The organism is Hyphococcus aureus, from assembly GCF_042643165.1.
Lineage (GTDB): Bacteria > Pseudomonadota > Alphaproteobacteria > Caulobacterales > Parvularculaceae > Hyphococcus > Hyphococcus aureus.
The window spans coordinates 2600864-2657704 of sequence record NZ_JBHRSH010000001.1 but is presented as its reverse complement, the minus strand read 5'-3'; the positions used below and the strand labels follow the sequence as shown (position 1 = coordinate 2657704).

General features: G+C 58.2%; 56 protein-coding genes (2 of these 56 only partly in view). 22 read left to right on the top strand and 34 right to left on the bottom strand.

Annotated elements, in window-relative coordinates:
- Together ACFOOP_RS12945 and ACFOOP_RS12940 are read left to right on the top strand one after the other, a co-directional pair.
- On the top strand, positions 1-1568 hold the 3' portion of the coding sequence (locus tag ACFOOP_RS12945; protein ID WP_379881419.1) for an acyltransferase family protein. Its footprint begins 406 nt before the window's first position; the window shows 1568 of its 1974 coding nt (coding positions 407-1974); its start codon lies off the left edge, out of view; it ends in the stop codon at positions 1566-1568.
- A 249-nt stretch (positions 1569-1817) separates the two neighbouring features.
- Positions 1818-2954, top strand: a complete 1137-nt coding sequence (locus tag ACFOOP_RS12940; RefSeq protein ID WP_379881417.1) for a serine hydrolase domain-containing protein — start codon at positions 1818-1820, stop codon at positions 2952-2954.
- A 16-nt stretch (positions 2955-2970) separates the two neighbouring features.
- Here ACFOOP_RS12940 and ACFOOP_RS12935 read toward each other — a convergent pair whose 3' ends face one another.
- The 11 genes from ACFOOP_RS12935 to dusB form a co-directional block, all read right to left on the bottom strand.
- Positions 2971-3699 carry a MauE/DoxX family redox-associated membrane protein gene (locus ACFOOP_RS12935; RefSeq protein ID WP_379881415.1) on the bottom strand — a complete coding sequence of 243 codons (729 nt, stop codon included), beginning with the start codon at positions 3697-3699 and terminating at the stop codon, positions 2971-2973.
- Between the two features lie 43 nt (positions 3700-3742).
- Positions 3743-4228, bottom strand: a complete 486-nt coding sequence (locus tag ACFOOP_RS12930; RefSeq protein ID WP_379881565.1) for a DUF305 domain-containing protein — start codon at positions 4226-4228, stop codon at positions 3743-3745.
- A gap of 123 nt (positions 4229-4351) precedes the next feature.
- Positions 4352-5149 carry an inositol monophosphatase family protein gene (locus ACFOOP_RS12925; protein WP_379881414.1) on the bottom strand — a complete coding sequence of 266 codons (798 nt, stop codon included), beginning with the start codon at positions 5147-5149 and terminating at the stop codon, positions 4352-4354.
- Positions 5146-6513 carry a GTPase HflX gene (gene hflX / locus ACFOOP_RS12920; RefSeq protein ID WP_379881412.1) on the bottom strand — a complete coding sequence of 456 codons (1368 nt, stop codon included), beginning with the start codon at positions 6511-6513 and terminating at the stop codon, positions 5146-5148. The genes ACFOOP_RS12925 and hflX overlap by 4 nt, the downstream gene beginning before the upstream one ends.
- A gap of 94 nt (positions 6514-6607) precedes the next feature.
- Positions 6608-6847, bottom strand: coding sequence for an RNA chaperone Hfq (gene hfq, locus ACFOOP_RS12915; RefSeq protein ID WP_379881411.1), 240 nt, complete (start codon positions 6845-6847; stop codon positions 6608-6610).
- 136 nt (positions 6848-6983) lie between these two features.
- Positions 6984-7838 (bottom strand): D-amino-acid transaminase, encoded by an 855-nt coding sequence (dat, locus tag ACFOOP_RS12910; protein WP_379881410.1) that lies wholly within the window; start codon positions 7836-7838, stop codon positions 6984-6986.
- Between the two features lie 4 nt (positions 7839-7842).
- Entirely contained in the window at positions 7843-9234 is a 1392-nt protein-coding gene (locus ACFOOP_RS12905) for a potassium transporter TrkG (RefSeq protein ID WP_379881408.1), read from the bottom strand.
- A 6-nt stretch (positions 9235-9240) separates the two neighbouring features.
- Complete coding sequence (gene trkA, locus ACFOOP_RS12900; RefSeq protein WP_379881406.1) at positions 9241-10614, bottom strand: Trk system potassium transporter TrkA; 1374 nt, start codon at positions 10612-10614, stop codon at positions 9241-9243.
- Between the two features lie 44 nt (positions 10615-10658).
- The gene (ntrX, locus tag ACFOOP_RS12895; RefSeq protein ID WP_379881405.1) at positions 10659-12047 is read right to left on the bottom strand and encodes a nitrogen assimilation response regulator NtrX; all 1389 of its coding nucleotides are present in this window, start codon (positions 12045-12047) and stop codon (positions 10659-10661) included.
- 27 nt (positions 12048-12074) lie between these two features.
- Positions 12075-14360 (bottom strand): sensor histidine kinase, encoded by a 2286-nt coding sequence (locus ACFOOP_RS12890; RefSeq protein ID WP_379881403.1) that lies wholly within the window; start codon positions 14358-14360, stop codon positions 12075-12077.
- A gap of 227 nt (positions 14361-14587) precedes the next feature.
- Positions 14588-15598, bottom strand: coding sequence for a tRNA dihydrouridine synthase DusB (gene dusB / locus ACFOOP_RS12885; RefSeq protein WP_379881402.1), 1011 nt, complete (start codon positions 15596-15598; stop codon positions 14588-14590).
- Positions 15599-15671: 73 nt separating this feature from the next.
- On the opposite strand from dusB, the gene ACFOOP_RS12880 reads away from it, so the two are divergent.
- The 5 genes from ACFOOP_RS12880 to ACFOOP_RS12860 all read left to right on the top strand — a co-directional run bounded on the left by ACFOOP_RS12880 (position 15672) and on the right by ACFOOP_RS12860 (position 21479).
- On the top strand, positions 15672-16859 hold the full coding sequence (locus tag ACFOOP_RS12880) for a bifunctional 2-C-methyl-D-erythritol 4-phosphate cytidylyltransferase/2-C-methyl-D-erythritol 2,4-cyclodiphosphate synthase (RefSeq protein ID WP_379881400.1): 1188 nt from the start codon (positions 15672-15674) through the stop codon (positions 16857-16859).
- 3 nt (positions 16860-16862) lie between these two features.
- Positions 16863-17105, top strand: coding sequence for a putative signal transducing protein (locus ACFOOP_RS12875; protein ID WP_379881398.1), 243 nt, complete (start codon positions 16863-16865; stop codon positions 17103-17105).
- Entirely contained in the window at positions 17102-17593 is a 492-nt protein-coding gene (locus ACFOOP_RS12870; RefSeq protein ID WP_379881396.1) for a CinA family protein, read from the top strand. Before ACFOOP_RS12875 ends, ACFOOP_RS12870 begins: the two co-directional genes overlap by 4 nt.
- Before the next feature lie 299 nt (positions 17594-17892).
- The gene (locus ACFOOP_RS12865) at positions 17893-20511 is read left to right on the top strand and encodes a TonB-dependent receptor (protein WP_379881394.1); all 2619 of its coding nucleotides are present in this window, start codon (positions 17893-17895) and stop codon (positions 20509-20511) included.
- Positions 20512-20576: 65 nt separating this feature from the next.
- On the top strand, positions 20577-21479 hold the full coding sequence (locus tag ACFOOP_RS12860; RefSeq protein ID WP_379881392.1) for a hypothetical protein: 903 nt from the start codon (positions 20577-20579) through the stop codon (positions 21477-21479).
- Here ACFOOP_RS12860 and ACFOOP_RS12855 read toward each other — a convergent pair.
- Positions 21476-21913, bottom strand: a complete 438-nt coding sequence (locus ACFOOP_RS12855; RefSeq protein ID WP_379881390.1) for a type II toxin-antitoxin system RatA family toxin — start codon at positions 21911-21913, stop codon at positions 21476-21478. The two genes, ACFOOP_RS12860 and ACFOOP_RS12855, sit on opposite strands and share 4 nt — an antisense overlap.
- A 52-nt stretch (positions 21914-21965) precedes the next feature.
- Positions 21966-22652, bottom strand: a complete 687-nt coding sequence (locus ACFOOP_RS12850) for a glutathione S-transferase N-terminal domain-containing protein (protein WP_379881388.1) — start codon at positions 22650-22652, stop codon at positions 21966-21968.
- A gap of 181 nt (positions 22653-22833) precedes the next feature.
- Here ACFOOP_RS12850 and ACFOOP_RS12845 point away from each other — a divergent pair, with 181 nt between their 5' ends.
- Together ACFOOP_RS12845 and ACFOOP_RS12840 are read left to right on the top strand one after the other, a co-directional pair.
- Positions 22834-23061, top strand: a complete 228-nt coding sequence (locus ACFOOP_RS12845; RefSeq protein ID WP_379881386.1) for a hypothetical protein — start codon at positions 22834-22836, stop codon at positions 23059-23061.
- Positions 23062-23125: 64 nt separating this feature from the next.
- Entirely contained in the window at positions 23126-23770 is a 645-nt protein-coding gene (locus tag ACFOOP_RS12840; RefSeq protein ID WP_379881385.1) for a hypothetical protein, read from the top strand.
- Here the strand turns inward: ACFOOP_RS12840 and lipA are convergent.
- The 3 genes from lipA to ACFOOP_RS12825 all read right to left on the bottom strand — a co-directional run bounded on the left by lipA (position 23767) and on the right by ACFOOP_RS12825 (position 26166).
- Positions 23767-24720 (bottom strand): lipoyl synthase, encoded by a 954-nt coding sequence (gene lipA, locus ACFOOP_RS12835; RefSeq protein WP_379881383.1) that lies wholly within the window; start codon positions 24718-24720, stop codon positions 23767-23769. The genes ACFOOP_RS12840 and lipA overlap by 4 nt on opposite strands.
- Before the next feature lie 84 nt (positions 24721-24804).
- A complete protein-coding gene (locus tag ACFOOP_RS12830; RefSeq protein WP_379881382.1) occupies positions 24805-25530 on the bottom strand; it encodes a hypothetical protein in 726 nt (241 codons plus the stop codon).
- 183 nt (positions 25531-25713) lie between these two features.
- Complete coding sequence (locus ACFOOP_RS12825; protein WP_379881381.1) at positions 25714-26166, bottom strand: Lrp/AsnC family transcriptional regulator; 453 nt, start codon at positions 26164-26166, stop codon at positions 25714-25716.
- Positions 26167-26304: 138 nt separating this feature from the next.
- Between ACFOOP_RS12825 and ald the strand changes: the two genes are divergently transcribed.
- Positions 26305-27420, top strand: a complete 1116-nt coding sequence (gene ald / locus ACFOOP_RS12820; protein WP_379881379.1) for an alanine dehydrogenase — start codon at positions 26305-26307, stop codon at positions 27418-27420.
- Between the two features lie 184 nt (positions 27421-27604).
- Positions 27605-27949 carry a hypothetical protein gene (locus ACFOOP_RS12815; RefSeq protein WP_379881377.1) on the top strand — a complete coding sequence of 115 codons (345 nt, stop codon included), beginning with the start codon at positions 27605-27607 and terminating at the stop codon, positions 27947-27949.
- Here ACFOOP_RS12815 and ACFOOP_RS12810 read toward each other — a convergent pair.
- The 11 genes from ACFOOP_RS12810 to dnaG form a co-directional block, all read right to left on the bottom strand.
- Complete coding sequence (locus ACFOOP_RS12810; RefSeq protein WP_379881375.1) at positions 27946-28731, bottom strand: PepSY domain-containing protein; 786 nt, start codon at positions 28729-28731, stop codon at positions 27946-27948. The two genes, ACFOOP_RS12815 and ACFOOP_RS12810, sit on opposite strands and share 4 nt — an antisense overlap.
- Complete coding sequence (locus tag ACFOOP_RS12805; RefSeq protein ID WP_379881374.1) at positions 28728-30143, bottom strand: hypothetical protein; 1416 nt, start codon at positions 30141-30143, stop codon at positions 28728-28730. The genes ACFOOP_RS12810 and ACFOOP_RS12805 overlap by 4 nt, the downstream gene beginning before the upstream one ends.
- A gap of 11 nt (positions 30144-30154) precedes the next feature.
- Positions 30155-30451 (bottom strand): hypothetical protein, encoded by a 297-nt coding sequence (locus ACFOOP_RS12800; RefSeq protein ID WP_379881372.1) that lies wholly within the window; start codon positions 30449-30451, stop codon positions 30155-30157.
- A gap of 138 nt (positions 30452-30589) precedes the next feature.
- Positions 30590-32041, bottom strand: a complete 1452-nt coding sequence (locus tag ACFOOP_RS12795) for a M48 family metalloprotease (RefSeq protein ID WP_379881370.1) — start codon at positions 32039-32041, stop codon at positions 30590-30592.
- Positions 32042-32159: 118 nt separating this feature from the next.
- The gene (locus ACFOOP_RS12790) at positions 32160-32468 is read right to left on the bottom strand and encodes an aspartate decarboxylase (protein WP_379881368.1); all 309 of its coding nucleotides are present in this window, start codon (positions 32466-32468) and stop codon (positions 32160-32162) included.
- A 59-nt stretch (positions 32469-32527) separates the two neighbouring features.
- Complete coding sequence (locus tag ACFOOP_RS12785; protein WP_379881367.1) at positions 32528-33397, bottom strand: hypothetical protein; 870 nt, start codon at positions 33395-33397, stop codon at positions 32528-32530.
- 31 nt (positions 33398-33428) lie between these two features.
- On the bottom strand, positions 33429-33719 hold the full coding sequence (locus ACFOOP_RS12780) for a hypothetical protein (protein WP_379881365.1): 291 nt from the start codon (positions 33717-33719) through the stop codon (positions 33429-33431).
- 59 nt (positions 33720-33778) lie between these two features.
- Positions 33779-35041, bottom strand: coding sequence for a serine hydrolase domain-containing protein (locus ACFOOP_RS12775; RefSeq protein ID WP_379881363.1), 1263 nt, complete (start codon positions 35039-35041; stop codon positions 33779-33781).
- Positions 35042-35334: 293 nt separating this feature from the next.
- Positions 35335-35832: an ester cyclase gene (locus ACFOOP_RS12770; protein WP_379881362.1), complete on the bottom strand. Its 498-nt coding sequence runs from the start codon at positions 35830-35832 to the stop codon at positions 35335-35337.
- 101 nt (positions 35833-35933) lie between these two features.
- Positions 35934-37925, bottom strand: a complete 1992-nt coding sequence (gene rpoD / locus ACFOOP_RS12765; RefSeq protein WP_379881360.1) for an RNA polymerase sigma factor RpoD — start codon at positions 37923-37925, stop codon at positions 35934-35936.
- Between the two features lie 12 nt (positions 37926-37937).
- Positions 37938-39929 carry a DNA primase gene (gene dnaG, locus ACFOOP_RS12760; protein WP_379881358.1) on the bottom strand — a complete coding sequence of 664 codons (1992 nt, stop codon included), beginning with the start codon at positions 39927-39929 and terminating at the stop codon, positions 37938-37940.
- Between the two features lie 208 nt (positions 39930-40137).
- On the opposite strand from dnaG, the gene typA reads away from it, so the two are divergent.
- Positions 40138-41976: a translational GTPase TypA gene (gene typA / locus ACFOOP_RS12755; protein ID WP_379881356.1), complete on the top strand. Its 1839-nt coding sequence runs from the start codon at positions 40138-40140 to the stop codon at positions 41974-41976.
- Between the two features lie 59 nt (positions 41977-42035).
- Positions 42036-42269 (top strand): hypothetical protein, encoded by a 234-nt coding sequence (locus ACFOOP_RS12750; RefSeq protein ID WP_379881355.1) that lies wholly within the window; start codon positions 42036-42038, stop codon positions 42267-42269.
- A gap of 88 nt (positions 42270-42357) precedes the next feature.
- On the opposite strand, the gene ACFOOP_RS12745 is transcribed toward ACFOOP_RS12750, so the two are convergent.
- Positions 42358-43536: an FAD-dependent oxidoreductase gene (locus ACFOOP_RS12745; RefSeq protein WP_379881353.1), complete on the bottom strand. Its 1179-nt coding sequence runs from the start codon at positions 43534-43536 to the stop codon at positions 42358-42360.
- A 154-nt stretch (positions 43537-43690) separates the two neighbouring features.
- Positions 43691-44881, bottom strand: a complete 1191-nt coding sequence (locus tag ACFOOP_RS12740; protein WP_379881351.1) for an acyltransferase family protein — start codon at positions 44879-44881, stop codon at positions 43691-43693.
- A gap of 208 nt (positions 44882-45089) precedes the next feature.
- Here ACFOOP_RS12740 and ACFOOP_RS12735 point away from each other — a divergent pair, with 208 nt between their 5' ends.
- The 3 genes from ACFOOP_RS12735 (at position 45090) to ACFOOP_RS12725 (ending at position 49166) form a co-directional block, all read left to right on the top strand.
- The gene (locus ACFOOP_RS12735) at positions 45090-45950 is read left to right on the top strand and encodes a LytTR family DNA-binding domain-containing protein (protein WP_379881349.1); all 861 of its coding nucleotides are present in this window, start codon (positions 45090-45092) and stop codon (positions 45948-45950) included.
- A gap of 92 nt (positions 45951-46042) precedes the next feature.
- Positions 46043-46636, top strand: coding sequence for a biliverdin-producing heme oxygenase (locus ACFOOP_RS12730; protein WP_379881347.1), 594 nt, complete (start codon positions 46043-46045; stop codon positions 46634-46636).
- Positions 46629-49166, top strand: coding sequence for an HWE histidine kinase domain-containing protein (locus ACFOOP_RS12725; RefSeq protein ID WP_379881345.1), 2538 nt, complete (start codon positions 46629-46631; stop codon positions 49164-49166). The genes ACFOOP_RS12730 and ACFOOP_RS12725 overlap by 8 nt, the downstream gene beginning before the upstream one ends.
- On the opposite strand, the gene ACFOOP_RS12720 is transcribed toward ACFOOP_RS12725, so the two are convergent.
- Positions 49163-49630, bottom strand: coding sequence for a GatB/YqeY domain-containing protein (locus ACFOOP_RS12720; protein ID WP_379881344.1), 468 nt, complete (start codon positions 49628-49630; stop codon positions 49163-49165). The two genes, ACFOOP_RS12725 and ACFOOP_RS12720, sit on opposite strands and share 4 nt — an antisense overlap.
- Positions 49631-49862: 232 nt before the next feature.
- On the opposite strand from ACFOOP_RS12720, the gene carA reads away from it, so the two are divergent.
- The 5 genes from carA to ACFOOP_RS12695 all read left to right on the top strand — a co-directional run bounded on the left by carA (position 49863) and on the right by ACFOOP_RS12695 (position 53089).
- Positions 49863-51029, top strand: a complete 1167-nt coding sequence (gene carA, locus ACFOOP_RS12715) for a glutamine-hydrolyzing carbamoyl-phosphate synthase small subunit (protein WP_379881564.1) — start codon at positions 49863-49865, stop codon at positions 51027-51029.
- Positions 51030-51095: 66 nt separating this feature from the next.
- On the top strand, positions 51096-51575 hold the full coding sequence (locus ACFOOP_RS12710) for a hemerythrin domain-containing protein (protein WP_379881342.1): 480 nt from the start codon (positions 51096-51098) through the stop codon (positions 51573-51575).
- Positions 51576-51581: 6 nt separating this feature from the next.
- Positions 51582-51824, top strand: a complete 243-nt coding sequence (locus ACFOOP_RS12705; protein ID WP_379881341.1) for a hypothetical protein — start codon at positions 51582-51584, stop codon at positions 51822-51824.
- Positions 51825-51887: 63 nt separating this feature from the next.
- Positions 51888-52307, top strand: coding sequence for a PaaI family thioesterase (locus ACFOOP_RS12700; protein ID WP_379881339.1), 420 nt, complete (start codon positions 51888-51890; stop codon positions 52305-52307).
- A 38-nt stretch (positions 52308-52345) separates the two neighbouring features.
- Positions 52346-53089, top strand: a complete 744-nt coding sequence (locus tag ACFOOP_RS12695; RefSeq protein WP_379881338.1) for an MBL fold metallo-hydrolase — start codon at positions 52346-52348, stop codon at positions 53087-53089.
- 6 nt (positions 53090-53095) lie between these two features.
- On the opposite strand, the gene ACFOOP_RS12690 is transcribed toward ACFOOP_RS12695, so the two are convergent.
- From ACFOOP_RS12690 to ACFOOP_RS12675, 4 genes are all read right to left on the bottom strand, one after another.
- On the bottom strand, positions 53096-53596 hold the full coding sequence (locus ACFOOP_RS12690) for a choice-of-anchor V domain-containing protein (RefSeq protein ID WP_379881336.1): 501 nt from the start codon (positions 53594-53596) through the stop codon (positions 53096-53098).
- Positions 53597-53611: 15 nt separating this feature from the next.
- Complete coding sequence (locus tag ACFOOP_RS12685; protein WP_379881335.1) at positions 53612-54610, bottom strand: Vgb family protein; 999 nt, start codon at positions 54608-54610, stop codon at positions 53612-53614.
- A 100-nt stretch (positions 54611-54710) separates the two neighbouring features.
- Positions 54711-55130 (bottom strand): SRPBCC family protein, encoded by a 420-nt coding sequence (locus ACFOOP_RS12680; protein ID WP_379881334.1) that lies wholly within the window; start codon positions 55128-55130, stop codon positions 54711-54713.
- Positions 55127-55450, bottom strand: a complete 324-nt coding sequence (locus ACFOOP_RS12675; RefSeq protein ID WP_379881333.1) for an ArsR/SmtB family transcription factor — start codon at positions 55448-55450, stop codon at positions 55127-55129. Before ACFOOP_RS12675 ends, ACFOOP_RS12680 begins: the two co-directional genes overlap by 4 nt.
- A gap of 223 nt (positions 55451-55673) precedes the next feature.
- Here ACFOOP_RS12675 and carB point away from each other — a divergent pair, with 223 nt between their 5' ends.
- Positions 55674-56841, top strand: partial view of a carbamoyl-phosphate synthase large subunit gene (gene carB / locus ACFOOP_RS12670; RefSeq protein WP_379881332.1) — the start only. It continues 2138 nt past the right edge of the window; 1168 of the gene's 3306 nt are visible here — the first part of the coding sequence; the start codon lies at positions 55674-55676; its stop codon lies beyond the right edge, outside the window.

The window sequence follows — 56841 nt, the reverse complement described above, 5'->3', positions numbered from 1 at the left end:
GGTCGCTTGGCGTTGAAGAGCAATTTTACGTTGTCTGGCCGCTTCTTATCGTGATCGCAATGTGCAAGTCGCCCCGATATGGCGCAGTAGCGGCCATTGTCGGCATTGGATTATTCAGCTTCCTGCTGAATGCGATGTTCTACGATGGCGACGTTGGAATCTTGCGCGCCGCCGCCCCAAAAATCGCAGAATGGTTTTCTGACGGCTCCTCTACAATTTTTTACCTCGCTCCATTTCGGGTTTTTGAATTCGCCATTGGCGCCGCTCTTGTATGGGTTGCACGCATACAACCAAAGAACAAACTCCTTTTAGAGCCCCTTGCTGCGCTTGGTTTGGGGATGGTGGCCTGGTCTATCTGCACATATTCAGAAGGGATCATCTTTCCTTACTATAATGCGCTGCTTCCTTGCCTCGGCGCTGCATTGCTTATCTATGCCGGTCAGGCGCGTTACACAGGCCGAATACTCAATAATCCTGTCGCGGTCTGGACCGGAAAGATCAGTTACTCGCTCTATCTTATTCACTGGCCGCTCATCGTATTCACAATTTACCGCATCGATGACATCAGCAATCCCTGGGTTGTCACAACGCTGTTGCTGCTCATGTTTGCCGGCGCATCACTGATGTATAAATTTATTGAGCAACCGTTCCGGCGAACCTCACGCACTCTTTCTGACAAAGAAAGTGATTTCGGACTCGCTTGCGCCCTTTTCGCCCTTGTCCTTGTTTTACCCGCGTCAAATGCATGGGCTAACAGCGGATGGCTTTGGAGAATGCCGGAACAAATTCGGATGGCGCTGGGCAACAACTGGGAAAATCAAAGCGCCGCTACTCAGCAACTGGCGCGAAAGGCTGTTGCCGATAAAGGAAAGAATCCAGGCGACAATTATGTATTGCTCGTTGGGGACTCCTATATGGGCGATCTTTTTGGCGCAGTGAGCGAACCGCTCAAAAAGTCCGGTTTCACAGTGGGCGCGCAATATTTTGACGATAGCTGCATGCAGCATCTGAACAAGAACCCTTATCCGCGCGCAGCGCTTATGACCAAGCTCTGCCAGAGAGATTCTAAGCGCTTAAACGACTTAAGAACGAAAATCGCGGCCGCGAAATATATCATTCTCGACAACCGATGGGTTATGGAGACAATCAAAGATATCGATGAGTTTTATGAATGGTGCAAAATCGCCAACCCTGAATGCAATCTTTTTATTGTCAGTCGAAAGGTCGAGTGGAAGGATCTTCCACTCGTCGCCGCGAGATCGTTTACAAACTTCAACCGTGGGCGCGTCAACGCGGCTGCTTACAGCGCCCGCCTGGCCGGCAAAGTGGACCCAGTAAACAAGGCTCTTGAGAGAAAAGCCAAGGCGCTAGGCGTTCATTACATCGATATCAACGACTTTGTATGCGACGATGATGCACAGACATGCGATGTGATTGACCAACAATCCCGTTTGTTGGTTTACGATCATGGGCATTGGTCAACCTATGGACAAAGCTATTTTTCGGATAAAATTGAACTATCCGAAGTTTTGTTGAAAACGCGCCCTCTTTCAAAATCGGCGCCTTAGGAAAGTTGTTGTAACCTTGGCCTCCGTTTAACCTACTCGCCATTTACTACCGGCGCCAAAAGCGAAAAGCACAAGATCGATCTCGACACGCCAGAGGCCGCCACGAGCCGGATCGTCGAGTATCTCCAGGATAAAGGGTATCAGGCGGGTTAAACTTCACAGTCTGCCCCAACCTAGCCTCGCTTCGTCATAAAGCGATTGCAACCGCTTCCCTGCGCCATAAAAAGAATAAAAAGTGCAGGAGGCGGTATGGCCAGGCTTTTCAAGACTTTCTTTATAAGTGCGATTGCGTTCGCTCATGTGCAGGCTTGTACATCAACCGCGCCGAAAGCTGCGCCTGACATTCCTGAATTTACGTCAACGCTGGAAGCCGCACGTCTTGAGGACGGTGCGGTTGGCTTCGCCACGGCCCTGATTGATGACGGCGAATTGATATACGCTAAAGGTTTTGGCGAAACCGAACTCGGCGGCGGCGCACCCATCACACCAAATCATATTTTCCACTGGGCGTCGGTATCAAAGCCACTCGTCGCTACAGCGATTATGCAGCTATCCGAACGCGGACAACTCTCTCTTGACGCGAATCTTGTCGAAATTCTCCCCGATTATCGCATCACTGACCCGCGCCAGCGCGACATCACCATCCGGCAAATTCTGCTTCATACGTCCGGCATTCCTGATGTGGAGGACTATAATTGGGACAAGCCGGAATATGATGAGGAAGCGCTCATGCGATGGGCGCTGACGGATTCACCGCGCGATCTTTTGTTCGACCCGGGGACAGAACGAAAATATTCGAATGTAGGTTACGAAATTCTCGGCGCCGTCATTGAACGCATTTCCGGAATGTCATTCGAAGAGTATATGAGCGCCAATATTTTCGAACCGCTCGGCATGAAAAGCGCAAGTTTTATCTATCCCGATACGGAAAAAGCACTGCGAACTGTTGGCCATGCCGGCGCCAGGGGAGAGAAGCACAGGATTGAACACTATCCCTACAATCGCCGACACGGACCCAGCTCGACATTGAATACAAGCGTCATGTCTTTCGCACCTTTTGCACAGGCCTTGCTGGCCGGCGGATCGCTTGGCGAGACCCATGTTCTGAATGCCGAGACTCTGGCTGACATGTGGGCGCCGCGCTGGATGATCGACGAAGAAAACGCGGAATCGGGCGCGATGGGCTGGGTTGTCGAAAACCGGCCTGGCCGCGCCCGCATGGTCCGCCATTTCGGCTGGGATGATGGCTTCCGTTCGGCGCTCCTGTTGTTTCCTGACACCAAACAGGCGGTTCTGTTTGTCACCAACGATGAAGACGCAAATCTGAGAGCCTATCTCTTCCCGGCGTTGGACATGTTGAAAGAGCGCGCTTCCGGCGAAAATTGACGGATTTAATGGGCGCTTATTTCACAAGCATCCAAAATCCCATGGCGATCATCATCAGGTTTTCGGTGAGTGATACGAAGCCGAGCGGCACATTGGAGTTCCCCCCGACGCAGGCGCATTTCAGATCACGCTTATCAATGTAGACCGCTTTGAAAACCGAGACAGCGCCGACGCCGCCGATAAAAATCGCGAGTGGCGCGGCGAGCCAGATCATTACTCCGGCGATCATGAGAACGCCGGCCAGCGCTTCGGCGAACGGATAGACATAAGCGTAACGCACAAAACGCTGCGCCAGAAGATCATAACCGAGAAACTGATTTGAAAAGGCGCGCAGATCACGCAATTTCTGCACAGCCAGCAAGCACATGGAAAATGCGATAAACCATTCAAGCGTGCGCATTCCGAATACACCCTGACCAAGCGCAAGCCGCGCCGCAGCCGCCATCGCCAGCGCCATCGCAAAAATCGCGATCACCGGCGCATAGGTTTTCTTGTCCGGGTCTGGGACGCCAAGGCCGAAAAAATTTTTCAGCTCATCATATCCGCCGATACGCTCACCGTTGATGAAAGTCTGCGGCGTTGTGGAAACGCCGTATTTTTCTTTGAATTTATCGGTGCTATCGCGGGAGCGCAGGTGATAATCCTCTACCTCATAGCCTCGGCGCTTTAACAATGCTCTCGACTTAAGCCCGAACGGACAGATGTGATCGGGCGTGACCATGCGGTATAACTTAGCCTGCTTCATACTGGTGTCTTTTGGGCCTGTTTTATCAAGCATTTTTTATTTCCTATACCTCGCCATCAAAATCCGGGACAGGGCGCGCCTGGGCTTCACTTTGTGTTTTCGCAGCGCCATTGGTCGCAATGTCATCAATAAGCCATTCCATTTCTTTTATCTCTTTGCGCTGAGCTTTGATGATGCCGTCAGCCAGTTCGCGTACGCGTACATCCTCGATGTTCGCGCGTTCGCTTGTTAAAATGGCAATGGAATGATGTGGGATCATACCCGTCATATAAGAACGGTCGCCGACGAACGCCTGTGACCGAACAAGCAACAGCGCCGCAAAAAAAACGATAAGGCTTCCCGTGAATATGAAAGTATTCAGCCTTTTGTTTTCGTACATGCCGATCATGTAGAGCAGCATTATAACGCTCATGGCGGCGCCCATGATCAGCGTCATATAAAATCTGGTCTCGCTAAAATGGATGTGGTTCAGCGCATAGGTGTTCAGATACATAAAGGCGAACATCACCGCCATGGAGGTGAGGATCATGGCGCCGAACCGCAGGTATTTTCCGTTTTTCTTATTCAAGCGACATGCCCCTTAAATTGCTTCATTTAATGAAACAGCAATAGAGGGCCAGAAGTTCCGCGAGTTATCTTCGCTGAGATGCAGTCATGATTGGCTGATCTGCGTCCATATCTGTATTGAACCGGTTACAAGCAGCGGCGTCCCCACCTCGACCCGCGGCCGGTACGGCGCGCCGTCGGCGACGTAGGCCGCCTTGCCGCCAATCTCGCGAACAATCAGCACGCCGGCCGCGTGGTCCCATGGATAAACCCGGGAATAAACTGAAAAGTCGCGAATGCCCCGCGCCAGGTTGATATAGGCGTAAGCGGAGCAGCGCGCCGGTTCTGTTTCGAACGACTCCCGGAAGCGCGGCAGCCATTCATCTTTCCACTTACCTTGAAGAGAACCGACGCCGCGATAGCCCTGAAGTTCTGTCCGTTTTGGCGCAGGCGCCGTGAGCTTTTCTCCGCGCCAAGCAGCGCCGTCGCCTTTCGATCCGATAGCGCAGCCCTTATCCGGAATCGCATAGATCCAGCCCTGACGGATTTCACCCTTTTCTATGAGGGCGACAATGGTGCCGAACTCTTCGCGCCCGTGAACGAAATTGCGGGTGCCGTCGAGAGGGTCGACGATCCAGAAAGCGCCGTCTTCCGTATCAAGGCGCGCCGTCAGCGACGGATCCGCCGCGGCGCCCTCCTCGCCAATAAATGCTGCGCCCGGGTAGAGCCCCAACAGCGCCTGTTTCAGGCGCGCTTCAGCGGCGTGGTCGGCAGCGGTCACAAAATCATTGGGGCCGGATTTCGTGTCGATATCGCCTTCGGCAAGCAAGCCGAAGCGCGTCATGATTTCCTCTTCGGCGATCTCGGCGATCAGCCCCGCAACCTTTTCGGGATCGACAATCATGCGCGCTGTTCACTCAGCTCTTCGGCGGCGGCCGCGCTGGCCGCCGGGAACTGTTTGAAAAACTGGCCTTCGGTTTTTTTCGAAAGCCGCACCGTGATGACCATATCATCACCACTCGGCGTTTCATCAATGATTTCCGCACGGCTGTGCAGCCATGCGCGCGCCGCGCCAAAAGGAGACGGCAGACGCACGGTCAAGCGCTCATGCTCTATGGTCAGCGCTTCCTCAACCAGCGCCAGAAGACGGTCAACGCCTTCGCCGGTCTGCGCTGAAATGGCGACGCGCACCGGCTCGGCCAGCGTGCCAATGCGCCCATTCTGGCTGAGGCGTGCAATGGCTTCAACGTCGAGGCGATCATCCTCGTCAAGGAGATCGGTCTTATTGAGCGCTTCAATCACCGGCCGGGCATCATCATGTTCCAGCCCAAGCTCGCCAAGCACATTGATGACGTCGGCCCGCTGTGCGTCACTGTCTTCATGGGCGATGTCGCGCACATGAATGATGACATCAGCCTCCAGCACCTCTTCAAGCGTCGCGCGGAACGCCGCCACAAGCTGCGTCGGCAGATCGGAAATAAAGCCCACCGTATCGGAGAGAATGAGCCTCACACCGGAAGGCAGATCAATCGAGCGCATAGTCGGATCGAGCGTCGCAAAGAGGAGGTCTTCCGCCATGACGCTCGCTTTTGTCAGGCGGTTAAACAGCGTTGACTTGCCCGCATTGGTATAGCCCACCAAGGCGACAACCGGATGCGGCGCACGCTTTCTTTTTGCGCGCTGCAAGGTGCGCGTGCGGCGCACCTCCTCCAGCTTCTTCTTGAGGCGGACAATCTTGTCATCAAGGGCGCGGCGGTCAGATTCGATCTGCCGTTCGCCGGGACCGCCGAGAAACCCTGCGCCGCCGCGCTGGCGTTCAAGGTGGGTCCATGACCGCACCAGCCGCGAGCGCTGATAATCGAGATGAGCCAGATCGACCTGCAGCCGGCCTTCCGCCGTCTGGGCCCGGTCACCAAAAATTTCAAGGATCAACGCCGTGCGGTCGAGGACTTTCGCGTCCCATTCCTTTTCGAGATTGCGATGCTGCACAGGGGTCAGCGCGCCGTCGACAATCACCAGCGCCGGCCGCGGGTCATGAGCGTCAAGGCGAGCCTTGATCTCCTCCACCTTGCCGCCACCCAGCAGTGTCGCCGGACGCGGCTTTTGCACTGGCGCAATCATAGTATCGACGATTTGCAGATTGATTGCAGCGGCAAGTCCTACCGCTTCCTCAAGTCGCGCTTCGGGCGCGCGCAGCCCCTCTTCGCCGCGCAAGGCGGGATGAACGACGATCGCAAAAAGATTCTCAGACGTTTTCGGTTCTGACATACCAAACGCTTTCAGGCGCCCGCAGCATATAAGCGCGGGCGCGACAGAAACTTACTACCATGAAAGGCAGGCCGGGTCTTCGCAGAGAGGCGTCTTATTCGCCGTCTTCGCCATCCCAAAGCATCACTGGCGATTGCGGCATGACTGTTGAAATCGCGTGCTTGTAAACAAGCTGGGCGTGGCCATCGCGCTTCAACAACACGCAGAAATTGTCAAACCAGCTGACAATGCCCTGCAATTTTACGCCGTTCACCAGGAAGATCGTCACCGGGATCTTGGCCTTGCGAACATGGTTCAGGAACGTGTCCTGCAAGTTTTGCTTCTTCTCGCTCATTGTCCCGCTTCTCCGAGTCGGTTCGTGTTTTTATTGCAGCGCAGCAATCATCATGGCTCGGAATAACCGGGCTGGCAACTGGTTTACGCGTCAAGTTGGGTCTCATTTCATGAAATCGGGGGGAAATCCCCTCTTTTCAACCCCTTGAGGCGCGAGCCTTGTAGGCTTCCCGAAGCCGGAGGGCCACAGGGCCGGGTTTGCCGGCCCCGATTTGCGCGCCGTCGATGGAAATGATCGGCATGACAAAGGAGGTCGCCGAAGTCAGAAACGCCTCCGGGGCGGCCTTGGCCTCTTCCAGTGTGAAAGGACGTTCGATCACCTTGATCTGAAGCTCCTCGGCGCAGGCAATAGCGGTCTGGCGAGTGATCCCCCCGAGGATCTCATTTGTCTTCGGATGAGTGATAATCGCCCCGGTCTCATCGACAATCCAGGCGTTGGACGAGGAGCACTCCGTCACCATCCCGTCCCGAACCAGCAGCGCCTCGGCGGCGCCGGCCTTTGTCGCCGCTTCCTTTGCGAGGGCATTTGGGAGGAGACCCACGGTTTTGATATCGACACGGCCCCAGCGGATATCGGGCTGAGAAATGACGGCGACGCCTTTTTTGGCTTTTTCGTCGGACTGATCGAAATTGAAGCGCCGCGCGGTGATGACCAGACTGGGCTGTGTTCCTTCGGGCGGAAACGCATGATTGCGAGGCGCGACGCCGCGCGTCACCTGCATATAGACAAGCGCATCTTTCAGGCGATTGCGACGCACAACCTCAGCCATGACTACTTTCAAGGCGCGCATATCCATTGGGGACGTCATCTGCAGCTCCTCAAGCGAGCGCTGCATCCGGGCGAGATGCCCTTCCATATCCCAATAGCGGCCGCCAACGACAACGCAGACTTCGTAAATTCCATCCGCGAACTGGTAGCCACGATCCTCAATATGAACCATGGCCTGATTTTGCGGAACATATTGGCCGTTTACATATGCGATACGCGACATGGTCTCACCATCTCCAGAATGCACGATTGACAAGCGCCAGCGCCACCGCCCCTTCGATCCGGCCGAGGATCATGCCGACGATCAAGAGCCAGCGCAAAGGCTCGTCGAAGACGGCGTAGCCGTCCGCATGATCAGCGGCAAGGGAGATCAGCGGACCAGCGTTTGAAAGCGCCGCCACCGCCGCCGCCGCTGCGAGGTCAAATGGATGCCCGCCGATGGATAACGCCATCAACAAAAACGCCAGCGTCATGGTGAAAACAAGGAAATGAATCCACACGCCAAGCTCATTGGCGACGCGCCGGCGGCCGAAGACTGCGCCGGGACTGATGAGCCGGCGCAGCTCCTCGCGCGCGCGGCGCATGATCACAAGCCAGCGCAGGACTTTGAATCCGCCAGCGGTCGAGACCGCTGCTGCGCCGATAATCGTCGTGACAAGACATGTTAACAATGGCGGCGGCTCGCCAATCACATAGCCATTGGTGGTGACAAGAGACGCCGCATTGAACAATTGCGGGCCGAGCAGAACGACGTCCCCGGCCCCCGCCGTAATCCAGAACAATAGCGCCGCCCAGATGACGATCATCAGATAGGCGCCGGTTTCAATATCACGCAATTTCTCGCGCTCGCCCTTCATCACTCTGGCGATGAGAATGAAATTGACGCCGCCTAAAAGCGTGAAAAAGAACAGCACCACTTCGACATTCATGCCATAGGCAGCGATGCCGTCTTCATGGGGAATAAAGCCGCCTGACGCCGATGTCGTCATCGCCAGGATCACCGAGTCAAAGGTGGGCGCGCCTGCAATAGCGAAGGCCGCGAAAGCGGCGACCGTCACAACGGCGTAAACACCGGCGAATGAAATAACGGCGTTTCGCAAGGGCCGGAGATAGGAATTGCGGTCGCCCCGGGAGAATGGCGGCAGCAGCGTATCAATTCCGATAAAGGCGGGACGAATGAAAATCGCCGCCGCGATCGCCAGCGAGGCGAGCCCGCCAAGCCATTGCAGCTCCGCCCGCCAAAGCGCGCCCGCGGGACTGGCCACAGCGCTTTCATGGGAAAGCCAGGCCCCTGTGGTGGTCATCGCAGAGACAGTTTCAAAATAGGCGTCCGCAAAAGAAAGCCCCTCCGCCATGATCGGCAGCGCGGCGAAAACAGGAATCAACGCCCACCAGATCAAGATAACGGAAAGCGCGCCGCGAAAGCCCGAGGCGGAGCGTTTGCCCATGGAAGCGGCATAGGCGCCGGCGCCGAACAGGAGGCAAGTCGAGAACGTGAAAAGGTAAGCGCCAGTGGTTTGTTCCGCCCCGGCCCAGGCGAGCAACAGGGGCGCGATCAGGGCGGCGGCGACGATAAATAATAGCGTCGCAGTGGTGCGCAGAATGCTGATTAGCGCCATGTCCGCCTAGAAATATTCAATGCTGACGCGGAACATTTGTTCCACATCTTTCACATTCTCGCGCATGGACATCAACACCACGCGGTCGCCAGCGTTGATCACCATCTCACCCGTGGGCATCTGCACTTCATTGTCGCGGTAGACGGCGCCGATCATGACGCCCTCAGGCAAATTCGCCTCCCGCAGGGGTTTGCCCACAAGCGGAGACGTTTCCAGCGCGATCGCATCGATCAACTCCGCATCGCCATCGGACAGAGAATAGACGCCTTTGATACGGCCGCGACGGATGTGCTGGAGGATGGTTGAGATCGTTGTCGCGCGCGGATCGACATAACGATCGACACCCACAGCTTCTGTGATCGGCCCGTAATCCTGATCGTTGATCAGCGCCAGGGACCGGCGCGAGCCTTCACGTTTTGCGACCACCGACGCCAGAATATTCACCTGATCATTGTCAGTGACGGACACAACGGTTTCCGCTTCGGCGACCCCGGCTTCCCGCAGGATCGCGCGGTCAAGACCGTCGCCCTGCAACACGATGGTGCGCTCAAGCTCCTCGGCGATATCCTCAGCGCGCTTCCTGTCGCGCTCAATGAGCCGGATTTTCATATTGCCGGTCTTCTCAAGCCCCTTGGCGACGAAAAGGCCGATATTGCCGCCGCCTATAATGATGACGCGGCGGGCGGCGCGCCCCGCCTCGCCCATGATTTCGAGCGCGCGGGCGACATCATTGCGGTCAGCGATGAAATAGACGCGGTCTCCGGGCTCAAGCATATCGCCGGAATGCGCCCGCCACATACTGTCGCCGCGCCGGATAGCAACAATCGTGATTTTCAGATCGGGAAACAACTCCGCCACCTGCCGCAATGGCGTGTTGACGATGGGACAATCTTCGCGCAGCTTGACGCCCACCGCCCAGACCCGTCCGTCCACGAATGATTTTGTCTCAAAAGCCCCGGGCGTGCTCATCCGCTGGATGATCGCCTCGGAGACTTCACGCTCCGGCGAAATCACAACATCGATGGGCAGGTGATTGCGCGAGAAAATATCCGAATAGCTCGGGTCGAGATAACCCTGAGCCCGAACACGCGCAATCTTCGTCGGCACATTGAAAAGGGAATGGGCGATCTGGCACGCCACCATGTTCACTTCGTCAGAGAAAGTGACGGCGATGATCATGTCAGCTTCGCGCGCGCCCGCCTCTTCCAGCGTCTGGGGATAAGCGCCGTTTCCAACGATACCGCGCACATCAAGCCGCTCGGTCACGGCGCGCACCAGTTCCTTGGACTGGTCGACTACCGTCACTTCATTATTTTCTGCGGAAAGACGACGTGCGATGCCGACGCCCACGCGGCCGGCGCCGCAAACGATCACGCGCATGATCTTTAAATCCTCATGTTTCGTCTGGCCTTATATGCCCGACGTCACGCGCTTTCCACGCGCATCTGCCCGTTAACGCCGAGCGCTTTCAGTTTTCGATGAAGCGCGGACCGCTCCATGCCGATAAACGCCGCCGTCCGGGAGATATTGCCGCCGAATCGGTTGATTTGCGCAATCAAATATTCCCGCTCGAAACGCTCGCGCGCCTCACGCAGCGGCAGCGTGATGATCTGCTCAAGCCCCTCGCCCGCCGGAATTGTCAGACCCGAATCCATCACTTCGGTGGGGAGATGCTCACAGGTGATTTCAATCTCCGGATCACGGCCCATTAAAATCAGGGTTCGCTCGATGACGTTGCGAAGCTGGCGCACATTGCCGGGCCAGGCGCAAGCCTGAAGCGCGGCCATGGCCTCCGCCGACAAGGGCCGTTTGGGCAGACCGGAAGATTTGGCGATGCGGTCGACAAAAAACGCCGTGAGCGCCGGAATGTCCTCGCGCCGTTCATCAAGGCCGGGCGCGTTGATCGAAACCACATTGAGACGATGGAACAGGTCCTCGCGGAATTTTCCTTCAGTGGCGAGACCGAGAAGATCGCGCGATGTCGTCGACACGATGCGAACATCAACCTCAACCGCTTTCGAACCTCCAACGCGCTTGAAACGCTGCTCCACGAGAACACGTAAAATCTTGCCTTGCGTCTCCAGCGGCATGTCGGAAATCTCATCAAACATGAGCGTTCCGCCATGGGCCTTTTCCATCAGGCCGATCATCTGCGTTTCGTCATTCTCGCCTTCAATGCCGAAAAGCTCCTCCTCCATACGGTCCGGCGCGATTGAGGCGGCGCTGGCGACGACAAAAGGACGGTTCTTGCGGTTCGAGCGCGCATGCAGCAGCCGCGCGATCATTTCCTTCCCTGATCCTGGAGGACCGGAAATCAGCACACGCGAGCGGGCGTCGGCGACACGCTCAATAATATTGCGCAACGATCCGACCGCTGCGGACGAGCCGATGAGCCCCCAGTCTGGCGCGCGCTCGCGCAATTCAGAGACTTCCAGGGTCAAGCGCGCCGCCTCCAGCGCACGATTGACCGCGAGGATCAGACGGTCGGCGTTAAATGGCTTTTCAACGAAATCATAGGCGCCTTTCTTGATCGCCGCGACCGCCGTTTCAATCGTTCCGTGCCCGGAGATAATGACCACGGGAAGGCCGGGATGAAGCTTTTTCAACGCTTCGAGAATTTCAATCCCGTCCATTTCCGAGTTCTGAAGCCAGACATCAAGGACCACGAGCGACGGCAGGCGATCACGCACGGCCGCCAGCGCAGCGGTCGAGTTCCCCGCCATGCGCGGCGAGAATCCCTCATCTTCGAGAATGCCCGAAATCAGCTCGCGAATGTCTTCTTCGTCGTCAACGACCAGAACATCAATACTCATAAAATCCCTACGCCTTCTTCCGTCTTCTCATTCCGCAGCCGCGGCGACCTGCGCCGCACCGTCTACCCCAACCCGCTGTAGTGACATCGTAATCCGCGCGCCTGTTTCGCCGAGCGTGGCGTCATCGGCGAACTCAAGCGAACCGCCATGTTCTTCGGCGACCTTTTTCACAATGGCGAGCCCCAGCCCCGTCCCTTTGGCGCGGGTCGTCATGTAGGGCTCGGCGAGACGATGGCGTTCCGCTTTCGGCAAGCCGACGCCATTGTCGATAATATGAATGCGCGCCATCGGCCCGTCGGCTTCGAGCTTCACAACGATACGGCCTTTCGGACCATGCTCATCTTCCGCGAGACGGCCCGCAATCGATTCCGCCGCGTTCTTCAAAAGATTGGACAAGGCCTGCACGATAAGGCGTCCATCGCATTCGGACGTCACCGGCATTTCCGGCGTCTCCACCGTAAATGTCACATCGGCGAAAGCGACTTTCTGCGGGAACACCGCCGCCTTGATAAGTTCGCGCAAGTCCTCGCGCCCGATCACCGGTTTCGGCATGCGGGCGAAAGACGAGAATTCATCGACCATCCGGCCGATATCGCTGACCTGACGGATAATGGTCTCGGTGCAGCGTTCGAAAACTTCCGGATTGGTCTGGATCTCGCCAAGATATTTGCGGCGCAGTCGCTCCGCTGAAAGCTGGATCGGCGTCAGCGGGTTTTTGATTTCATGAGCGATGCGCCGGGCGACGTCACCCCAGGCGGCGTTTCTCTGAGCGGAAATAAGCTGGGTGATGTCGTCAAAGGTCACAACATAACGATCGCCCTGGCCGGCGGCGTCCTTCACAATGCGCACATTCAGCGTCCGCGTGCGGCCATGACGGGTGACGTCAACCTGATCGCCGACCTCATTTTCAGAGGACGACGCCGCAAGGTCGAGAAGACCGCCCAGTTCCGGGATGATGTCCTTGATATTTTGCCCCGTAAGACGGTTGCTGTCTTCGCCGATCAAATCCGCAGCCGATGTGTTCGCAATCGTGATGCGCCCGTCGCCGGCGAGACCGATGACGCCTGCCGACACGCCCGACAGGACGGCTTCGGTAAAGCGGCGGCGCTCATCGAACTGGCGGTTCGTATCAATCAGGTCGTCGCGCTGTGTCTGCAACTGGGCCGTCATATGGTTCATGGAACGCGCGAGAGCGCCAAGTTCGCCATCGTCTTTATAAACCTCGACGCGCGCGCCAAGGTCGCCCCCGGAAACCCTTTCGGACATTTTCACAAGACGCCCGATCGGCTGGACCAGCCGTGTCGCCGCGACGAGAGCCAGCCAGATCGCGCCAAAGAGAATGATAATCGCGAGGACCACATAGCCGGCGAGGAAGACCCTTTCGAGCCGTGAACGGCCGAGCTTGGCTTCTTCCCAATCAGCGACAACCTCGCGTGCAGAAATAATGCGCGCTGTCGTCTTCGGGTCGATCCGGTAATAGGCGATGAGATAGCCGCCGCCGTAATCCTCGATCGGCAGCGTGCCGCGGAACATATCATAGGTTTCGTCGTCATTGACGCCGAAGACGAATTGACCGCCGGGGGCTGCGACTTCCTCGATCTGTTTGAAAATATCGCCCGAGGGAAGATTGAACGTCCCGGACTCCAGCTCCGCGCGCACTAAAAGATTCATGTCGCCGTCAAGGAGATAGAGCGCCGAAAGACCACGCACCTGCGCCTGAGCAAAGACATAACGGCGGAACGAAATCGGCGTCTGTTCAAATCCGATGCCGTCCACTTCCTGACGGTGAAGATCGTAGGCGATTTCACGAATTGTCTGCTGCGCTTCCGCTGAATTGAATTCGATCAGGCCGCGGGCGAGATCGCGCGCCGTTTCCTGATAATTGTCGATCCGTTCACTGAAAACATCGTTGAGGCTGGCGCGCAGGATGGTGAAGGCGAACAGAAAAGCGATGACCGCCGGGATCGCCGCGACCGCCGAAAACAGCCAGACAAGCTGCATATGGGTGCGCGAGCCGGCAAGCTGGTGGCGGCGGTTTGACCACACATGAAACAGCCGCACCCCGACAAGCAGCGCGAAGCCGGCGGCGATCACGATATTGCCGATGATCATCCACATCAGGAAAGAGCGGTCGACGCGCTCCACCAGTGGCGACATCAAAAACCAGGTGGTGAGAAAAGCGACTGCGGCGGCGCCGATCAGCGCGGAGGCGACCGTTGTATTGGAAAGCAGCCATTGCGGTATGAAACGGCGCGGCGCGGCGCTGGAGCGCGCGCTATCCGGTGTGTCGAAATGCTGTTCCGTAATACTCAACCCGACGCCATCCTGAGGGGCTCTCCGGCCCGAAGTCCTTCTCCGCCGTCACAGCCGCCAGACGCCATCCCGCGCCGGGACCGCCGCAAGCGGCTCAACCTCCCCCAAACTATGGGGATGGTGCTTGTGTTGTTGCAGAAAATCAACACTTTTGTTGCCAAAATGAAACAGGGTAAACACCGGATCGGGACCGCCGCCTCAGCGCGCCGCCAAAGCGATCCGGAAGCTCAGGCGGCCCGCTCCGCCAGACGGACAGAGCCTTCAAAGAAGCCAGCCAGCGCCTCAATGACCTTTTCCGGCGAGTTGATCCGGCAAAGGTCAGCGCGGAAAGCCCGCCGCTGCGCCGGATCCAGATCCAACGGCGCGTGATCCACAGTGGCGGCGAGGTGTTTGCGGGCCATGCGGACGCCAAGAACCTCGCCGTAATGGGCGATGGTCTCTTGATAATGCGAGACAGCAGCGTCTCGTTGCATATCGAGGGGCGGCGCCGCCATCCGGCCATCATCCGTTTCCAGCGCTTTGGCGACGGCGCCCGGCAACCAGGGCCGCCCCGTTGCAGCGCGGCCGATCATAACGCCATCGGCGCCGGAATGCTTCAACGCCTCGCGCGCCGTCTCGACATCAACAATATCGCCATTGACGATCACCGGGATCGACACGGCGTCTTTCACCGCCCGCACCGCCTCCCAGTTCGCAGTCCCATTGTAGAAGTCGTTGCGGGTGCGGCCATGCACGGTGAGCATCTGCACGCCGGCGCTTTCCGCGCGAACAGCCAGCTCCGGCGCATTCAGGCAATCCCAGTCCCAGCCGAGCCGCATTTTGAGCGTCACCGGCTTCGTGGTCGCCGCAACGGTTGCTTCGATCAGGGTCAGCGCGTGGTCAAGATCGCGCATCAGCGCCGAGCCCGACAGAACCCCCGTCACCTGCCGCGACGGGCAACCCATATTGATATCGATGACGTCTGCGCCGGCAGCCTCTGCAAGCCGCGCCCCTTCCGCCATCCAGCGCGGCTCCCTCCCTGCAAGCTGAACCACAAAGGGAAAGATCTCGCCATCGCCTTCGGCCCGGCGCACCACATCGGGCCGGCCGCGAACAAGCTCCTCACACGCGGTCATCTCCGACACCACAAGCCCCGCGCCGAAACGCGCGACCGCCCGCCGGAACGGCAGGTCGGAGACGCCGGACATGGGCGCCAGCGCGACGTTGTTCTTTAAGTTGATGTCAGCGATCGAAAACATTCTACATGTAACTTGTTGGCGTGGCGGCTGTTTACCCGCTAAAGCAGAGACTTACAAATCGTTCCGGAAAACCATGGTTAAGCTGAACACAATCGCCGTCATCGTCGCCGCAGGCCGCGGCAGCCGCGCCGGCGCTGGCGGGCCGAAGCAATATCGACTGCTGGCGGGCCAAGCCGTGATCGCGCGGACCGTGGAGGCATTTCTGGGTCATCCGGATATCGACGGCGTTCGCGTCATCATTCATCGCGACGACCGCGACGAATATGACGCCGCCATGGGCGCGCTGTTGAAGCACAGAAAGCTGCTCGATCCGGTCACCGGCGGCGCGGAACGACAGGACTCCGTGCGGCTCGGCCTCGAAAGCATTATAGCGAACCATCCGTCCCGCGTTCTGATCCATGACGCAGCTCGGCCCTTCATCGACCAGAAAACCATCACGCGGGTCATCAACGCCCTCGATACGGCGGACGGCGCCATCGCCGCTCTCCCCGTTCACGACACGATCAAGCGCGAAGGCGCCGACAAAAAAATCGCCGCGACAGTGCCGCGCGAAGCGCTGTGGCGGGCGCAGACGCCGCAAGGCTTTCACTTCGACAAGATTCTCGCCGCGCATCGCGAGGCCGAAGGAAAAGTGCTGACCGATGACGCCGCTGTCGCCGAAGCCGCAGGGCTTTCCGTCACGCTTGTTCCCGGTTCGCCCGACAATATGAAACTGACCCAGGCCCAGGATTTCGGCATGGCCGAAACGCTGCTCGGCAGGAAAGACAAGAAAATGGAATACCGCACCGGTCATGGCTATGACGTCCACGCCTTTGAGGAAGGAAACGCCGTTATCCTGTGCGGCGTTGAAATTCCCCATGAGAAGAAACTGAAAGGTCACTCTGACGCCGATGTCGGGATGCACGCGCTGACCGACGCCATTCTCGGCGCGATCAGCGAAGGCGATATCGGCGATCACTTCCCGCCATCCGATCCGAAATGGAAAGGCGCGCCGAGCCATGTCTTTCTGGAAAAAGCCCGTGACCTCGTCGCGCGGGCCAAAGGCAAGATCGCCCATTGCGACGTGACGCTGATTTGCGAGGCGCCGAAGATCGGCCCGCATCGCGACCGGATGCGCGCCGCCCTCGCGCTAATTCTCGACATTGATGAGCGGCGCGTGTCGGTCAAGGCGACAACAACCGAGCAACTAGGATTTACCGGCCGCCGCGAAGGCATCGCCGCCATGGCGACCGCAAGCGTCGCTTTGCCTGTTTCGGAGTAAGCCATGAAAGAGCTCTTACGCACCAACAATCCGGCGCTGATCAATTATGTCGAGAACCTGATGAGCCAGGCCAATATCGACTATCTCCTCGCTGACCAGCATGCGAGCGTCATGGATGGTTCTATCGGCGCTTTGCCGAGGCGCATACTTGTGCCCGATGACGACTTCAACCAGGCGTTGCGCATTATGCGCGAAGCCGATCTAGGCGACGAAATCAGCCGCACGCATCTGAAAGACCAGAAGTGACCCAGACCCATCGCATCTGGTCACTGGCGCAGGCGATCATCGACAAGGCCGGCGCCGAAGGCATGATGGTCGCCGCGGCGGAATCCTGCACAGGCGGGATGATCGCTTCTGCGCTCACCGATGTGCCCGGCGCGTCCGCGATCTTTGAGCGCGGCTTTATCACCTACACCAACGAAGCGAAGACCGAGATGCTCGGCGTGCCTGCGAAGATCATTGAAACAAACGGCGCCGTGAGCGCGCCGGTCGCCCGCGCCATGGCGAAGGGCGCCCTTTATAACTCCCGCGCCGATGTCGCCGTATCTGTCACCGGCATCGCCGGGCCCTCTGGCGGCACGGACCGCAAGCCCGTCGGCCTTGTCTGGTTCGGCCTCGCGGACAGGAACGGCGTCACGCGTGTCGAACGCCGGGTCTTTGCCACGGGCTCGCGCGATTTCGTCAGAACCAAAGCGACCGAGACTGCGCTGCACCTGATGTTGCGCCTGTTGTGACGCATTTTCGACCATAGATATTGAACGGCGCCCCATGCGAATCGCGACGATGCGCAGCCAATGCGCATTGGGTAAAATTTGCAGAACACAAATTGTACAACGATTGAGTTCGCACAACCTCCCGTTTCATAAACGCTTTATATATCTGTATACTGACTACTCTTCAGGCTTATATCGCTTTTGCGACATGTTTAACATTACTGACACCCAACCGACACGAAACTGACGCAGCTCTGTGATTGAAGCCGCGATATTGCATCGCGCAATGAATTTCAAAAACCTGTTGAGGGGTCACAGTAATGTCTTCACGCACGCTTTCACGCGGCGATTTCGCTCGCCCAAAATTCAACCGCCGTTTCATGCGCACCTGCTGCGCAGCGGCGCTTTCCGTTTGCTTTACTGCGCCGGCATTGGCGCAGAATGCAGATGAAGACGAGCAAGATGAAATTGTCGTCTACGGTCAAGCGGTCTCACTCAAGCGAGCCATCGACGCCAAGCGCGGCGCGACAAACATCATGGACGCCACTGTGCAGGACGACATTGGCCGCCTGCCGGACCTCAACACCGCCGCTGTCATTCGCCGCATCACCGGCATTGCGGTGCAGAACGATCAGGCGGAAGCGCGGTTTCCGATCATTCGCGGCCTGAACCCAACCTATAACCGCACCACCATCGACGGCGGCATTGTTTCTTCGCCGGAACGCGGCGGCTCAGGTCGCGCTGTGCCGCTCGACGTCATCCCGGCCTCGCTCTTAAGCCGCCTTGAAGTTGTGAAATCGGTGACGCCGGAGCTCGACGGTAACGCTATCGGCGGCACGATCAACGTCGTTACGCGCAGCGCCTTCGATCAGGAAGACGCCTTCTTTTACGGTTCTGGGTTTGTCGGCTTTCACGAACAATCAGGCGACGGCTCGACCTTGAGCGACGGCGAAAAAGTGCAGCCATGGCGCGCCAATTTCGCAACCGGCACAACTTTCGGCCCAGACGACCAGTTCGGCGTCGTAATCGGCTTCGATTACTCCGTGCGCAACTTCGAAATTCCACAGGTCGAAGTCGATGACGCCGACTACACCGAATTTGACGACGCAGGCGTCAATGTCGGGCTCGGCAATGGCAACGGGATTATTGTGCCGACCAACAACCGCCTTTTCTTCTACAACAACACCCGCCAGCGTATTGGCGGCTCGGGCAAGGTCGAATGGCGCCCGAGCGATCAGTTCGAGGTCACCCTGTCCGGCCTCTACACCCAGTTCAATGACGATGAACGCCGTGACGAATACACCTATGAATTGGGAACCAGCGGCGCGGCTTCTGAACCCGGCATGATCACGGATCAGACCATCACCTCAGGCGTAACTCAGACCGGCTATGGCGTCGTCGGCATCGGCCGTTTCATACTCGACCGGAAAATCTACAACGGCCAGGCCAACGCCATCTGGCGCCCGACGGAAAATGCGACATTTGATCTGCGCGCGACTTATTCCGGCGCTAAATTACACAACCCGGAATCGACCGAAGCTTTCGTCACCGACACAACATTCGGCGCACTCTATGACACAACCGATTTCTTCCCGCGCTCCTATCCGCTCGATCCCGAAAGCTACTACAATCCGGCAAGCTACGCGCACACCAATCGCGGCGAGCTTGATCGTTACGCAGAAGATGAAATTCTTGAAATTGCTCTGAATGGCGAGTTTGAATTCGACGCCTTCACCGTAAAAACAGGCGGCGTCTATCGCGATCGCAGCAAGGATGAAGGCTTCGACTTCGCGCGTTTCGTATCCGACACCCCCTACACGCTCGCCGATGTTCCCGACACCAAACTCGCCGATGTCGATTATCAGGGCAATTACAAATTCCTGTTCCGCATTGACAGCGACGCCGCGAACGCTTTCTTCGCCGCCAATCCGTTTACGCAGACCGCCACATCGGTATCCGCATCGTCCGCCTCCGAGCAGGTTTACGCAGGCTACGTCCAGGGGTCGCTTGATCTGGGGGTCGGCTCCGTCACCGGCGGCGTGCGCGTCGAACATACGTCATGGGATGGCGGCCCTGTCGGCGGTGAACAGGTCTCCGGCGACTACACCAACATTCTCCCCAGCGCGGTCGCCCGCTTTAATCTCGCGGACGAGGTAGTGTTGCGTCTCGCCGCCTCGCGGACCATCGGCCGGCCAAACATTTCCGACCTTACACGCGGCTTTACACCGGGCACAGACGGCACGGACCTCACCCTGTCGCGTTCCAATCCGGAGCTTGATCCGCGCAAATCGACCAATATTGACGCTTCGCTGGAATGGTACATTCCCGAAGGAATCCTTTCGGTTGGCGCATTCTACAAGGACATCTCTGACGAGATTTTTGTCCTGACAACAACCGACGCCAACCTCACCGTGGACGGCGTTGTCTTCGATCGGGTCACCCAGCCGGAAAACGCAGCGAACGCCGAAATCTTAGGTCTTGAAGCGCAATATCAGCAGGTCATGTACTTCCTGCCGGCGCCATGGAACGGGCTCGGCGTCGGCGCCAATGTCACCTGGCTCGACACCGACTTCACGGTGCCGCTCGGCGATGGAACAACGCGCTCCACGTCGCTGCTGCAACAACCGGATCTCACCTACAATTTGACCCTGTTCTACGCGAACGAATATTTCGAAGTCCGCGGGTCATATAACTACACAGGTGAATTCCTCGACCTGCTGAACGCCGGTGATCCCAACCACGATGAATATTGGGACGAACGCGGCCAGCTTGATCTTCAGGCGCGCGTCAATCTGAGCGAGAATTTCTCCGTGGTTGCCGAAGCCGTGAACGTCACGGATGAAGGCCGTACGGAACTCACCGGCCCGGACGCACAATTCCTTCAGGAAGACGCGCGTTTCGGCCGCACGTTCTGGGTCGGCTTCAACGCATCCTTCTAAACATGCCAATGCTGGCGCTCTTCAAAAAAATTGAAGGGCGCCAGTTTTTTGCGATACGGGAATCAATGATGAAAAACATCGCCGCCGCTCTCCTCGCCGTTATTTGTTTCAGCGCCGCCACCGCTCATGGTGAGGAACCGCAAAACGAAGACGCAAGACGCGAGGCTCGGCGCGCCGCCTGGATGGCGATGGGCATTGAAGACTATCAGCCTCCGGTCCCACAGGAATTGACCGCCACAAAACTTGAAGACTTCACGGCGCTGGAAGCGACACAGGGCGTCGCCGCCGACGAAAAATATTTCTACGCCGTCGCCAATTACGTCCTTGCAAAATATGAGCGCAAAACCGGCGCCCTCATAAAACGATGGATCGGCAAGCGCGGCGGCCTCATTCGCCACATGAACAGCTGCTACGCCGAAGCGGGCAAGCTTTACTGCGCCAATTCCAACCATCCGCAACTGCCTATGGCGAGTTCTATTGAAATCTTCGATACGAAAACCATGACCCATGTAGAGAGCAAGAGCTTCGGCGTGATGGATGAAGGCTCCCTCGTCTGGTTCGACCATTACAAAGACGGATGGATTGCAGGCTTCGCCCATTATGATGACGAAACCGGACTACCCTTTAAGGATCACAGCTACGCATCGGTCGTCACTTATGACCGGGACTGGCGAAAAACCGGCGGCTACGCCCTGCCCGCCTCCATCCTTGAAAAAATGGCGCCGCAGGCGGCGTCAGGCGGCGCGATCGGCGATGACGGCCGACTTTATGTTATGGGTCATGATCTGCCGGAGATGTATGTTCTGGACTTCCCCGAGATGGGTCCGGTCATGACCCATGTCGCCACCATCGCAGCGCCCGCGGAGGGTCAGGCCTTCGCTTTCGATCCTGAAGACCCGCGCCGCGTCTGGGCGATCAGCCGGCCCAGCGGCAAGGTCGTTTCCTTCACCCTGCCTGAAATCGACTAGCCGCCATAAACATCGTCGGCGCGCTTTACAAACGCTTCGGACATGCGCGCAAAGGCCTTGTCAAACACCGCCTGCGCCGTCGCCTGCAATAGAAAGGTCCTGAACTCGAACTTTATCTCGAAGTCGATCACGGAACCGCCCTCCGGCTTGTCCGTAAAGCGCCAGCGATTTTCGAGATTGCGAAACGGCCCGTCCACATAAGCAACGTCGATGCGCTTGCTCTCGCTATCGAGGGCGACCTTGCTGCGGAAGCGTTCGCGGAAAACTTTGTAGGCGACGATCATGTCGGCGGTGATGTTCGCTTCGCCGCGCTCAACGATCCGCAGCCCGACACACCAGGGCAGAAATTCGGGATAGGCTTCGACATCGGCGACCAGCGCATACATCTGGTCGGCCGTGTAGGGTACGTCAGTTTGGGTATGCCGGAATGTCACGGGAGGCGCTTCGCCTTTCGTGCGGGTCCATCAAAAAGATCGAGCATATGTGTCATGACGGCCGTTTCGCATTGCGCGCATAGCCGTCAAACAGGTCGAGCATACGTTCAAACCATGCAGCGACAGATTGCGGCGCTTCGTAAATGTCTTCCGCCGTTGAAAGCCTCGGCCACATGAACGCGCCCATGACAATGTAATCGCACAGATTGGGCGCGTCGCCGCCGAGAAACCGGTACCGCCCCAGCGGCGCTGACAAAATCTGCAACGACGCTTCGGTCTTTTCTTTTTGCCCCGGCAATGCGGCGAGTTCTTCCAGCGTTTTGCCGAATCGCTCCTCCCGCGAGGCACGGAAATAGGGTTTGTCATCTTCGGCCGCGAGGGCGTGAATACGCGAGACCAGCATTGGCGACACGGCCGGAAAGAAAGACGAAAACAACCAGCTGCGATAAAATTCCGCCGCAGCCGCCTCTCCTTGCGTCGCGACAAGCGGGTTTTCAGGATAGGTCTTGTCGAGCCACGCCATAATCGCCGCGCTGTCTTTGACCATCTCCTCGCCATCGACGATGACCGGGATGCGGCCATATTCCGGATCGGGATATTTGGTCTTGTCGGCGAAGCCGACCAAAATGGGCTCGAATTCCAGCGCTTTGTGGAGAAGCGCGAATTTCACCATCCAGCAGAACGGGCTCGGCCTGATATCGGGATCGGCCAGCGCAAGATCGTATAATTTCAAGGCCATAGCGGCATTCCAGCGAGCCTTGAAGCGGCCCGCCCGTCTCTTAGCCGCGCGTAACGCCCCTCGCAAGACGCGCGCGCGTCGTAGCCCGACCGCCAGACGGGAAGACTCGACAAGCTGCAACTATAGAGTGTAATAAATAAATGTTTTTCATTTGTTCTTTACTTTAAATGGAGGGGAAAAGATGAGTTTAGACGCAGAAAAACGATATCAGGACATTGCTTTCTTCAATATTGAGAAGAAATCAGCGGCGCCCGAAAAGAAATCCAATGTCATGACGATCATCGCTGTCAGCGTTCTCGTCACCGTCGTCCTGCTCGCAATCGGATATTGCGCAGGCCTGAAGGCCGGGTATTTCGCCGCGCCCTGCTGCTTCGGCCCGCTTGAACTTCAGTTCGATTTTGAGGGCTGAGCGCCCTTCACATTTTCAGTTTTCAAACAGACCGCAAAAAGCCGGTCCTTTAACGGGGGTTTTTATGAAAACATATCTTGTCATCATCGCCGCGCTCGCTGCATTGACGCAAGGCTGCACACACAAAGTCGCAGTTGACGACTTCACGGTCCGCAATGAGACCATCATTCCCGCCGGAGAGCCGCAGGCGCGGCGCGACATCGCTGCAGAAACCTGCGAAGCGCAATATACGGCCGGAAAGCAAAACTATCTTTCAGCCGTTCAGGGCGCGATCGCCGCGGGCGCAAGCAATCCCGACGCCAGCAAGGCGCCGCTGGACGCTTTCCGGGCCGAGATCAACGCCGCTTACAACGCCGTCGTGCAGCGCTGCAAAACGCATATGCATTGTCTTGAGGTGCAGCGTTACGATGAAGCGAAATGCTATATGGCCGCGAGCGACCGCAAGGACGCCGAGCGACGCTTTTCAGATCTCGCTGAGGATCTCCGCCGGATCGAAAGCAAGCCCCGCTCCGATCATGGCCACAAGGCGAAATCCAAACCCGCCGTCATCGTCAACAACAAGAACACCATGACCCAGAATAACGATCAGCGGCAGAAAAACGACGCGCAAACCGGAGACCGGATCGAGGATCAGGACGTTCTGAAGGTTTGCGGCGATGTGAAGGGCCTGTTGCAGTCCCAATGCCGGCGTCCCTGCGGCAATTGCTAAGCGCCTTTGGCGGCGCGCGCCGCCTGTAATCTCGCGAAATCCTCGCCTGCATGATGCGATGACCGTGTCAGCGGCGAGGACGAAACCATCAAAAAGCCTTTGGCGCGCGCCAGCGTTTCATAAGATTTGAATTCATCCGGGTGAACGAAGCGGTCGATGGGCGCATGCTTGCGTGTGGGCTGTAGATATTGGCCAATGGTGATGAAATCGACGCCGGCGGAACGCATGTCGTCCATCACCTGCATCACTTCTTCGCGGGTTTCGCCAAGCCCGACCATAATGCCCGACTTCGTGAACATCGTCGGGTCACGCTCTTTCACTTTTTCAAGCAGGCGCATGGAATTGTAATAACGCGCGCCGGGTCGGATGGAGAGATAGAGACGCGGCACGGTTTCAAGATTGTGATTAAAGACATCCGGCTTTGAATCGATCACAATCTCCGCCGCGCCATCCTTGCGCAGGAAATCCGGCGTCAGAATTTCAATCGTCGTCCCGGGCGCGCGGGCGCGAATGGCTTTCACAACCTTCGCGAAATGATCGGCGCCGCCATCTTCGAGGTCGTCGCGGTCAACAGACGTGATGACGACATGGTTGAGGCCCATCTCGGCCACCGCGTCGGCGACATTTCCAGGCTCGTTGACATCCAGCGGCGCCGGCAATCCGGTCTTCACATTACAAAAGGCGCAGGCGCGCGTGCAGGTGTCGCCCATGATCATCATGGTCGCGTGCTTTTTATCCCAGCACTCGCCGATATTGGGGCACGCCGCCTCTTCGCAGACTGTGTGCAGGTTTTTCGAGCGCACAATCTCGCGCGTCGCCGCATAGCCCCTGGAGACCGGCGCCTTGACCCGAATCCATTCGGGCTTGCGCAGGATCGGGCTATCCTCGCGTTTTTGTTTTTCCGGATGGCGGGGCTTTTCCCCGCCGATTGTGTCTATGATCGTCGCCATGGCGCTCCATGTAGCAGCGGCGCCCCTGTATTGTAAGGGGCGCCGCCAGCTGGGCGCAGGGACTGATGGAAGGGGCGAAACCGCCTAAAACATCAAGCGGTTAACGTCGTCGATAATCTCGTCAAACGGGCGATGGATGATGGCCCCGTCCATAGGCTCTCCGAGGGAGACATTGATCGCCTCCCAGGCTTCTATGGAAGGGATCGTCGGCGCCGCGCTGACACGAGCGAGCTGCGCGCCTTCGGTGGAGAACTTCACCACCTCGCGCGACACCGGCAGGCGCAACCAGCGCCAGACCCGGCGGCGCATCTCGCCGCTTTGATAAAGCTCCCAACGCGGGTCGGATCCATCCTTCGAAACATCGAAGAAAAGCGTTTTCAGATCGCCTGCGTCGGCGAGCACGAGCACGCCATTCGCATGTTCATAAAATGCCGGCGCGCGGCCATTGCTCAGAAAAGACGATTCGCCGAAGCCGCATCTTAAGTCAGCGATGGCTTTGCGCTTCGCCATGACGCAGCCCTGAAACTTGGCGACGATATTCGGCCATTCCTGCCGGCCAATCACGAAAAGCCCGCCAGCGACGAAAAGGATCATCATCGCCGCGACCTGCACCGTCATCATCAGGCCAGCCACATAATAATTGAAGGCGAGAACCAAGGGCGCCAAAAGCGCAAAGGTCGCCGCAATAGGTCGTTTGAACCCGATCAGATCCTCGCGCGCATAATCATTCACATTGTCGGAGTAATCCGCAGCGTGCTTGAGACGCGCAACAACAGGAGCGGGAATATCAACACGCGCAGTGGTAAGCATGTCATCCTCACTTATAAAACTTGATTGGGAGGATGGCGCCTAAGGTTTGCCGCCCGCTTAAGACGTTAACGCCAAATTTATATTCATTGTCAGAAAGTAAGCGGCGTAAGGGCTTGTATTATTAACGCCCGCCGCATTCTCGCCACAATTCAGCGCCGGTTGCGCCTTATTTGAGCATCTTTTTTAGAGGGGAACAGCGGTTCGGCGGAACACCTTGCGGATCGCGAAATTTGTAATCACCCGGTCAACCCCCGGAAGACGCGTGAGAATTTCCGTGTGGATGCGCTCATAATCGGCGCCGTCGAGACAAAGAATGCGCAACAGATAATCCGACAGGCCGGCCATCAGGTAACATTCCATGATTTCGCGATGGCGCGTCACCGCTTTTTCAAATTCGTTCAGCGTCGATTGTTGCTGATTTTTAAGGGTCGCCTGAACGAAGACCGAGGTTTCCAACCCCGCTTCGCGTTCATTGACGATCACCACCTGCTGGGTGATGACGCCGGTGCGCCAGAGCTCCTTCACCCGCTTGTGACAGGCCGACGGCGACAGCCCCACCCGCTCCCCCAACTCCGTGAAGGGGGTCTGGCCGTCCTCCTGAAGGACGTTCAAGATAGCTGTGTCGAACTTGTCCATGGCATTGAATTCCATTCTCCTAAATTCATAGATTACGATACATAATTCTTCTAATTATCAAAAATGGCGTAAAATATCAAAAATATCCTCTAAATTCTGAATATAATCCGCCCCGAACAAATCACGAGGGAGACTCCCATGCTTGTTGGCGTTCCAAAGGAAATCAAAAATCACGAATACCGCGTCGGCCTGGTTCCCGGGAGCGTGCGCGAATATGTGCAGAACGGGCATGAGGTGCTGGTGGAAACCGGCGCCGGCGCCGGGATTAAGGCGAGCGACGCCGACTATGTCGCCGCGGGAGCCAAGATCGCTCCAGACGCCAAGACTGTGTTCGAAAAAGCCGACATGATCGTCAAAGTGAAGGAGCCCCAGCCGACAGAATGGGCGCAGCTTCGCGAAGGTCAGCTCCTCTACACTTATCTGCACCTGGCGCCCGATCCGGATCAGGCGCGCGGCCTCATTGAATCAGGTGTCACAGCTGTCGCCTACGAAACTGTCACGGACGCCTACGGCGGTCTGCCGCTGCTGGCGCCCATGAGCGAAGTCGCGGGACGCCTTTCCATCCAGGCCGCCGCCTATGCGCTGACGGCGCACCAGGGCGGGCGCGGGCTGTTGATGGGCGGCGTGCCGGGCGTCTTGCCGGCGAAAGTGCTGGTCATTGGCGGCGGCGTTGTCGGCACCCATGCGGCGCGCATGGCTGTAGGCCTCGGCGCGGATGTCACCATCCTCGACCGCTCTAACCGTCGCCTTGCTGAGCTCGACGAGCTTTTCGAAGGCCGCGCCAAGACCCGTTATTCCACCTATGAAGCCCTCGACGAAGAAACCGACGTCGCGGATGTGGTGGTCGGCGCCGTGTTGATCCCCGGCGCATCGGCGCCAAAGCTCGTCACCCGCGAGATGCTGAAAGGCATGAAAGAAGGCTCTGTGCTGGTGGATGTCGCCATCGATCAGGGCGGGTGCTTTGAAACCTCCCACGCGACCACCCACGCCGATCCCACCTATGTGGTCGAAAACGTCATTCATTATTGCGTCGCCAATATGCCGGGCGCCGTGCCGCTGACCTCCTCGCACGCCCTCAACAACGCGACGCTGGGCTTTGGCCTGCAACTCGCCAACCGCGGATTGGAGGCGCTGAAGGACAACGCGCATCTTCAGGACGGGCTCAACATCCACAAAGGCAAGGTCACCTATAAGGCGGTCGCAGAGGCCCTCGGGGTCGACTACACCCCTGCGGCGGATGCTCTAAAAGCCTGACCCATAAGCTTTTTCTAACCCAGCGCCCGGCCATCGCCGGGCGCTGTTATATTGCGGCGCAAAAACACTGAAAGCTCGCGAAAATATTACTTGATGGTAAGCAATTCCGGCTCTGGTCCTCCGGGATAAAGCTTGCCGAAAGCGCGCGATCAGAGGCATAGTCGCGCCGGAGAGAGGGAACATTATGCGCAAATCTATTTTCAAGAGCTTTGCCGTCGCCGCCGGAATGGGCTTGGCGCTGGGTTTTGCTCACGCGCACGCCGCGCCTTCCCTGCCTTTCGGCGGCGGATCGGCCCTTTTTGCCGATAGCGGATCTGACGCTTCCACCGATCAGGCGAGTTCTGCGCTTGAAAACATGATGCAGCGCTTCATCCGCATCGACGCAGAAGAAACCGCCGCGGCCGGTGTTGAAACCGAGAGCAGCGAATGTCCGGAAGAAAAGAAAACCAAGCTCGCTGAGTCTGACAAAGACGAAAAGAGCGACAAGAGCGCCCCGCAAGGACCGGAGCCGATCTACTTCGCGTTCTAGTCCCGGGTTTCACTACCGTCTGAAATTTCAGTTTTCTTGGATGGCGCGTCTCGCTTACGCGGTTTTGCGCGCGCCAACAGCATCAGGTCGTGTTTGTAACGCCCGCGCGTCAACCGCATGATGACGATGATGATCCCCGACAGCGCAAAGACTAACCCAGCGGCGGCGGCGGTCATCACCAATGGATTATTGAAATCCTCACGGTCCTCATAATCCATAATGTGGAGCATCCAGAAAAAGTCGTAGAGCCGCCAGATATCGTTGCGGCGCGCGCGCACCTCGCCGCTCGACGGCGAGATATAAAGACGTGTGTTGTATTTGTCGTCGAAATCAACGCGCCAGACCGGCGTCTCCCGGCGATATTCCTGTGGCGGAAAACTAATCAGGCGTGCGCTGACGATCTCACCGTCGCCGACAAAATCCTGTTTGGCGATGCCGCGCACATCCCTTTCCTTCAAGGGAGTCAGCCTTTCACCGCTTGATGCGTCAAACATGGCGATGGCGCCGTCGGCGTTCGAGGCGAGATAAACGACCCGTCCGCCAAACCGCTTCAGCTCCACTGAGGTGGCGCCCGCCGCCTGCGCAATAATTCCGCCCGGCGATGCATAGGCTTGCGCCTCAAGCTCAATCGGCGGCGAGATGAAAGCGACATTTTCACCGCGCACCATCTCGATGGGGAACCAGCTCATGATTACCCCGGACGCCATCCACAGAAGAACCTGGATGCCGAGGATCAGCCCCGCCCAGAGATGGATGCGCTGAACCCAGGTTTTGGCTTTCATTCGCCTGCGCCGCCGGATGTTGATGAGGCTTGCGCAATGTCGGACGCCGACAGCGGCGTCGTCAGCAGCGTTTCAAACGCCGCCCAGCGGTCGCCGCCATTCAGCGCAGCCTGATGCTCCACAAAGCCTTCGACGAGGTCGCGACCAAGATTGTAGTTCAGCACATAGCCGCGATAGGTTTCGATGAAACGGATCGACTGTTCAGCCCGCTCACGGGATTCTAGCCGGTATTTCATCGATAGCTCCACCGCCTCGTCACGGCTGAGGCGCCCGTCGAGATATTCCCGCGCGATGTGATTGCGCGCGTGGGAAAGTTTGCGGCGCAGATCATTGAGCTGTTCAAGCGTCGCCGCTTTTTCAGGATCGAGCCCGGCGAGCGGAAAAAGAACATTGCGTTCAAAAGCGATCTTTTCCTTGTCCGGAAAGGCGAGCTCAATGCCGTAATTGGCTGAGCCTTCCGCGGTCACCGACATGGGCGAGAACAGCGGATAGACGGAGTATTCGATCCACCCTGCGCCATCCAGAAGGTCGCGCTCGATAAAAACGTTCCATACATGGTGGCCCGGATAGCCTTCGTGACAACCGAGGTCGACAGCGCGGTCGATGATGATCGGGAAATCCGTATTGACCTGAATGAGACTTTCGTAATCGCCTTGATACCAGTTATAGCCGCTCCAGGGTTTGTCAGTGACAAACTCCAGACGGAAGCTTTCAGTTTCCGGCAGCCCATAATGGGCGAGCGTGCGCTTGCGGCATTCGGCGATAGCGGCGTCGAAGACCGCCTGCAGCTTGTCTTCAGGAACTGCGAGGGAATTCCGAAACGCCTCTACGCGGTCCGATAGCGTACCTTCACCCGGCAACAGCGCATCGATTTCAGTAAGAGCGGCGTCGAATTCCGCGAGGTCGTATTGCGGCGCCACGGCGTCATAGAGAAGCCGGGTTTCCTCATCGAAGGAAAATGTCTTGCCCTGCGCCATTTGAATGCGGGTGAGCGCTGCGCGGAACTGTTTTTCAAGCATCGCGCCGCGAACGCTGGCCCCACCGGCATTGGCGCGGGAAATGGAGATCAATAGCCCTTGGGCGTCTGCTTCGAGCTGGTCGAGCGGGCGCTGCTGTCGCTTCGCCTCCTCGGCCCAATCGACGGGACCGTGATAGGCGTCCACAAAGTCAGGATCATGTTCGCCGACGCCCAGCGCCAGCTTGACGAAAGCTTCCCCGAGGGAATTGAGGCTCGCCGAAGTTTCCTGCGCCGCGACATAAGCATCTCGCGGCGCGCCGTCTGCTGTTTCAACTGAAGCATTGGAAAGGCGGGCCGCCTTGTCGGCGCCCGCCTCATTTGATTCGCCGTTACAGGCCGCAAGCATGGCTCCTGCGCCAAAAATGGCGGCGAGAGTAGCGGCGAGCCTGGTCACTGGGGCGCCGCTTAGACAGCCGCGCCGGAGAAGGTCGACGTTCCGAAAGCGCCGAGTTGCACATTGCCGGAAATGTTGTCGCCTTCGGTTTTACCCGTGAAGGAGAGCGTGATCGGCATGGGATTTGTTACTTTCGCATCCCATTTCAGCGTGTCGCCTTCAACCTTGCCGTTTTCAATCGGCGATGTGCCGGCTGCGCCGGACATTTCACCGGTGAGCGCGCCGCCTTCTTCCTTCAGCGTCAGGGTCGCGGTCTGTTCGCCCATAGGGGTTTTGATCGTGATGTTCCACTTGCCGTCAATGGCCATGATTTCCTCCTTTGCGGCCCCGCCTCCGGGGCGCTTCTCAAGTCGCGGCAGACCTTAGCGTTTGCGCCTTGCCGCGCAAGGGGCAGCCGCAGCGAACCCGGCCGCAAGGCGCCGCTTTTTCAATTCACGAGCCTCCCGTCAACGCACCAGCTTGACCCGCTCACCCGCTCTTACGGATTCAGTGGGTTCGATCGCATTCATCACCCTGAAACGCTCTTCCTTATATGCGTCAAAGGCCATGTAGCTGGAAAGGCTCGCGGCGGAATCGCTCCGCTGAACCGTGACCACATCGATGCGCTGGGCCGGCGGCGGATTCGCCGCTTGTAGCGAGACCGCCCGCAAGGACCTGACGCTGGCAAGAATTGGCGACCGCAGTTGCTGGGAGACGCTGGCGGGCGCCACCCACAGGAAAATATAGTTCGTGTCGCCTTTCCATTTCACCACATAGGCGGTGACGTCGACGGCTCCGCTCTGGGTGTTCGCGCGCGCCTCGCCCACTGCGCCGGGACGGCCGCTGATATTGATGGCCCGGGACTGGCCGAGATCAACGCCGAGACTTTGGGACAAGGGCCCGTCGATGATCGCCTGCGGGCTCTCCGCCGAATTGGCCCCGGTGAATTGCATTTGCGCGCCGGTCTGAGCCGAGCGCGCCAGCACAGCCGTTGACGAATTCTGAAGCTCGAAGCCCGACGGGACCGTAAACGCAATGCCGATACCCGGATGAACGAAGTCGCGCCCGCGAATAAAGCCCTGCTTTACCGGATCATCACCGTAAAGAAGCCCGTCAATATTGGCGAGATAGGCGTCACGATTGCGCCCCTCTCCCGACCCGGCGCCGAGCACTTGCGCTTCCTGCGCCGCGCGGCGCACACGCTCCGGCGTGTTGGGGTGCGTATTCAGGAATTCCGGTGGACGCTCCACGCCGGCGATCCGGCTTTCAAGGCTCGACCATTTGCCAAGCGTGTCCAGAAACTCAGACTGGCCGATAGGGTCGTATTTGGCCCTGTCCATGATCCGTACACCAACCAGGTCAGCTTCATATTCCTGACTGCGCGAGAACTTCATGAGGTAAAGTTGCGCCGCCTGACCGGCGAGTTGCGCCGTATCCTGATCACCGGTGAGGATGGCGACCGCGGCCGCGCCGAGCCCCGCGAGATTGCCGCGGCTGACGCGCTGCGCCGTGTGGCGTTCGTAAATATGGCCGATTTCATGACCGATAACGCCGGCGACTTCCGCCTCGCTGTTCGCCAGCGCCAGAAGGCCGCGCGTCACATAAACATGACCGGGCAACGCCATGGCGTTGACCACCGGACTGTCGAGCACCGTGAGTTCAATTGCGCTCAATTCAGGGGACGGCGCCTCCGAGGTAGCAAGGAGACGATTGTGAATGCGCTGTACATAAGCGGTCAGTTGTGGATCGTTCAGCTCGCCGCCGAAAGCCGCGACAATCTTCGGATGCTCCTGATCGCCCAGCGCAAGGCCTTGCTGATCGGAAAGCCCCAGCGGTCCGCCCGTGGATGCGCAAGCGACCAGCGCCACCGCAGCCGCGCAGACCAATATCTTACGAAACGCTGCGTTGAAATTTCCCATAGCACCCTCCCGGTTTGATTGCGGCGCGCTAGAACGTCCAGCGGGGTACCCCCGCACGCGCGCCTCCCCGCCTGTCAGAACAAGTCTAGCACAGGAAGGTTGCAGAGGAAGGCGCAGCTTATTTTTTGGGCTTCGCGCGGCGCCAGCTTTCCATCGCCTGGGATATGGCGAAAGTCTCGCGGTATTTGGGCGAATCCGAGGGACGCGGCGGCCGGTCGCGGGTCAGTTCCATGATCTCGGCGAGTTTGTTGTGCGCCGCGCCGGACTGGCCCGCGCCGATATAGGCGTGCAGTTCAATCAGGGCGTCGGACAACGGATCGTCCGCGCGAATGACAAAATACGGCTCGTTCTCCGCGAGGTCATTATAGCAGTCAAACTGTGACGGATTCGATTTCGATCCGACATAATTTTTATCGGGCGCGGTCATGGGCGTAAGGTCCTCTGCTAGCCGAATGAGATGTATTGGGCGATTCGCGCGCCGCCGCCCTACTCACCCCGTTCGACAATCGCGCGGGCCTCCTTTGACAATTCGGAAATCAGCGACGGATCGCCGACCGAGCGCAGATATTTCACGAAATCCTTGCCGCTGCCGGTCTTTTCGCCGGTGAGAACGATCTGGTCGACGAGCCGCACGAAGTCCTTGAGATCGTCTTTGAAAAAGATGCTGCACAAAAACGGATAGCGGTTCCGGTAACAGCCGATCACCACCCAGCGCCAGAACAAAAGGACGTCCTTTTCGAGGAGGACATGAGTTTCGACCGCCCGGACAATGCGCCGGATCCACCCGAGATAGCGGTGCAGCGCGGTAAGGCCGACTTCGGCGGAGGCGCTGACCGACTTAGACGTTTCGACAAACGGGGTTGTCCGCTCGCCGTCGCGATAATTCCACTCCCGGTCCGCACCGCCGCGCCAGACCGTATTTCGGTCGCAGGCCGAAAGGAGTTTCGTCCGCGCGACCTTGCCGGCGCTGTCGATCTCGTAGACGCTGTCGCTGTCAAGAATTTCGAGAATGCTCTCGTCGAGCTCCGCTGTCAGGCGAAGGCGTTCCATGGAAAGCTGCTGCTCGGCCTGACGCTGCTGGTTGCGCATGACGATGAGATAGGCGAAGCACGCGACCCAGGCGGTGCCGAGCGCGGTGATCCCGTAATTGAGAATGGTGAAGGCGAGTTCTTCGCGCGCCTCGGCGCCGGACGCGACCGCTTCATCGACCGCGACGCGCGGCCAGGTCGTGTCGAGAAAGGTCTCAAACAGCGTATTGGTCTGCCCGGAGATTACTGCGAGGCCGAGATGGACGAAAACTAGGGTGATGAGGATGAGGAGGCATGTCGCCACCCATCGCAAGGTCTTGTCCATCATGCGCGTCTCCTCCGACTTTTTGCTTCAGCGCCTATACCGCCCGCCGGTGCAAATGGGAATGTGCTTGAAAGGGCGCGGCGTGGGCCAGGGGCGTCAATTTTCGATGAAGCAACTGCTTGCGCTTATCCCGAGCAATGCCCGGCGGGTCTGAGATGACGTGAGCTCGGCATGGCGCCGCAGCGAACCAAGAGTGGAGAACAATAAGCGCGCCGGGCAAAGAATCGCCCGCGCGGATGACGAAATAGGGCTCGTCTTCGGCGAGGTCGTCATAGCAATCAAATTGCGACGGGTGGGCTTTCGATCCGACATTCGGCGCGGTCATGGGGGCACTCCTTTTGAAGCCTCTTATTTGAAGCGCTATCCTGACATCCGCCATAGGCGTCAGTTCTTCCTGGATGAAAACACCCGCCTTGCGAGGAAAAACGCGAGGATCAAGATAACCAGCGATCCGACCACTGCCGGCAGGAGCGCGCTTTTTATCGCCCTCTCTGTTGAGAGAATATCGGGCACGCCGGTTTGCCACAAAACCCACTCCCCCCCGATATCAGACGCCAGAGACGGGTGACCGTTCACCAGCATGATATAGGCGTCATCATTGTCAGGATTGATCCGCACCGAAACGTTGATCGCCGGTTCATTGGCGCCGTCATGCCCATAGATGAAATCGCCGGACTTTGTCGGCGCGAACAGGATGGTTCCAAGCCCCCAGATCGGGCTTCCGAAAACAGTGGCCTCCGGCTGACGCATCGAGGCGAGAGTCGCCGGCTGCAGAATGAACCCCTCCCCGCCATCGGTGAGCGCAGCAACCAATTTCAGGAGGTCGGCGGCCGAGCTTGAAAAGCCGGTCGCGCCGGCGGCGGCGTATTGGAACTGCGGCGCGGGCGCGCCAGTAGCGTCAAACGACTGCGTTGCGCCTTCAATATCGCCGATAAACCGGAATGAGGATTGCGTCATCCCGAGCGGCGCCAGCACCTTCTCCTGGATAAAGCCTTCATAATCCTGACCGGAAACCTCTTCGATCAGAAGCTGCAAGATCAGATAGCCGCCGCCGGAATAGGCGAACTCTTCACCCGGCTCGGCGCCCACTTCAATCGTGACCTCGCGACCTGATGAGGCACGCGGATTTGCAAGCGTTTCCTCAAGCGACGGGATAGTTTCGCCGGGCTCATAGTCACCAAACCCCAGCCCGTCAGTCAAACCGGCCATGTGGCTCAACAAGCGCCGGACCGTCACCGCGCTTTCATCATACGCGCCATCCGGCAAATTCCAACGCGTCAGATAGGAAGAGACCGGCTCATCGAGCGATATTTCGCCTCTATCGACGAGCTTCATGACGCCAAAGGCGGTGACCCACTTGCTGAACGACGATGTTGGAAACACGGTCTGCGCATTCACCTCGCGCCCGGCGGGTGCGTAATATTCACCAACGACGTCGCCATCATGGATGAGAATAAACGCCGCATTTCCTGCATTCTTATCGTCGATGATCTGGGTCGCTTCGGCGAAAAACGCCTGGTGATCGCCTTTTTTAACGATCGGCTTCATCCACCAGCCATACAGCCCGCCGAAGACAGACACCGCACACCAGGCGCCGATCGCCACGACCGCGCCGGCCACAAACAAACCAAATTTCACAATCTTCATATCGCCCCTCAGAGATTTTTCACGTTTCCGGACAGACTCATCACGCATGGAAAAGCCTGCGAGAAACCATTCGCCCGCAGAGCGAGATAGGCAACCTTCAAAGCCAAACAAGAAAAACCCCGGTGACGCCGGGGTTTTTATCTTCGTTATCTGGTAAACTTTTAGTCAGCGGAGGCAGTTCTGCAGCATCTTGCACGGACGCATCCTCAACCTACGCCATCAAATTCGCCAGCAGGAATGCGGCAATTCCTTACAGACACAAATTCCGCATGCTCTCCTTTCCCGACCCGCCGCTAAAGCCCATCTGGCCGGTCGCCGGGCGGTTGCGGCAACTCCACATCGTGACGATGGTTCCACACCTCAACGATCTTGCCGTCTTCATTGAAGCGGAAGACATTGATTATGGCGACGCCATCGACAGGCGTAATGCCCATGGCTTGCGCCTGTTCATTAGGTTCGAGATAAATCCACCAACGGGTGGCTACTTTGTCGCCTTCCGCAATCTGGTAGTCGATCTTGCCCGTCATCTCGCCGAAGCTGTGAAACAGGTCGGCGATGTTCTTCTGCTCCACCGCCTCTTCTTCGACGCCCTTGCGCGGGCCTACATCATGAACAACATAGGTCTCGGCCACGTAATCGGCATATTTGTCTGTGTTCTCACTGAACCAGAGATCTTCGTAAAAGTGGCGCGCGGTTTCCTTGTTGCGCGCGGCGACGTCCTCGCCCTCCCCGGACGAACAGCCGGCAAGCACAGCGGCAATAAGAGTAATTAGCGTAACGGCCTTCTTCATGATGCGCTCTCCCCTTCATCATGGTTATTTGGATCTAAGCAGATCGTATTCCGATTTTGCCGAAAAACAAAAGCCCCGGACGATGCCGGGGCTTTTTGATCTTAGTTATCGAGGAACGACCGCAGCTTCCGCGACCGGCTCGGATGCTTGAGTTTCCTCAGCGCCTTCGCCTCGATCTGGCGGATGCGTTCGCGCGTCACCGAGAATTGCTGGCCAACCTCTTCGAGCGTGTGGTCGGTGTTCATGCCGATGCCGAAACGCATGCGAAGGACGCGTTCCTCGCGCGGCGTCAGCGAGGCCAGAACCCGCGTCGTCGTTTCGCGCAGATTCGACTGGATCGCGGCGTCGATGGGGAGGATCGTGTTTTTGTCCTCGATGAAATCGCCGAGATGCGAATCTTCTTCGTCGCCGATCGGCGTTTCGAGAGAGATCGGCTCCTTCGCGATCTTCATCACCTTGCGGACTTTCTCCAAAGGCATGGAGAGTTTTTCCGCCAGTTCTTCCGGCGTCGGCTCGCGGCCGATTTCATGGAGCATCTGGCGCGACGTGCGCACGATCTTGTTGATCGTCTCGATCATGTGCACCGGAATACGGATGGTGCGCGCCTGATCGGCGATCGAACGGGTGATCGCCTGACGGATCCACCAGGTGGCGTAGGTCGAGAATTTGTAGCCGCGGCGATACTCGAACTTATCGACCGCTTTCATGAGGCCGATATTGCCTTCCTGAATGAGGTCGAGGAATTGCAGGCCGCGATTGGTGTATTTCTTGGCGATGGAAATGACGAGGCGAAGGTTCGCTTCGACCATTTCCTTTTTGGCGATGCGCGCTTCGCGTTCACCCTTTTGCACCATGGAGACGATGCGGCGGAAATCCTGAACGGTGAGGCCGGTCTCGGTCGCAAGATCGCCAATCTCTTCACGGATCGTGACGACCTGATTTTCGGCTTTCTTGACGAAATTCTGCCAGCCCTTGCCGGTCTTCGCGGAGATGCGATCGAACCATTCGGGATCGAGTTCCGATCCGATATAATCCGAAAGAAATTCCTGGCGATTGACGCCATACGAATCCGCAAGACGCACAAGCTTGCCTTCAAGCGCCATCAGACGGCGGTTGATGTCGTAAAGCTGTTCGACCAGCGCTTCGATCCGCTGATTGTTGAGACGGACGGACCGCACGCGCTCGACAATATCTTTTTGCAGCTTTTTGAAGCGGCGCGTTTGCGAAGAGGAAAGGTCTTCACCCTTCAGCTGCTCCTCGATCATGATGTCCTGAAGGCGGCGCAGTTTTTTGTATTCGTCGGAGATATTGTCGAAGGTCGCCATCACGCCTTCGCGCAATTCGGCCTCCATGGCCGAGAGGGACAGCGCGCCTTCGTCAAAATCGTCTTCATCGTCTTCGGCGTTTTCAGCCTTTTCCGCCTCTTCGCGGTTCACACGCTCGGCGACTTCCGGCTGGGTCATATCGGGACGCGCTTCCGGCCCGCCGCCATAGGTGGCGTCAAGGTCGATAATATCGCGCAGGAGCACCCGGCCTTCCTGAAGTTCGTCGCGCCAGACCGTGATAGCCTCAAAGGTCAGGGAGCTTTCGCACAAGGCCCTGATCATGGTCTCGCGGCCGGCCTCGATGCGCTTGGCGATCGCGATCTCGCCCTCGCGGGAGAGAAGCTCAACCGTGCCCATTTCACGCAAGTACATGCGCACCGGATCGTCGGTGCGGTCAGCGGAGGCGCCGGTGTTGGTGGTGACGACCTGGCCGCCTTTTTTCTCGTCCTTGACGGCGACGGCTTTGGTTTTCGACGCGCTGGCGTTGTCATCGTCATTGGCGGCGTCGGCGCCGTCATCATCATCGTCTTCTTCATGCTCGACGACATTGATGCCCATCTCGGAAAGCTGGGCCATGATGTCTTCGATCTGTTCGGAAGAGACTTCCTCCGACGGCAGCACCTTGTTCAGTTCGTCATAGGTGACGTAACCGCGTGACTTCGCCGTCTTGATCAGTTTCTTGACGTCCGCATCCGTCAGATCGAGGATCGGGCCGTCGGCCGGTTCCACCGCTTCAGTCTCTTTCGTCGCCGCCGCTTTTTTCGCCATGCCGTAAAATCCTTACCGACCGAATTTTTTCTCAACGGTCTGTTTCATCTTTTCGAGCGCATCCGTGAACCGCCTCGGGGAATCGCCCTCATCCCCGTCTTCTTCCGGCTTACTCGAATTGATCAACTCCTCGCGCGCGGCCGCCGCCGCTTTCCACGCATCGTCGCCATCGGTGAATATTTGAGACGCCGAGCGGGCCACCTCCTGCTTGTGGGTAGACTCAAACAGATGATGGGCCAGGGCGTTTCGAAAACCCTGCTCTACCTCGTCAATCTCAGTCTCGGGGCGGAGGAATCTGTGGTTTCCGAGCTGGGGATCATGTGTCACCCGCTCCAATGTGCCTGCCACGCCGGTTTTGGTGAGATGGCTTTTCAATCCGGCGCTGTCAAGAGCCGGATCTGTGGAAATTGCCGAAAGAACCTCGCCAAGGAGGGCTTTTAGCCCCGGATCGACCAGATCGAGCTCAAAATAGGCCGCCTCATGGCGCTCCAGCAGCACCGGATGGTTGATTGCGGCGAGGACGAGGCTCGCCTCCCGCACCCACTGGGAGGGGCTTTTGAGGCCGGGCGTCGGTCGCGCCGGGGCGGCGAAACGAAAACCCATGCCCCGGTCAAACTGGCCCCGGCCCGGTCGGCCCTGTCCCTGGCGTCCGCCCCATTGGCCACTCTGGCGAAAAGGATTGCCGCCCTGCCCGTAGCCGCCCTGACCCGATCCGCTTTCTCTTGGCGCGGGTTTGAACTGGGCGTTGAGCCGCTGGGACAATTCCTCGCCATAGGCGCCGCGCACATCCTTGTCGGTGATTTGCTTGACGAGCTCGCGCAAATGCGACCGCAGCGCGGCCCGCCTTTCCGGCGTTTCAAGATCACGGATCGAAATCTCGCGCGTCCAAAGAACATCAACAAGCGGCCGCGCTTTTTCCAAAACATCATTCATCGCGGCGACGCCTTCCGACCGCAACAGATCATCCGGGTCCTGACCTTCCGGCAGGAAAGCAAAGTTCAACGACTTGCCCGGTTTGAGCATCGCCAACGCGCGGTCAATGGAACGATGCGCGGCCTGAACGCCGGCGCTGTCGCCATCGAAACACAGGACCGGCTCATCAGAAGAACGCCACAGCAGCGCAAGCTGATCTTCGGTAAGCGCTGTGCCGAGCGGCGCGACGGCGCGCTTGATCCCCGCCCCCCAGAGCGCAATCACGTCCATATAGCCTTCGCAGACGATCAGCGGTTTTTTATCGTCCGCCGACGCGGCCCGCGCATTGGTGAAATTATAAAGCACCGAGCCCTTATGAAACAGCGGCGTTTCCGGCGAGTTCAGATATTTCGCCTTGGCGTTCGGATCGAGCGCGCGGCCGCCGAAAGCGATCACCCGGTCGCGGGTGCCGAGGATCGGGAACATGATGCGATTGCGGAACCGGTCATAACTGGCGCCGCCATCCTCTGGCTTGATGAGGAGGCCCGCCTCGACCAGCACCTCGTCGGCGAAACCTTTGTTCAAGAGATAGTCTTTCAACGCATGTCGGCTTGATGGCGCAAAGCCGATGCCGAAGGCGTCGATCTGCGCATCCGTCACCTCGCGCCCGCGTAAATAGTCCATGGCGCCCCGGCCATCGGCGCGGTGAAGCATCGCCTGATAAAACTTCGCCGCCGCGGCGCACGCCTCCGCCAGCCCTTGCGCCTTTTCAGCGCGCGCCGCCTCCGCCGGGCTTTCGATCGGCAGAACCAGACCGGCGTCCGCCGCCAGCCGCTCTACAGCCTCCGGGAAAGTCAGCCCCTGGGTCTCGATCAGGAAGGTGATGATGTCGCCATGGTTCTGGGTCGAAAAGCAGTGATAGCTCCCGCGCCGGTCATCCACGGTGAAAGACGGGGTCTTTTCCGGTTTGAAGGGCGAAAGACCCCACCAGGCGTTGCCGCGCTTCTGTAGCTTCACATATTTTCCGATGACGTCGGACGGGCGCAATCGCGCCTTCAGCTCATCAAGGAATTCTGGGGTGAAACGGGCCATGGGCTCTTATTATATAGGGCGGCCTCGAGATATAGGGGGCTCAAGAGGCGGAGCCTAGCGTTTCAGTTAACCGCTTTTCCCCACCTGCCCCCTTGCCAAAGCGGCAAAAACCGCGCACTGCCCGGCCCAATACTGCAACGCAATATCCCGCCCGGAGCCCCGCTCTCTGGCATGACGCCAGTCGGGATACAAAGGACACTATAAACTAATGACTCCGGCTTTGAGAAATATCGCCATTATCGCGCATGTCGATCATGGCAAAACCACGCTCGTCGATGAGATGCTGCGCCAGTCCGGCGCCGTCCGCGACAACGCCGAAATGGCCGAGCGCGCCATGGATTCCAACGACATCGAGCGCGAGCGCGGGATCACCATTCTCGCCAAATGCACCAGCGTTGTCTGGGAAAAAGGCGCCGAGCCTATTCGCATCAATATCGTCGACACGCCGGGTCACGCCGATTTCGGCGGCGAGGTCGAGCGCATTCTCTCCATGGTCGACGGCTGTCTTCTTCTGATTGACGCCGCCGAAGGGCCGATGCCGCAAACCAAATTCGTGTTGTCCAAGGCGCTGGCGCTGGGCCTGCGCCCGATTTTGGTCATCAACAAGGTCGACCGGCCAAGCGCCGACCCCGACAAGGCGCTCGACGCCGCCTTCGATCTTTTCGCCGCGCTCGGCGCCAATGACGAACAACTCGACTTTCCGGTGCTTTACGCCGCCGGCCGCGACGGCTGGGCCGACAAGACCATTGACGGGCCGCGCGACAATCTCGACGCGCTGTTTGAAACAGTGGTTGAGCATGTGCCTGCGCCTGACGTCGCGGAAGGCCCGGATGCGCCTTTCCGCATGCTGGCGACGACGCTCGAAGCCGATCCCTTTCTTGGCCGCATCCTGACCGGCCGTGTCATTTCCGGAACCGCAAAACCCGGCGTCACCATGAAAGCGCTGTCGCGCGACGGAAAAACCATCGAACAGGCGCGGGTGAGCAAAGTCCTCGGCTTTCGCGGTCTCAAACGCCAGCCGGTAGACGAAGCCTTCCCCGGCGATATCATCGCCATCGCCGGTTTTTCAAAAGCCTCGGTTTCCGACACGCTCTGCGATCTTACGGCGACCGAACCGCTTCCATCGCAGCCGATCGATCCGCCGACGCTTTCCATCACCATCGCGCCGAACGATTCACCGCTGGCCGGCCGCGAAGGCGACAAAGTCCAGTCGCGCGTCATCCGCGAGCGCCTGATGCGCCAGGCCGAGGGCGACGTGGCGATCTCCGTCACCGAAACTGAAACAAAAGACGGCTTTGAAGTCGCGGGACGCGGCGAATTGCAGCTCGGCGTTCTGATTGAGAATATGCGCCGCGAGGGCTTCGAGCTCGCCGTGTCGCGCCCGCGCGTCGTCACGCGCACCGATGAGAACGGGCAAGTGCTCGAACCCATCGAGGAAATCGTCATCGACGTGGATGACGAGTATTCCGGCGTAGTCATCGAAAAGCTGTCCCAGAAAAAAGCCGAACTTGCAGAAATGAAACCGGCGGGCGCCGGCAAGACACGTCTCGTCATGCACGCCCCTTCGCGTGCGCTGATCGGCTATCACGGCGAGTTCCTCACCGATACACGCGGCACCGGCGTCATGAACCGCTCCTATCTTGAGCATCAGCCGCATAAAGGCGCCATTGAAGGCCGCCGCAATGGCGTCCTGATTTCCAATGGCGACGGCACGGCGGTGCCTTATGCGATCTGGAACCTCGAAGAGCGCGGCGTCATGTTCATCTCGCCCGGCGAGGTGCTCTATGAGGGTATGATTGTCGGTGAGAACGCAAAACCCGACGATCTCGACGTCAATCCGCTAAAGGCGAAACAGCTCACCAATATGCGCGCCTCCGGCAAGGACGAAGCGGTGAAACTCACTCCGCCTCGCCGCATGTCGCTGGAACAGGCGATCGCTTATATCGGCGATGACGAATTGGTCGAAGTGACGCCGAAATCCATCCGTCTGCGGAAAATTGCGCTGAAGCCGCATCTGCGGAAAAGACGGGCGAAAGAGAACGCCTGATTTGACGTTTCCGATAATTTGCGTTTCTCTTCCACGTTCATATAATCGGGAGAGACGGCATGCGCATGGTTCATGACTATGAAGAGTTCTGCAAACTCAATGCGGAAGGCAAAGTTGAACCAGACATTCGTTCTAATTTAGGAGCAAAAAGCGTTGACGCCCTCAGGAAACGCGGCTGGAAAATAGGTCATTGGCGTACAAAAAGTGATCTTCTAAATCTATGCAGCCAGTCATCAGAAAATTTCAACGTTGCTTACACACAGGCTGGAATTGATTTCTGGGTCAAAGAGTAGGATCAGAAAATTCATCGCTAACCGTTTGCTGAACGCATACCGGCAACCTCGCTTGTTACACCGGGGCCTTTTCAACACCATTCAAAGCTTATTGCAAATTCTTGAGTGGGTCGCCGATGGTTCCCGACACCATCGCCGCCAGAAGCTTCGGCATGAACCAGAAGGACGACAAAGGCTCTGCGAGCTTATCGCGCAAAGCCGGCAGGATTTTCGCGTCCGACTGATAGACCGGCGTGAACAGGTCGCTGATTGTCTGATAAATTTTCACATGTCGACGTCGCGTTTTCACAAACTCATCAAGCGCCGCATCAACATCCTTCTGCGCTTCCAGCGCATTCGATAACGCCCAGGCGTCAAGCAACGCCATATTGGCGCCCTGCCCCAGTTGCGGGCTCGCCGCATGCCACGCATCGCCAATATGAACGAGACGGCCTTCGACCGGCTGCGAGGCTGTGTGATGCGCATATCGCGCAAGAACAAAATCATCATGGGACATCAGATGATCCAGCACGGGCGCCGCCTCCGGCCAGAGTTTCAACACCTGGCCTTTCCAGCGGGGCAGCGGCGTCATCAACCAGGTTTCGTAATTTTTAGGCCGCAAGGTCCAGAAAAACGCAGCCATCTTTTCCTGCCGGCCGCCCAAGGTTCCGATCGGCATCACGCCTGCGGAAACATTCGCGCCGCGGTAACGCTGGGCCAGCGCATGCTCTGAAAATCCGTCCGTGGACGGAAACGGCGTATTCGCCCACAGCGCGCCATAGTCGAGATAACAATTCTCGCGTTCGATAAACGGCGTGCGCAGACCGAGCGCGTCGACAGTAAGGGCTGCGGGCGGCGCAAGCTCCCTGTCTACAAACCGAAATCGCATGGCGTCATTCTCATGCTCAACGCCTGCAACGTCTTGCCCATAGGAAAAGACAGCCCCTGCTTTCACTGCAGCCTTATGGAGCAGATCAAACAGGACCGACCGGTGGACCGCCAAGCCGACCATATTTGGGCCCAGCGCATCGTAGCGCACATCCAGCACCTTGCGTCCGCATTCAAGCCGCCCGTCTAGGCGTTCAAGCCGGGCGGCGCTTTGCGCAAGCTCATCAAGCAGCCCCAGCGCCGATAGCGCCGCCTGTCCTGTAGGCTGAATAATGAGGCCAGAGCCGACAGGCGCCGGTTTTGGCGCCTTGTCGTAAACCGAAACATCATGCCCTGCGCGCGCAAAAAACGCAGCAGCAGCCAGTCCCGCGATGCCCGCCCCCCCAATGGCGATTTTCATCGACGCTCAGCTTTCTCTCCCCCTAAGGCGCCAACACGAGCCTAATCCGCGAGTTTTGTCGATAGAGAAATTCGTTCCACAATGCGGAACGCATCATTTAGGACGTCATATCAATTTCGCTGCGCCGCGCTGACATATAAAATGTTCCGCATACTTAGCGTTTAATTCCAATCCATGGTCGCAACAGTGGTATGCGGCGGAAAATTTCATATCCGCCCACGCATCCGCCGATCGTGATCACGGTAATCAGCAAAAATTCTGGCCATGCGCCGAGATGCAGCTTCGTTATGTTATAGCCTGCTATAACAATGATGGTCTGATGCAATATGTAATAACATAAGACCGCACCCGTGAGATAGGTCAGCATTTTTGACGGCCGGTTCAAAAATCGCTGCGCAAGAGCAAACAGCACAACGATGCAGCTCCATGCGTAGAGCGTTTTCAACGCAATCTCGACAACACCGATAAAGGGAATGCGCGCAACCGAAGATGCAGCGATCATCTCTTCCTGCGCATCCACATAGGCGCCGAGCCCCCAGATCCCGACAGCTAACACCGCCGCCAGCGGCAGCGCCCTGTCGACCGAACGCCAGAACCCCTCATGCTTTGCCGCAAAGTAACCCAGCATAAAAATGGTGAACCGGTGCGCATGGTTCGCCCAGTCACCAATCAGTGTGTGCGTTGTCGGAAAAGACGGGCTGAGGGTGATCTCATAAATCACAAAGGGAATAATGATCAGGAGAAGAAGCCGCACCGGTCCGCCGGCGACAACGGAAAGCGCCCGCGCGCCGGAGCCATTTGCGAGCCAGCGTAGCGCCGGCAGGAAGGGAGCGATCAGGAGAATATAGACGAGCAGGTAGACCACATACCAAAGATGATTCCATGTCGGTGTAATGATTGGATAAAGCTGCTCGACCTTTAGGTAGTTTCCCCAAAAGACGAGATAGCCCGGCTCGATGATCCCTGCCTGACGCAACTGGAAATAAGCCTGAGGCGCGATGATCACAGCCATCCCAAGGATGATCGGCAGGCCAAGCCGGTAAAGCCGGGAGCGCACAAAGCGCAAGGTTCCGCCGGGTTCAGGCGCCGCCTTGTCAGAGGCGAATCGGATCGCCACCCCGGAAATGAAGAAAAGAAGCGCCAGCCGCCATGGATTGACCAGCAGCATAAATGGCTCGGCGGCGGGACCGGCATAGACGCTTTTTACATGCCAGCCCCACGTCACATAGAACATGCCTACATGGTAAAAAATCAGCAGGCCGAACGCGATGACACGCAGCCAGTCGAGATCGTAGCGGCGCTTATATGCGTCCCTAAAGGCGCCGGTGGTGTCTGCTACCGCCATGATTTGGGGCTCCCGTTTTGTTCGGAAAACTTCGTGCCGCAGTCCGTTCAGCGCCGCCACCGCCAAGCCACGCCCGGCGGCGCGGCGTGACAAACGGCCGGAAAAACAACCCTTAAGGGACTAGCGGCGGTCTGGTGGGATGGAATTCGAACCCGGTCAGACCGAACGCGCATTGCCGGTCGCTGCGAACGCGGCATAGAAATGCCGGATGCAGCATAGTGATCCCGCCCCACTCAACGCCGACCCACGCAGCGACGACGCTCATGCCGACCGTCTTACTTTTTTCTGGGTGACGGCGTTTTTTGTCGCCTTCCTGGTCGTCGATATTCTTTCCCAACTGACGGAGAACGCCCGCTTCAATCTGGATCTCGATCCATTCAAATACGCCATCTACGAAATTTCCAGCGTCTCGGTGATCATCGCCCTCTTCTGGGGGATCGCCAGAGCGGTGACCTTGGCTACGCCGGGCGAGCGAAGCTGGACGCATGTCATCGCCGTTCACGCGGCAGCGAGCTTTGCATTTTCTGCGATTCACATCAGCGCCATGGTGGCCATCCGAAAACTGGCGATTATCACCTTTTACGGAGAGCCCTATATCTTCACCGATAATATCCTGCGCGAGTTTGTTTATGAGTATCGCAAGGACGTTCTTTCCTATTCCCTGATAGCCTTCTTCATCACGTTCGGGCGCCAGCTGGCGCAACAGCAGCGCGAACTCGCCGCCGCCAGAGAGGATGCGAAAAAATCCCACCGCCTTACCCTGAAATGCGGCGGGCGGTCGATTTTCGTCGATGCCTCAGACGTCATCTGGGCGAAGTCCGCTTCGAATTATGTGGAAGTGAAAACGCCGGCGGCGGAACATCTGGCGCGCGCAACCCTCGCCTCCATAGAACGCCAGCTCGGCGACGCCGGCGCCAACGCCATGCGGGTTCACCGCTCCTGGATTGTGAACGCCGATTACATATCCCGCATCGAACCGACCGGCGAAGGCGACGTAAAGATTGTCATGAAAAACGGCGCAATCGTGCCGGGCAGCCGCCGTTATCGCGACAAGCTTAACCTATGTTAACGACAGAACGGGCAAGGCTTCGCAGTTTGAACAAGCATGGGGGTGCTCTCGCCTTAAACGGCTAGGTTCATTTGCGGGGCGTAAAGCCATTCATGATTGATGTTGAGTTGGACCATGCGCCGTTGCGTGAATGGTTGCGGTCAAAAACACAGAAAGCGCATGACCGGGCGGACGTCGCCTTTGGTTCGCTTCTTCAGGAAGGCGCGCCAGGTCTTCAGAAATTACTGACGGCGCATGCCCTGGCGGCTCCGGCTCTTTGCTTGCGCATCCGCATGCAGCCTTCGCTGCCTTTCGGCAGCGATTTCGACCCCACCCAGGTCACTGCCCTCTTAGCCTGCGATCTTGAGCGCCTTGGCGTGACACCGCCGGCGCCTGTCCTGACGGAAGGATTTACAACAGCCGCTGAGTGCGCCGGCGCGGCCTACACACTCGCGGGATCGCGCCTCGGCTCAAAAATGATCGCCCGGCAATGGCGCGCCAGATTTCCCGATAGCGGGTTTTCCAGCGCCTATCTCGATCACGAAAATCTTTTCGGTGACTGGCGGACCTTTTGCAGCTGTCTCAACGGGCTCGAAGAAATTTCTCTCAACCGCAATCTGATCTTAAACGGCGCCCTCGCGGCTTTTGCGCTTTTTGAAGCCGCTTGTGACACCGCCGTCGCAGCGCAATTGAAGCGACATGTCTGATCATAACGATTTTCAGGTCGACCTCACCAACTGCGATCGCGAACCGATCCATCAGCTCGGCGCGATTCAGCAATTCGGTTTTCTGTTAGCGGTGTCGCCGGACTGGATCGTCACGCACGCGTCCCGCAATATTCAAGATTTTCTCGGCGTCGCCTTCGATGTAGCCATCGGAACGGCATTGTCTAGCCTCCTTACAGACAAGGCGATCCATCAGATTCGCAACAGCCTTGGGGACTTGAAAACGCCGGACAGTGTTCAACGGCTGCGAGCTATAAAACTCTCAGATAAAGCCGGTGACTATGATGTCGCCGTACATCGGTCTGGCGAGAACACCGTCATCATCGAAGCCGAGCCCGCGGATGACAGCGCCGCCCACCGCATCGCGCAAATCCGCGCCATGGCCGACGCCGTCAAGTTTTCGGATACAATTGAAAATGCGAGCATGGCGGCGGCGGCGGAACTTCGGCGTTATCTCGAATTCGATCGCGTCATGGTCTACCGCTTTGACCCGGATGGTCATGGCGCGGTCATCGCTGAAAGCGCCCGCGCCGATCTTGAATCCTATCTGGGGCTCAATTATCCCGCGTCAGACATCCCACGCCAGGCGCGCACCCTTTATTGCCGTAACCTGTTGCGCATCATTTCAGACGTCAACGCGGAGCCTGTGCCAATTTCTCCCCCACAGGACTCACAAAATGAGCCGCTGGATCTGTCGCTCAGCCTGTTGCGGTCAGTGTCGCCAATCCATATCGAATATCTGAAAAATATCGGTGTCGGCGCCTCGCTCTCGATTTCGATCCTGCAAGATGGAAAGCTCTGGGGCCTGTTCGCCTGCCATCATATGTCGGCGAAAGTGCTGCCCCAGAATGTGCGAACCGGCGCCGAGCTGTTCGGTGAACTTTTCTCCGCTGTTTTGTCACAACGCACCGCAGAAGTTCAGCGCGCCCATCATCAAAAGGCGCGCGCGATCCACACCAAACTGATGCAGCAATTTGCAGGCGAAGCCTCTCTCGCCAGCAATTTTCATGAGGTGAGCCAATCTTTTCAGGAGGTGATCGCGCATGACGGCGCCGCCGCCGTGATCGGCGACGAGATTTTGACAGTTGGCGAAACGCCGACAGAAGACGATATCCAGCGACTGGCGCAATTTCTGAACGCCGCCGCCCCGGCCCGAATATTCGCGACGGATAGGCTCGGCAAGACTCACGGTCCCGGAAAGGACTTTGCCGCGACCGCCGCCGGCGTCTTGGCGCTGCCGGTCTCGCGCGACCCGCGCGATTATATCATTTTGTTCCGCAAGGAGCTTGTTCGCACCGTTAACTGGGCTGGCAACCCGGCCAAACCGGCAGAGCTTGGCCCCAATGGCGTACGCCTGACCCCACGCAAAAGCTTTGAGTTGTGGCGGGAAGAGGTTCGCGGCCAAAGCGCGCCCTGGACAAGCGGCGAACTCGACGCCGCAGACGCCATGCGCATCACCCTGCTTGAAGTCGTGTTGCGCCTTACCGAAGCCGCACGCGAGGATCGCGAGAAGGCCGAGCAGCAACAGACCTTGCTGATCGCCGAGCTCAATCACCGGGTGCGGAACATTTTGAACCTGATCAAGGGGCTTGTGAATCAGTCACGGGACCAATCCGCTTCGGTCGAAACCTTCGCCGATATTGTCGGCGCACGGATTGAATCGCTGGCCATGGCCCATGACCAGATTACAAAAGAAAACTGGAACCCCGCCTCCCTTTACAAACTAATTGAGACCGAGGCCTCAGCCTATCTCAGCGACAAGGAAACAAGGGTGCGGATTTCAGGTCCGGACGCCATGCTCTATCCGGCGGCGTTCACCACCATGGCGCTGGTTATTCATGAACTCATCACCAACTCAGCCAAACATGGCGCGCTTTCGGACCGGAAGGGCGAAGTGCTGGTGGCGCTTGAAGAAAGGGCGGACGGCCTGCAGATCAACTGGCGCGAGCAAAATGGCCCCAAAGTGAAAAAACCGACACGGCGCGGCTTTGGCTCTACAATCATAGAACGCACCGTGCCCTACGATCTGAAAGGCGAAGCGCGCATCAATTACGCTCCTGACGGCGTAAAGGCGTCCTTCACCTTGCCTTTGAATTACGTGGCCGCTTTTACAGCCCCCTCACCAAAGACGCCGCCGCCGCAAGCCGGACCCGCGCCCGGAAATTTTATCAAGGGCCGTGCGCTGATTGTCGAAGACAATGTCATCGTCGCCATGGAAGCGGAAAGCATCCTCACCGAGCTTGGGGCAAAAGAGGTTATCCTTGCATCGACGGTCAAAGCCGCGCTCGCCGCCATCGACAAGCACGACTTCGATTACGCCATACTCGACATTAATCTCGGAGATGAAAGCGCTCTCGACATCGCGAAAAAGCTCGCAGCCAAAGTCGTGCCGTTTATCTACACAACGGGATATGGAGAAGACAAACTGACGGCGGAAGGGCTTCCGGATGCGCCGGTGGCGTCCAAGCCTTACAGCGCGGACTCTCTCGCGAAAGTCCTTAGCGAGCTTTAGGCGGCCGAGGTCAGCTTCTCTTTCATCAGTTTGCCGGCGCGGCCGAAATCCATCGAGCCGTTATACCGCTCTTTAAGAGCACCCATGCACTTGCCCATGTCCTTCAATCCGCTTGCATCATATTCCTTGATGACATCGGCGACGGCGGACTGAATTTCCTCATCGGAGAGCTGACGCGGCAGGAATTCGCGGATCACCTCAATTTCACTGCGCTCTTTTTCGGCGAGATCGGGGCGCCCGCCATTTTCAAAAGCGGCGGCGCTTTCCTCGCGCTGCTTCACCATCTTGGTCAGGATAGCGAGGATTTCCTCCTCCGTGGCGCCGTCGCAGCGGTCCTCCGAGCGGGCGGCGATATCCCGGTCCTTGATGGCGGCGTTGATGAGCCGCAAGGTCGCGACCCGAAGCTTAGCGTCTCCGGCCTTCATCGCGGTCTTTAAGGTTGTGTCGATTTGCTCTCTGAGCATCTGATTCTCCATTGCCGGCGCGCCAGCAGATTCAAAATCCGCGCCGCCGATTTTAGCCCCACTATAAGTAATTGTTTTTTGTGGATAATCCTTGGTTTATCCGTTATTGACCCTTGCGGTCCCTTCGCCTAGCTTCCGGCGCAATTTGCGCGCGGTGGGCGCCGCTAATCGCCAGCGCCGCCGCGCAATCTTGCAATGCAACAAGGCCGCGAACAGATAATTATCCATGAAAATTAGTCAAGCACCCTCCGACCGCCCCACCGCAGCCCTGGTTTTAGCTGACGGAACAGTGATTTACGGCCAAGGACTTGGCGCGGCGGGAGAGGCTGTTGGCGAAGTCTGCTTCAACACGGCCATGACCGGATATCAGGAAATCCTGACGGACCCGTCTTATGCGGGCCAGATCATCACCTTCACCTTCCCCCATATCGGGAATGTCGGGGTGAACGCAGAGGATGTTGAAAATGCCTCCCCGGCGTCAGCGGCGGCGGCGCGCGGCGCGATCTTCCGCGCCATGGCGACCAGCCCCTCAAATTATCGCGCGCAGCTAGACCTTTCCGCCTGGATGCGCCGTCGCGGCGTAATCGGCATCGCCGGGGTCGACACTCGCGCCCTGACGGCGCGCATTCGCGAAGCCGGCATGCCCCATGGCGTCATCGCTCACTCGCCTTCCGGTCAGTTCGATCTAGACGCCATGCAAAAACGCGCGGCGGAATGGGCCGGGCTTGAGGGCCGCGACCTTGCGCGGGATGTCAGCCCTAGCCAAGGATATGCATCGGATGAAAAAGGCTGGGAGTGGGGCAAAGGCTACCTCGCCCATGACGGCTCGGGTCCGCATATTGTGGTCATCGATTATGGCGTGAAGCGAAACATCCTGCGCCGCCTTGCAAGCGAAGGCTGCCGCGTCAGCGTTGTTCCGGCGAAAGCCAGCTTCGAAGACATCATGGAAAAGAACCCGGCGGGCGTTGTTCTGTCGAACGGACCGGGCGATCCGGCGGCGACGGGCGAATATTCCGTGCCGGTGATCCGAAAGCTGATCGAAGCGCAGGTGCCGATCCTCGGCATCTGTCTCGGCCACCAGATGCTGGCGCTCGCCGCCGGCGCCAAGACCAAAAAGATGCCCCAGGGCCATCACGGCGCAAACCATCCGGTGAAAGACCTCTCAACAGGCAAGGTCGAAATCGTCTCCATGAATCACGGCTTCACCGTCGATGGCGACAACCTCCCCGACAATGTGGAGGAAACCCATATCTCGCTCTTCGACGGGACCAACACCGGCATCGCGCTGAAAAACGCACCGGCCTTTTCGGTGCAATACCACCCCGAGGCCTCTCCCGGCCCCGAAGACAGCTTCTATATTTTCCGGCGGTTTGTTGAAGGCCTGAAACAGGCGGCGTAAGCCGCTTACGGAACCAAGCCTTCCTTTCGGTGTTTCTCTGGCGGAACATGCAGCCGGGAGGACACCGTGAATATTTACGACCGTATCAAACAGGACCACGACCACGCCCGCGAGGTCATGAAGAAGCTGAAAGAGACAACGGCGCGCGCGGAAAAAACACGCCACAAGCTCTTTGATGAATTCAAGCTCGACATGTGGGCGCACCACAAGGTCGAGGAAGCTGTTTTCTATTCTTTTCTCCGCGACGACACGAAGATGAGCGACGACTCTTATGAAGCGCTCAACGAGCACCATGTCGCCAACGGCCTTCTTGAAGAACTCGACACCTTCCCTGTGGGAAGCGACGAATGGGGCGTCAAATTCGGCGCGCTCTCCGAACTGATCGAGCACCATATGGATGAAGAAGAAAAAGACTTCTTCCCGAAAGCGCGCAAACTATTGTCCAAGGAACAGGCCGACCTGATGGGCAAGCGCTTCGACGCCCGTAAAAAAGTCGTGCTCGCCGCGATCATGCCGATCGACGAAGATGAGTTGAAAGCGGCGTAAGCAGTCGTGAACGCTTTCCTTCAATGGACGGCGACGCTGTTGACCATCGTCGCCGCCAGCACCATCGCCGCCCATATCAGTCAGAAGGCGACCGGCATCGCCTTTGTCGTCTTCACTATCTCGTCGCTCTTGTGGATCGGCTTTGCGACGATGGAGAATGACCACGGCCTTTTGGTCACCAATATCGCACTGACCGGCATCAACCTGCTTGGCGTTTACCGTTATCTGATCCGGAAAAAACCGGCCTGACGACAGGCGCGCCAACTGCGCAAGCCGCTGGCGCGAGGCTCAAAGCCCCGCTAGCTTTCGCTCATGCGCAGCGACCTTAAAGACACCTTTGAACACCTCACCGCCGCCCGCGGGTTCACCAAAGAGGCCGGCTTTCATGTCCGCGATTTCAAGGAGGGCTTTGTCGCCCTCGAAGTTGCGCCCAAGGAAGAGCTGGTGCAGTTCATGGGCTATGTCCATGCCGGCGTCGTCACCGGCCTCGCCGACCATGCCGCCGGCGCGTGTTATGCGTCTGTCCTCCCCGAAGGCAAGGCGTGCCTCACCATCGAGCTCAAGATCAACTTCATGAAACCGGCGCAGGGCGACATGCTAGTCGCGGAAGCAACCGCCCTCTCCCGCGGCGCATCCATTGGCGTTGTGCGCTCCGATGTCTGGGCCGAAACCGGCGGCAACCGGGAAATGGTCGCGACGGCGCTGGTGACTCTAAAATCAATTACCCTTTGAGCTTGGCAATTCGGCCTCCTCGCGTTTAGGTATGAGCCATGAGCCAGACCCCCCATGCCCACGAGGCCAAACCGCCCTTCACCGTTCGCATTGTGCCCGTGACGCCGTTCCAGCAGAACTGCTCCATCATCCGCGCGGCCAACGGCAAGGCGGCTGTTGTCGATCCGGGCGGCGAGCCTGAGAAAATCCTGCAGGCGGCGAAAGACTTCGACGCGGAGATCGAACAGATCTGGATCACCCATGGCCATCTCGACCATGCGGGCGGCGCGATGGCGCTGAAGCGCGCGACCGGCGCGCCGATTATCGGTCCGCACAAGGAAGACACCTTCTGGCTCGACGAGATCGCCGATCACTGGGCCAAATACGGCCATCCCGGCATGGGCGAGAACTGCACGCCAGACAAATGGCTCAATGACGGCGATGAACTTGAGCTCGACGGCGCCAAATTCGACGTCGTCTATACGCCCGGCCACACGCCGGGCCATGTGGTGCTCTACAACAAGGATGCAAATATCGCTTTTGTGGGCGATGTCCTGTTCGCGGGCTCCATCGGGCGCACGGATTTTCCTCGCGGCGATCACGACACGCTGATCTCATCCATCACGCAAAAGCTCTGGCCGCTCGGCGATGTGCAATTCGTGCCGGGCCATGGGCCCGTCTCGACCTTCAACCGCGAACGCCAGTCAAATCCCTTTGTTGCGGACAGCGTCACCGGCTATCAAGGCGCGGCGAAGACACCGGCCAATGAGATGGATCAGAAACTGTCCAAGCGCTGGCAGTAAGTTTTCTTACTCGCCAAGGTTGACTGCAAAAGTCCTAAAATAAATCCGGTCGCCAAAAGACGACATGTCATTATTGGCGCCGTTGATGGCGGCGAAAAACAAGATCTCACCATCAGCTTCTTCCGGCGCCGTCCAGGTCACCGTCCAGCTTGCGCCGTCTTGCGCCGGGACCGGCGCCGTCGAACGCACATCCTGTTCATTGGCTTCCGTGCCCTTCTTCGCATGATGAAACGCGCCGGCGCTCGCGGTCAGCATAAAACCGGCAACTGCTGCGCCGCTCGGCGCGAACTGGAGCGATAGCTTGTAGGTCTCACCCAGCGTCACCCGCTCCGGCAATCCGTCTAGCGTGATCAGACCGGAGTCCTTTTCGACCTCAGAGTCGAAATGACAGGTTGAACAGGTTTCGGCGCCGTCAAGTTCAGCGGCGCCCCAGGGCGCCCCTTCAGGATAGGCGACTGCGGCGCCCCACATCATGAGAAAACCCGCAAGAATTCCAACCGGTTTCATGAGCTATGTCCTTTTTCAATCTGTGACCGGCGGGTCGACGATCGCGCGGCCCACATAATTCGAATCCGCGCCAAACCATACCGCGCCAGTGGGCGTATGATAGTGCATATGCCGGATGGCGCCGCCACCCGAAGGCACATTCGTTTCGGAAAAGAATTCCTCCGTTTCCGGATCAAATCCGGTGAAGACATTTGGCTCCACGCCGGTGGCGACCATCCAGATGCGCCCCTTGCCGTCGGACGCCATGCCATAGGGACGCGCGCCTTCGCCTTGGGGCATCGTCCACTCGTCGACCTTTTTCGTTTTCGGATTATAAACACCAAGCATGCCCTTGGCGTAATCGCCATACCAGACGCGCCCATCGGCGGTCACTTCCAACCGGCGCGGGCGTGTCTCTTCGCGCGGCAGGTCAATCTCGGTCAGCTCCAGCGTCGCGGGATCAATATGCGCCAGCTTGTTCGTCCCGAAAAGAACCGCCCAGACCGAACCGTCAGGCGCCATCTTGATTCCATAGGGACGCGAGCGTTCGGTTTTCGACGCGATCAAATCAACTGCACGGCTTTCAATATTCAAGCGCCCAAGAAAATTACCACCCTGCACCGTGAACCAGATGTTTTTCTCATCATCGTCGAACACAAGCGTATGAGGATCGCGCGCCGCGCTGTCCGGCATGGCGATTTCCTCGATCTCTTTTGTCTTTGGATCAAAACGCCCGATCAGCGCGTTGCGGTTGCCGGCATACCAGACGATCCCGTCAGAGCCGACAATCAGATTGTGCGGGCCCGACCCTTCTTTCAGATCGACCTTATAAATCTCGCCTGTCTGCGTGTTGAGATTGGCGAGATAGCCGGTGCGTTGGCCGACAAACCAGACGGAGCTGGCGCTCTCCGCATACGGATCGCGCGGACGCGACTCTTCATAAGGAACTTTCCACTCACGGATATCGACAGTTTCCGCAGCGAAAGCGGGGGAAACGAGTGCGCATAGCGCCACGGCCGCTTTGACAAGCTTCATACAGACCTCCCAGCATCCCCCGTTGATGTATGGCGCATTCATAGCATGCGCCGCGCGCGGGAAGGCCAAAAGGGAGATAAAACTTTTGTTAGTTTGACCCCTAACTCGCCACCCGTCTCAGACGGCCAAAATGCTCGTCCCAGCCGCTGTCGTGGTTCGCGGCCATGCCGAAGGGATCGTCCTCATATTTCTCCCAGCCGTCATGAACGAGGGTCAGGATCGTGCCGCCTTTCACCGCCTCCAGCGTCCAGGTGCAGGTGGTTTCAACGCCTTTGAGATGATTGTGGGTGAATGTGTGGACCAGCCGTTCCGGCTTTTTCATTTCAAGCACTTTTCCCCAGCACATTTTCTCGCCCTCCTTGCCATAGGTGTTGGTGACAAGGGTCCAGTCGCCGCCTTCTTTCAGGTCCGCGGCGCCGCGATGGAACCACAATGCGAGCTGGTCGGCCTCTGTCAGGAATTTCCACACATGTTCGGGCGGGGCTTTCAGAAAAAGTGTTTTGACGATCTTCATGGTCATTGTGTTGTCTCCACGAGAGTTTTGAGGGCTGCCAGCCGGTCATCCCAGAAACGGTCAAATGTGTTGAGCCAATCGGCGGCGGTTTTGAGGGCTTGCGGGTTCAGGCGATTGATACGTTCTCGGCCGTGAGGCTCGACTGAGATCACCCCGCCGTCCTTCAGGATTGCGAGATGCTTCGCGACGGCGGGACGCGTCATGTCGAATTCAGCGGCGATTTCGGAGATCGACCGGGGGCCCTCGGACAACATAGCGATGATCGCCCGGCGCGTCGGGTCGGCAAGCGCGCGGAATATGGGTTGATCCTGAGGAGTGGCGGGCATTTTATCGGCCTCAACGTAAAACCTTATGGTTTCGCTTTATATGAAACCTTTTGGTATCATGTCAAGCGTCAATGTGACTTGCAAAACTCTTGCGCTACAGCCCTTCCCCTACCCGCCATCATCCCCTAAGACACCGCTTTAACCGACAATTGATTCCATTTCCCGTGCGCGAGCGGCCGCTCCGGTTCTGCTCGCCTCGCGCGGGGTTGCGCGCGAGTAACGTATGCCGAAACGGACCGACATTTCCTCCATCCTCATTATCGGCGCCGGGCCCATCGTTATCGGCCAGGCTTGTGAGTTCGACTATTCAGGGGTGCAGGCCGTAAAGGCGCTCAAAGAGGAAGGCTTCCGGGTCATCCTCGTCAATTCGAACCCGGCGACGATCATGACCGATCCGGAGCTCGCCGATGCGACATACATCGAACCGATCACGCCGGAATTTGTGGAAAAGGTCATCGCCAAGGAGCGCCCTGACGCGCTCCTGCCGACCATGGGCGGCCAGACCGCGCTGAACTGCGCGCTGGATCTGGAAGAAGCCGGCGTTCTTGAAAAATACAATGTGGAAATGATCGGCGCGCGCGCCGACGTCATCCAGAAAGCCGAGGACCGCGAAAAATTCCGTGTCGCCATGGAAAAGATCGGGCTTGAAAATCCGCGCTCCGTCATCGCCGCCTGCCCTGCGATCAAAAACGATACAGGAAAGATCATCGGCTATGATCGCGTGTCAGGCGTCGCCAACGCCATGCAATATCTGGACGATATTGGCCTGCCGGCGATCATTCGCCCGGCCTTCACGCTTGGCGGCACAGGCGGCGGCGTCGCCTATAATCGCGAAGAATTCGAACATTATGTCCGCACCGGCATCGAAGCCTCGCCGGTGGGACAGGTCCTGATCGATGAAAGCCTCTTGGGCTGGAAAGAATTTGAGATGGAGGTTGTGCGCGACAAGGCGGACAACTGCATCATCGTCTGCTCCATCGAAAACGTCGATCCCATGGGCGTTCATACGGGCGATTCCATTACGGTGGCGCCGGCGCTGACCCTCACCGACAAAGAATTCCAGATCATGCGCAACGCCTCCATCGCGGTGATGCGCGAAATCGGCGTCGAGACCGGCGGCTCTAATGTTCAGTTCGCGGTGAACCCCGACAATGGCCGCCTCGTTGTGATCGAGATGAACCCGCGCGTGTCGCGCTCCTCCGCGCTGGCTTCGAAAGCAACCGGTTTCCCGATTGCGCGCGTCGCAGCGAAACTCGCGGTCGGCTATACGCTCGACGAGTTAGACAATGACATCACCGGCGCGACGCCCGCAGCGTTTGAACCAACCATCGATTACGTCGTCACCAAAATTCCGCGCTTTGCGTTCGAGAAATTTCCGGGCGCCGAGGCGA

Excerpts from the sequence above, each read along its gene's own strand:
- dat (WP_379881410.1), bottom strand. The coding sequence starts at position 7,838 with ATGTCGCGTATCGCATATGTAAACGGCCAATATGTTCCGCAAAATCAG.
- ACFOOP_RS12815 (WP_379881377.1), top strand. The coding sequence starts at position 27,605 with ATGCGCAAATCTATTTTCAAGAGCTTTGCCGTCGCCGCCGGAATGGGC.
- ACFOOP_RS12730 (WP_379881347.1), top strand. The coding sequence starts at position 46,043 with ATGATTGATGTTGAGTTGGACCATGCGCCGTTGCGTGAATGGTTGCGG.
- ACFOOP_RS12785 (WP_379881367.1), bottom strand. The coding sequence starts at position 33,397 with ATGATGGACAAGACCTTGCGATGGGTGGCGACATGCCTCCTCATCCTC.
- ACFOOP_RS12795 (WP_379881370.1), bottom strand. The coding sequence starts at position 32,041 with ATGGGAAATTTCAACGCAGCGTTTCGTAAGATATTGGTCTGCGCGGCT.
- ACFOOP_RS12810 (WP_379881375.1), bottom strand. The coding sequence starts at position 28,731 with ATGAAAGCCAAAACCTGGGTTCAGCGCATCCATCTCTGGGCGGGGCTG.
- ACFOOP_RS12770 (WP_379881362.1), bottom strand. The coding sequence starts at position 35,832 with ATGAAGAAGGCCGTTACGCTAATTACTCTTATTGCCGCTGTGCTTGCC.
- ACFOOP_RS12750 (WP_379881355.1), top strand. The coding sequence starts at position 42,036 with ATGCGCATGGTTCATGACTATGAAGAGTTCTGCAAACTCAATGCGGAA.
- ACFOOP_RS12940 (WP_379881417.1), top strand. The coding sequence starts at position 1,818 with ATGGCCAGGCTTTTCAAGACTTTCTTTATAAGTGCGATTGCGTTCGCT.
- ald (WP_379881379.1), top strand. The coding sequence starts at position 26,305 with ATGCTTGTTGGCGTTCCAAAGGAAATCAAAAATCACGAATACCGCGTC.
- ntrX (WP_379881405.1), bottom strand. The coding sequence starts at position 12,047 with ATGAGTATTGATGTTCTGGTCGTTGACGACGAAGAAGACATTCGCGAG.
- hfq (WP_379881411.1), bottom strand. The coding sequence starts at position 6,847 with ATGAGCGAGAAGAAGCAAAACTTGCAGGACACGTTCCTGAACCATGTT.
- ACFOOP_RS12690 (WP_379881336.1), bottom strand. The coding sequence starts at position 53,596 with ATGAAACCGGTTGGAATTCTTGCGGGTTTTCTCATGATGTGGGGCGCC.
- hflX (WP_379881412.1), bottom strand. The coding sequence starts at position 6,513 with ATGTCAGAACCGAAAACGTCTGAGAATCTTTTTGCGATCGTCGTTCAT.
- ACFOOP_RS12860 (WP_379881392.1), top strand. The coding sequence starts at position 20,577 with ATGATGAAAAACATCGCCGCCGCTCTCCTCGCCGTTATTTGTTTCAGC.
- ACFOOP_RS12930 (WP_379881565.1), bottom strand. The coding sequence starts at position 4,228 with ATGATCCTCACCTCCATGGCGGTGATGTTCGCCTTTATGTATCTGAAC.
- ACFOOP_RS12740 (WP_379881351.1), bottom strand. The coding sequence starts at position 44,881 with ATGGCGGTAGCAGACACCACCGGCGCCTTTAGGGACGCATATAAGCGC.
- ACFOOP_RS12685 (WP_379881335.1), bottom strand. The coding sequence starts at position 54,610 with ATGAAGCTTGTCAAAGCGGCCGTGGCGCTATGCGCACTCGTTTCCCCC.
- ACFOOP_RS12695 (WP_379881338.1), top strand. The coding sequence starts at position 52,346 with ATGAGCCAGACCCCCCATGCCCACGAGGCCAAACCGCCCTTCACCGTT.
- ACFOOP_RS12790 (WP_379881368.1), bottom strand. The coding sequence starts at position 32,468 with ATGACCGCGCCCGATAAAAATTATGTCGGATCGAAATCGAATCCGTCA.
- ACFOOP_RS12745 (WP_379881353.1), bottom strand. The coding sequence starts at position 43,536 with ATGAAAATCGCCATTGGGGGGGCGGGCATCGCGGGACTGGCTGCTGCT.
- ACFOOP_RS12825 (WP_379881381.1), bottom strand. The coding sequence starts at position 26,166 with ATGGACAAGTTCGACACAGCTATCTTGAACGTCCTTCAGGAGGACGGC.
- typA (WP_379881356.1), top strand. The coding sequence starts at position 40,138 with ATGACTCCGGCTTTGAGAAATATCGCCATTATCGCGCATGTCGATCAT.
- ACFOOP_RS12875 (WP_379881398.1), top strand. The coding sequence starts at position 16,863 with ATGAAAGAGCTCTTACGCACCAACAATCCGGCGCTGATCAATTATGTC.
- ACFOOP_RS12850 (WP_379881388.1), bottom strand. The coding sequence starts at position 22,652 with ATGGCCTTGAAATTATACGATCTTGCGCTGGCCGATCCCGATATCAGG.
- ACFOOP_RS12800 (WP_379881372.1), bottom strand. The coding sequence starts at position 30,451 with ATGGCCATTGACGGCAAGTGGAACATCACGATCAAAACCCCTATGGGC.
- ACFOOP_RS12840 (WP_379881385.1), top strand. The coding sequence starts at position 23,126 with ATGAAAACATATCTTGTCATCATCGCCGCGCTCGCTGCATTGACGCAA.
- ACFOOP_RS12925 (WP_379881414.1), bottom strand. The coding sequence starts at position 5,149 with ATGATTGTCGATCCCGAAAAGGTTGCGGGGCTGATCGCCGAGATCGCC.
- ACFOOP_RS12780 (WP_379881365.1), bottom strand. The coding sequence starts at position 33,719 with ATGACCGCGCCGAATGTCGGATCGAAAGCCCACCCGTCGCAATTTGAT.
- lipA (WP_379881383.1), bottom strand. The coding sequence starts at position 24,720 with ATGGCGACGATCATAGACACAATCGGCGGGGAAAAGCCCCGCCATCCG.
- ACFOOP_RS12865 (WP_379881394.1), top strand. The coding sequence starts at position 17,893 with ATGTCTTCACGCACGCTTTCACGCGGCGATTTCGCTCGCCCAAAATTC.
- ACFOOP_RS12830 (WP_379881382.1), bottom strand. The coding sequence starts at position 25,530 with ATGCTTACCACTGCGCGTGTTGATATTCCCGCTCCTGTTGTTGCGCGT.
- ACFOOP_RS12775 (WP_379881363.1), bottom strand. The coding sequence starts at position 35,041 with ATGAAGATTGTGAAATTTGGTTTGTTTGTGGCCGGCGCGGTCGTGGCG.
- dusB (WP_379881402.1), bottom strand. The coding sequence starts at position 15,598 with ATGTTTTCGATCGCTGACATCAACTTAAAGAACAACGTCGCGCTGGCG.
- ACFOOP_RS12700 (WP_379881339.1), top strand. The coding sequence starts at position 51,888 with ATGCGCAGCGACCTTAAAGACACCTTTGAACACCTCACCGCCGCCCGC.
- rpoD (WP_379881360.1), bottom strand. The coding sequence starts at position 37,925 with ATGGCGAAAAAAGCGGCGGCGACGAAAGAGACTGAAGCGGTGGAACCG.
- ACFOOP_RS12720 (WP_379881344.1), bottom strand. The coding sequence starts at position 49,630 with ATGCTCAGAGAGCAAATCGACACAACCTTAAAGACCGCGATGAAGGCC.
- dnaG (WP_379881358.1), bottom strand. The coding sequence starts at position 39,929 with ATGGCCCGTTTCACCCCAGAATTCCTTGATGAGCTGAAGGCGCGATTG.
- trkA (WP_379881406.1), bottom strand. The coding sequence starts at position 10,614 with ATGCGCGTGATCGTTTGCGGCGCCGGCCGCGTGGGCGTCGGCATCGCA.
- ACFOOP_RS12905 (WP_379881408.1), bottom strand. The coding sequence starts at position 9,234 with ATGGCGCTAATCAGCATTCTGCGCACCACTGCGACGCTATTATTTATC.
- ACFOOP_RS12735 (WP_379881349.1), top strand. The coding sequence starts at position 45,090 with ATGCAGCATAGTGATCCCGCCCCACTCAACGCCGACCCACGCAGCGAC.
- ACFOOP_RS12880 (WP_379881400.1), top strand. The coding sequence starts at position 15,672 with ATGGTTAAGCTGAACACAATCGCCGTCATCGTCGCCGCAGGCCGCGGC.
- ACFOOP_RS12725 (WP_379881345.1), top strand. The coding sequence starts at position 46,629 with ATGTCTGATCATAACGATTTTCAGGTCGACCTCACCAACTGCGATCGC.
- ACFOOP_RS12680 (WP_379881334.1), bottom strand. The coding sequence starts at position 55,130 with ATGACCATGAAGATCGTCAAAACACTTTTTCTGAAAGCCCCGCCCGAA.
- ACFOOP_RS12845 (WP_379881386.1), top strand. The coding sequence starts at position 22,834 with ATGAGTTTAGACGCAGAAAAACGATATCAGGACATTGCTTTCTTCAAT.
- ACFOOP_RS12935 (WP_379881415.1), bottom strand. The coding sequence starts at position 3,699 with ATGAAGCAGGCTAAGTTATACCGCATGGTCACGCCCGATCACATCTGT.
- ACFOOP_RS12675 (WP_379881333.1), bottom strand. The coding sequence starts at position 55,450 with ATGCCCGCCACTCCTCAGGATCAACCCATATTCCGCGCGCTTGCCGAC.